This is a genomic window from Actinoplanes oblitus (assembly GCF_030252345.1).
GTDB lineage: Bacteria > Actinomycetota > Actinomycetes > Mycobacteriales > Micromonosporaceae > Actinoplanes > Actinoplanes oblitus.
Map to the genome: position 1 here is coordinate 7,319,106 of NZ_CP126980.1, position 57,671 is coordinate 7,376,776.

Annotated in this window: 49 protein-coding genes and 3 pseudogenes (2 of these 52 cut by a window edge); 30 read left to right on the forward strand and 22 right to left on the reverse strand. The window is 70.3% G+C overall.

All coding sequences use genetic code 11. The features are described 5' to 3' along the window. Positions 1–923: the 5' portion of a cytochrome ubiquinol oxidase subunit I gene (locus tag Actob_RS32575; protein WP_284915698.1), read on the reverse strand. The gene continues 472 nt to the left of window position 1, outside the view; the window shows 923 of its 1,395 coding nt (coding positions 1–923); the start codon lies at positions 921–923; its stop codon lies off the left edge, out of view. A 222-nt stretch (positions 924–1,145) separates the two neighbouring features. Between Actob_RS32575 and Actob_RS32580 the strand changes: the two genes are divergently transcribed. Both Actob_RS32580 and Actob_RS32585 read left to right on the forward strand, forming a co-directional pair. Further along, positions 1,146–2,018 (forward strand): universal stress protein, encoded by an 873-nt coding sequence (locus tag Actob_RS32580; RefSeq protein WP_284915699.1) that lies wholly within the window; start codon positions 1,146–1,148, stop codon positions 2,016–2,018. Positions 2,019–2,182: 164 nt separating this feature from the next. Beyond that, positions 2,183–2,866 (forward strand): FadR/GntR family transcriptional regulator, encoded by a 684-nt coding sequence (locus Actob_RS32585; RefSeq protein ID WP_284915700.1) that lies wholly within the window; start codon positions 2,183–2,185, stop codon positions 2,864–2,866. A gap of 1 nt (position 2,867) precedes the next feature. Here the strand turns inward: Actob_RS32585 and Actob_RS32590 are convergent, their stop codons facing one another. From Actob_RS32590 to Actob_RS32615, 6 genes are read right to left on the reverse strand one after another with little or no spacing between them, the layout of a single operon-like run. Further along, positions 2,868–4,013: a mandelate racemase/muconate lactonizing enzyme family protein gene (locus tag Actob_RS32590; protein WP_284915702.1), complete on the reverse strand. Its 1,146-nt coding sequence runs from the start codon at positions 4,011–4,013 to the stop codon at positions 2,868–2,870. Positions 4,014–4,041: 28 nt separating this feature from the next. Beyond that, on the reverse strand, positions 4,042–4,953 hold the full coding sequence (locus Actob_RS32595) for a carbohydrate ABC transporter permease (RefSeq protein ID WP_284915704.1): 912 nt from the start codon (positions 4,951–4,953) through the stop codon (positions 4,042–4,044). A gap of 4 nt (positions 4,954–4,957) precedes the next feature. Continuing rightward, entirely contained in the window at positions 4,958–5,878 is a 921-nt protein-coding gene (locus Actob_RS32600; RefSeq protein ID WP_284915706.1) for a carbohydrate ABC transporter permease, read from the reverse strand. Beyond that, entirely contained in the window at positions 5,875–7,260 is a 1,386-nt protein-coding gene (locus Actob_RS32605; protein ID WP_284915708.1) for an ABC transporter substrate-binding protein, read from the reverse strand. Before Actob_RS32605 ends, Actob_RS32600 begins: the two co-directional genes overlap by 4 nt. Continuing rightward, positions 7,245–9,629 (reverse strand): ricin-type beta-trefoil lectin domain protein, encoded by a 2,385-nt coding sequence (locus tag Actob_RS32610; RefSeq protein WP_284915710.1) that lies wholly within the window; start codon positions 9,627–9,629, stop codon positions 7,245–7,247. The genes Actob_RS32605 and Actob_RS32610 overlap by 16 nt, the downstream gene beginning before the upstream one ends. 38 nt (positions 9,630–9,667) lie before the next feature. Next, positions 9,668–11,011 (reverse strand): RICIN domain-containing protein, encoded by a 1,344-nt coding sequence (locus Actob_RS32615; RefSeq protein WP_284915712.1) that lies wholly within the window; start codon positions 11,009–11,011, stop codon positions 9,668–9,670. Positions 11,012–11,488: 477 nt separating this feature from the next. On the opposite strand from Actob_RS32615, the gene Actob_RS32620 reads away from it, so the two are divergent. Both Actob_RS32620 and Actob_RS32625 read left to right on the forward strand, forming a co-directional pair. Continuing rightward, positions 11,489–13,921: a ricin-type beta-trefoil lectin domain protein gene (locus Actob_RS32620; protein WP_284915713.1), complete on the forward strand. Its 2,433-nt coding sequence runs from the start codon at positions 11,489–11,491 to the stop codon at positions 13,919–13,921. Further along, complete coding sequence (locus tag Actob_RS32625) at positions 13,906–15,390, forward strand: arabinofuranosidase catalytic domain-containing protein (protein WP_284915714.1); 1,485 nt, start codon at positions 13,906–13,908, stop codon at positions 15,388–15,390. The genes Actob_RS32620 and Actob_RS32625 overlap by 16 nt, the downstream gene beginning before the upstream one ends. Before the next feature lie 61 nt (positions 15,391–15,451). Here Actob_RS32625 and Actob_RS32630 read toward each other — a convergent pair. From Actob_RS32630 to Actob_RS32645, 4 genes and pseudogenes are all read right to left on the reverse strand, one after another. Next, positions 15,452–17,053: pseudogene (locus tag Actob_RS32630) on the reverse strand (ABC-F family ATP-binding cassette domain-containing protein); the annotation flags it as partial. Between the two features lie 20 nt (positions 17,054–17,073). Continuing rightward, positions 17,074–18,687, reverse strand: a complete 1,614-nt coding sequence (locus Actob_RS32635; protein ID WP_284915717.1) for an ABC-F family ATP-binding cassette domain-containing protein — start codon at positions 18,685–18,687, stop codon at positions 17,074–17,076. Between the two features lie 341 nt (positions 18,688–19,028). Then, positions 19,029–19,451 (reverse strand): PPOX class F420-dependent oxidoreductase, encoded by a 423-nt coding sequence (locus tag Actob_RS32640; protein WP_284915718.1) that lies wholly within the window; start codon positions 19,449–19,451, stop codon positions 19,029–19,031. A gap of 34 nt (positions 19,452–19,485) precedes the next feature. Next, positions 19,486–19,641, reverse strand: a complete 156-nt coding sequence (locus tag Actob_RS32645) for a hypothetical protein (protein ID WP_284915719.1) — start codon at positions 19,639–19,641, stop codon at positions 19,486–19,488. A gap of 461 nt (positions 19,642–20,102) precedes the next feature. On the opposite strand from Actob_RS32645, the gene Actob_RS32650 reads away from it, so the two are divergent. From Actob_RS32650 to Actob_RS32655, 3 genes are read left to right on the forward strand one after another with little or no spacing between them, the layout of a single operon-like run. Further along, entirely contained in the window at positions 20,103–20,465 is a 363-nt protein-coding gene (locus Actob_RS32650; RefSeq protein WP_284915720.1) for a YbaB/EbfC family nucleoid-associated protein, read from the forward strand. Beyond that, positions 20,462–20,776 (forward strand): type VII secretion target, encoded by a 315-nt coding sequence (locus Actob_RS44125; protein ID WP_407653454.1) that lies wholly within the window; start codon positions 20,462–20,464, stop codon positions 20,774–20,776. Before Actob_RS32650 ends, Actob_RS44125 begins: the two co-directional genes overlap by 4 nt. Continuing rightward, positions 20,773–21,921 (forward strand): WXG100 family type VII secretion target, encoded by a 1,149-nt coding sequence (locus tag Actob_RS32655; RefSeq protein WP_284915721.1) that lies wholly within the window; start codon positions 20,773–20,775, stop codon positions 21,919–21,921. The genes Actob_RS44125 and Actob_RS32655 overlap by 4 nt, the downstream gene beginning before the upstream one ends. Positions 21,922–22,212: 291 nt before the next feature. Here the strand turns inward: Actob_RS32655 and Actob_RS44130 are convergent. After that, positions 22,213–22,313, reverse strand: a pseudogene (locus Actob_RS44130) (IS5/IS1182 family transposase); the annotation flags it as partial. Between the two features lie 530 nt (positions 22,314–22,843). Between Actob_RS44130 and Actob_RS32660 the strand changes: the two are divergent. Genes Actob_RS32660 through Actob_RS32670 form a run of 3 tightly spaced genes read left to right on the forward strand, consistent with a single transcriptional unit; the run spans position 22,844 to position 27,004 of the window. Beyond that, a complete protein-coding gene (locus Actob_RS32660; RefSeq protein WP_284915722.1) occupies positions 22,844–24,280 on the forward strand; it encodes an arabinofuranosidase catalytic domain-containing protein in 1,437 nt (478 codons plus the stop codon). Positions 24,281–24,323: 43 nt separating this feature from the next. Further along, positions 24,324–25,559: a poly(ethylene terephthalate) hydrolase family protein gene (locus tag Actob_RS32665; RefSeq protein WP_284915724.1), complete on the forward strand. Its 1,236-nt coding sequence runs from the start codon at positions 24,324–24,326 to the stop codon at positions 25,557–25,559. A 35-nt stretch (positions 25,560–25,594) separates the two neighbouring features. Next, entirely contained in the window at positions 25,595–27,004 is a 1,410-nt protein-coding gene (locus Actob_RS32670) for an RICIN domain-containing protein (protein ID WP_284915725.1), read from the forward strand. A 93-nt stretch (positions 27,005–27,097) separates the two neighbouring features. On the opposite strand, the gene Actob_RS44135 is transcribed toward Actob_RS32670, so the two are convergent. Continuing rightward, positions 27,098–27,382 (reverse strand): hypothetical protein, encoded by a 285-nt coding sequence (locus tag Actob_RS44135; RefSeq protein ID WP_407653457.1) that lies wholly within the window; start codon positions 27,380–27,382, stop codon positions 27,098–27,100. Positions 27,383–27,521: 139 nt separating this feature from the next. Between Actob_RS44135 and Actob_RS32680 the strand changes: the two genes are divergently transcribed. Further along, positions 27,522–28,061: a SigE family RNA polymerase sigma factor gene (locus Actob_RS32680; RefSeq protein WP_284915726.1), complete on the forward strand. Its 540-nt coding sequence runs from the start codon at positions 27,522–27,524 to the stop codon at positions 28,059–28,061. 137 nt (positions 28,062–28,198) lie between these two features. Next, entirely contained in the window at positions 28,199–29,083 is an 885-nt protein-coding gene (locus tag Actob_RS32685) for a hypothetical protein (RefSeq protein WP_284915727.1), read from the forward strand. 188 nt (positions 29,084–29,271) lie between these two features. On the opposite strand, the gene Actob_RS32690 is transcribed toward Actob_RS32685, so the two are convergent. The 4 genes from Actob_RS32690 to Actob_RS32705 are packed head-to-tail and all read right to left on the reverse strand — an operon-like array spanning position 29,272 to position 34,121. Next, on the reverse strand, positions 29,272–30,414 hold the full coding sequence (locus Actob_RS32690) for an MFS transporter (RefSeq protein WP_284915728.1): 1,143 nt from the start codon (positions 30,412–30,414) through the stop codon (positions 29,272–29,274). Then, entirely contained in the window at positions 30,411–31,721 is a 1,311-nt protein-coding gene (locus Actob_RS32695; protein ID WP_284915729.1) for a DegT/DnrJ/EryC1/StrS family aminotransferase, read from the reverse strand. Before Actob_RS32695 ends, Actob_RS32690 begins: the two co-directional genes overlap by 4 nt. Beyond that, positions 31,715–32,767 carry an NAD-dependent epimerase/dehydratase family protein gene (locus Actob_RS32700; protein WP_284915730.1) on the reverse strand — a complete coding sequence of 351 codons (1,053 nt, stop codon included), beginning with the start codon at positions 32,765–32,767 and terminating at the stop codon, positions 31,715–31,717. The genes Actob_RS32695 and Actob_RS32700 overlap by 7 nt, the downstream gene beginning before the upstream one ends. Positions 32,768–32,795: 28 nt before the next feature. Next, on the reverse strand, positions 32,796–34,121 hold the full coding sequence (locus Actob_RS32705) for a hypothetical protein (RefSeq protein ID WP_284915731.1): 1,326 nt from the start codon (positions 34,119–34,121) through the stop codon (positions 32,796–32,798). Between the two features lie 77 nt (positions 34,122–34,198). Between Actob_RS32705 and Actob_RS32710 the strand changes: the two genes are divergently transcribed. Continuing rightward, positions 34,199–34,906 (forward strand): maleylpyruvate isomerase family mycothiol-dependent enzyme, encoded by a 708-nt coding sequence (locus Actob_RS32710; RefSeq protein ID WP_284915732.1) that lies wholly within the window; start codon positions 34,199–34,201, stop codon positions 34,904–34,906. On the opposite strand, the gene Actob_RS32715 is transcribed toward Actob_RS32710, so the two are convergent. The 3 genes from Actob_RS32715 to Actob_RS32725 are packed head-to-tail and all read right to left on the reverse strand — an operon-like array spanning position 34,889 to position 39,177. Then, the gene (locus Actob_RS32715) at positions 34,889–37,429 is read right to left on the reverse strand and encodes a lantibiotic dehydratase (RefSeq protein WP_284915733.1); all 2,541 of its coding nucleotides are present in this window, start codon (positions 37,427–37,429) and stop codon (positions 34,889–34,891) included. The genes Actob_RS32710 and Actob_RS32715 overlap by 18 nt on opposite strands. Further along, on the reverse strand, positions 37,429–38,676 hold the full coding sequence (locus tag Actob_RS32720; RefSeq protein ID WP_284915734.1) for an MFS transporter: 1,248 nt from the start codon (positions 38,674–38,676) through the stop codon (positions 37,429–37,431). The genes Actob_RS32715 and Actob_RS32720 overlap by 1 nt, the downstream gene beginning before the upstream one ends. A gap of 9 nt (positions 38,677–38,685) precedes the next feature. Then, the gene (locus Actob_RS32725; protein ID WP_284915735.1) at positions 38,686–39,177 is read right to left on the reverse strand and encodes a YbaK/EbsC family protein; all 492 of its coding nucleotides are present in this window, start codon (positions 39,175–39,177) and stop codon (positions 38,686–38,688) included. Between the two features lie 208 nt (positions 39,178–39,385). Here Actob_RS32725 and Actob_RS32730 point away from each other — a divergent pair, with 208 nt between their 5' ends. From Actob_RS32730 to Actob_RS32790, 13 genes are all read left to right on the forward strand, one after another. Continuing rightward, positions 39,386–41,215: an AfsR/SARP family transcriptional regulator gene (locus Actob_RS32730; RefSeq protein ID WP_284915736.1), complete on the forward strand. Its 1,830-nt coding sequence runs from the start codon at positions 39,386–39,388 to the stop codon at positions 41,213–41,215. Between the two features lie 168 nt (positions 41,216–41,383). Then, positions 41,384–41,806, forward strand: a complete 423-nt coding sequence (gene panD / locus Actob_RS32735) for an aspartate 1-decarboxylase (RefSeq protein WP_284922416.1) — start codon at positions 41,384–41,386, stop codon at positions 41,804–41,806. Position 41,807: 1 nt separating this feature from the next. Then, positions 41,808–43,187 carry a DUF6002 family protein gene (locus Actob_RS32740; protein ID WP_284915737.1) on the forward strand — a complete coding sequence of 460 codons (1,380 nt, stop codon included), beginning with the start codon at positions 41,808–41,810 and terminating at the stop codon, positions 43,185–43,187. A 9-nt stretch (positions 43,188–43,196) separates the two neighbouring features. Beyond that, entirely contained in the window at positions 43,197–44,264 is a 1,068-nt protein-coding gene (locus tag Actob_RS32745; RefSeq protein ID WP_284915739.1) for a potassium transporter TrkA, read from the forward strand. Between the two features lie 27 nt (positions 44,265–44,291). Continuing rightward, the gene (locus Actob_RS32750; protein ID WP_284915740.1) at positions 44,292–45,605 is read left to right on the forward strand and encodes an aspartate aminotransferase family protein; all 1,314 of its coding nucleotides are present in this window, start codon (positions 44,292–44,294) and stop codon (positions 45,603–45,605) included. 17 nt (positions 45,606–45,622) lie between these two features. Continuing rightward, the gene (locus Actob_RS32755) at positions 45,623–47,095 is read left to right on the forward strand and encodes a hypothetical protein (RefSeq protein ID WP_284915741.1); all 1,473 of its coding nucleotides are present in this window, start codon (positions 45,623–45,625) and stop codon (positions 47,093–47,095) included. Between the two features lie 9 nt (positions 47,096–47,104). Then, positions 47,105–47,827, forward strand: coding sequence for a class II glutamine amidotransferase (locus Actob_RS32760; RefSeq protein ID WP_284915742.1), 723 nt, complete (start codon positions 47,105–47,107; stop codon positions 47,825–47,827). After that, entirely contained in the window at positions 47,824–48,633 is an 810-nt protein-coding gene (locus tag Actob_RS32765; RefSeq protein WP_284915743.1) for a 2OG-Fe(II)-dependent halogenase WelO5 family protein, read from the forward strand. The genes Actob_RS32760 and Actob_RS32765 overlap by 4 nt, the downstream gene beginning before the upstream one ends. A 97-nt stretch (positions 48,634–48,730) precedes the next feature. Then, positions 48,731–49,471, forward strand: coding sequence for a TauD/TfdA dioxygenase family protein (locus tag Actob_RS32770; protein ID WP_284915744.1), 741 nt, complete (start codon positions 48,731–48,733; stop codon positions 49,469–49,471). Positions 49,472–49,482: 11 nt separating this feature from the next. Beyond that, positions 49,483–50,739, forward strand: a complete 1,257-nt coding sequence (locus tag Actob_RS32775) for an ATP-grasp domain-containing protein (protein ID WP_284915745.1) — start codon at positions 49,483–49,485, stop codon at positions 50,737–50,739. 53 nt (positions 50,740–50,792) lie between these two features. Continuing rightward, positions 50,793–51,725, forward strand: coding sequence for a UbiA family prenyltransferase (locus tag Actob_RS32780; protein ID WP_284915746.1), 933 nt, complete (start codon positions 50,793–50,795; stop codon positions 51,723–51,725). Positions 51,726–51,790: 65 nt separating this feature from the next. Further along, positions 51,791–52,846: a sensor histidine kinase gene (locus tag Actob_RS32785; protein ID WP_284915747.1), complete on the forward strand. Its 1,056-nt coding sequence runs from the start codon at positions 51,791–51,793 to the stop codon at positions 52,844–52,846. Further along, a complete protein-coding gene (locus Actob_RS32790; protein WP_284915748.1) occupies positions 52,843–53,484 on the forward strand; it encodes a response regulator in 642 nt (213 codons plus the stop codon). The genes Actob_RS32785 and Actob_RS32790 overlap by 4 nt, the downstream gene beginning before the upstream one ends. On the opposite strand, the gene Actob_RS32795 is transcribed toward Actob_RS32790, so the two are convergent. Next, entirely contained in the window at positions 53,477–54,640 is a 1,164-nt protein-coding gene (locus Actob_RS32795) for a GNAT family N-acetyltransferase (RefSeq protein WP_284915749.1), read from the reverse strand. The genes Actob_RS32790 and Actob_RS32795 overlap by 8 nt on opposite strands. Positions 54,641–54,742: 102 nt before the next feature. Continuing rightward, positions 54,743–55,031, reverse strand: a pseudogene (locus Actob_RS32800) (helix-turn-helix domain-containing protein); the annotation flags it as partial. Between the two features lie 864 nt (positions 55,032–55,895). On the opposite strand from Actob_RS32800, the gene Actob_RS32805 reads away from it, so the two are divergent. The 4 genes from Actob_RS32805 to Actob_RS32820 all read left to right on the forward strand — a co-directional run. Further along, on the forward strand, positions 55,896–56,027 hold the full coding sequence (locus Actob_RS32805; RefSeq protein ID WP_284915750.1) for a hypothetical protein: 132 nt from the start codon (positions 55,896–55,898) through the stop codon (positions 56,025–56,027). 56 nt (positions 56,028–56,083) lie between these two features. After that, positions 56,084–56,290, forward strand: a complete 207-nt coding sequence (locus tag Actob_RS32810) for a histidine kinase dimerization/phospho-acceptor domain-containing protein (protein ID WP_284915751.1) — start codon at positions 56,084–56,086, stop codon at positions 56,288–56,290. A gap of 281 nt (positions 56,291–56,571) precedes the next feature. Then, entirely contained in the window at positions 56,572–57,054 is a 483-nt protein-coding gene (locus Actob_RS32815) for a hypothetical protein (protein WP_284915752.1), read from the forward strand. After that, a protein-coding gene (locus Actob_RS32820) for a HEAT repeat domain-containing protein (protein WP_284915754.1) crosses the window boundary here: on the forward strand, positions 57,051–57,671 show its 5' portion. It continues 5,901 nt past the right edge of the window; the window shows 621 of its 6,522 coding nt (coding positions 1–621); it begins with the start codon at positions 57,051–57,053; the stop codon falls past the right edge of the window. Before Actob_RS32815 ends, Actob_RS32820 begins: the two co-directional genes overlap by 4 nt.

Consider the following 57,671-nt stretch of genomic DNA (forward strand, 5'->3'; position numbering starts at 1 on the left):
AGGTCGTTGATCCCCTCGACCTCGCCGCCGGGGTTGCCGGTGGCCATGAAGGAGAGCAGTGACGGGACGCGCACGCTCGCCAGTTCCTCGTCGCCGTCGAGCGATCCGATGGTGAAGATCGAGAAGCTCGCCGGCTTCGACGTCTCGTACAGCGCCTCGGCCGCGGCCATCTTCATCGGCTGCTGCTCGGTCATGACCCGCGCTTGCAGGTCGCCGGTGATCAGCACGCCGACGCCGGCGATCAGCACCACCCAGGCGCCGAGCTTCAGGCTGGGCCGGAACACGTCCACCTGGTTACCGCGCTTGAGGTGCCAGGCGCTGACCGCGAGCAGCACCGCACCGCCGGTCAGGAAGCAGGCGGTGATCGTGTGCGGGAAGGTGACCAGCGTCGTCGAGTTCGTCAGCACCGCGCCGATGCTGTGCAGCTCCGCGCGGCCGGTCGCCGGGTTCACCTCGTACCCGACGGGGTGTTGCATCCAGGAGTTGGCGGCGAGGATGAAGTACGCCGACAGCAGCGTCCCGGCCGACGCCAGCCAGATCGTCGCGAGGTGCAGCCTCTTCGGCAGCCTGTCCCAGCCGAAGATCCACAGGCCGAGGAACGTCGACTCGAGGAAGAAGGCGAGCAGTCCCTCGATCGCGAGCGGCGCGCCGAAGACGTCGCCCACGAAGCGCGAGTAGTCGCTCCAGTTCATGCCGAACTGGAACTCCTGCACGATGCCGGTGACCACGCCCATCGCGAAGTTGATCAGGAAGAGCTTGCCCCAGAACTTGGTGGCCCGCAGGTAGTGCTCCTTGCCGGTACGCACCCAGGCGGTCTGCAGGCCGGCCACCAGAGCCGACATCCCGATCGTGATCGGCACGAACAGGAAGTGGTAGACGGTGATGATGCCGAACTGCCATCGAGCCAGGTCGAGCGCGTCCACAACGGGGTCCTTTCCACGAATGCCCCGAGTCTTGGCGATCACGCCGCGGGCAGATCAGGGCCGAAGGTCCCGTCCGGTCCCGACCTTGGTTACGACGCGCGACCGTGATCCGCTCGTGGTGCCGGGCCGGGCCGGGCGGCCCGCCCGGAGGTGCCGTTCCGCCCTGCTGGCCGGCATGGACCGTGGTGACGATGAGAGGAGATGACCAAGACAGGAGCAGCCATGAACGAGCGTCCGATCGTCGTCGGCGTCGACAGCGTCGACACCAGCACGCCGGCAGTCAGGTGGGCGGCCCGTGAGGCGGTGGCCCGTGAGGCGCCGCTGCGCATCGTGCACGTTCTGGACTGGGACGGGAACACCAGCCGGTACGACTTCGACGGCTCGCTGTTCACCACGGCACGCCGGCTCGCCGAAGCCGTTCCGGCCGCCGCCGCCGACCTCGCCCGCGAGGCGGCACCGGGGGTCCGGGTCAGGACCGAGGTGCTGATCGGGCATCCGGCCGCCCAGTTCCTCGACACCGGTGACGCCGAACTCCTGGTGGTCGGTCACCGGGGACGCGGCGGATTCGCCGGACTGTTGCTCGGCTCGGTCAGTCAGCGGCTCGCCACCCACGCCTCCGGCCCGGTGGTCGTCGTCCGCGGCCGTCCCGATGTCGCCGACGGACCGGTCGTCGCCGGCGTGGACGACTCCCCCGCGGCGGACCTGGTGATGGACGCCGCGTTCGACGCGGCCGCCAGGCACGACAGCCATCTCGTCGTCATCCGCAGCCGCCCGATACCGGCCATGGCCTACCTCGCCGGCGTCCCGGTCACCGAGCTGACCACGCCGGAAGAGGACGCCGCGGAGCACGACCGGCTACTGGCCCAGCTGGCGCCGTGGCAGGAGAAGTACCCCGATGTGCCGGTGAAGGCGCTGCTGTCGCACGACAGCGCCGCCTCCGCGCTGATCGGCGTGTCCTCTCGCGCCCGGCTCGTCATCGTCGGCAACCACGGGCACGGCGTCCTCGCCGGCACTCTGCTCGGCTCCACCGGCCTGCAACTGCTGCACCACGCCGACTGCCCCGTGCAGATCGTCCGTCCGCTCCGGCAGCGGTGATAGCGGCACGACGAGCCGGTCAGCCAGATCGGCGGACCTGCCCTGCGCAACCGCCCGCCACGGCTTCCCCACCACCGTGCCGGCCGTATATTTGCGTCATGGCAACCCAGCCCGGCAGGTTGACTCTTCCTCCCCGTCGCCGTCCGGAACGACTGGGTGCGGTGGTGACCAACGAGCTCGTCGACCTCATCGTCACCGGCGAGATTCCCGAAGGCGGCCTGTTACCCCCGGAGGGACCGCTCAGCGAACACTTCGGCGTCAGCCGCACGGTGATCCGCGAGTCGGTGAAACGCCTCGAGGAGAAGGGGCTGGTCGTCGTGGCCCAGGGCCGCGGCACGCAGGTGACCCGGTCCGGGTCGTGGAACATGCTGGATCCCACCATTCTCTCCGCGCTGATCGACAACGACGACTCGCTGGGCATCCTCGACGAGCTCACTATCGTCCGGGGCAACCTCGAGTCGGCCATGGCCGGCGCGGTGGCCGCGCGTCACACGCCGGAGGAGCTGGCGCGCATCGAGCACGTGCTGGACGCCATGCGGGAGATGCGCCAGGAGAGTGACGCCTTCCGGCAGGAGGACGTCGTCTTCCACTTCACGGTCATGGAGATCTCGCGTAACCGGCTGGCGGAGAACATCACGAAACGCCTGTACCGCCGGGCCCTGGAGAGCAACAAATACCAGGGTCTCGGTTACGAGGGAGCCTTCACGTCGACCCTCGAGGAGCACGGCCGGGTGGTCGAGGCCATCGCGAGACACGACGTGGCGGGTGCGGAACGGGCGATGCGTGACCACATCGTCAACTCGTGGCAGCGGCGCCGCCCGGCCGCGCCGCCGGAGAGCGCCGCGTGACTCACCACGGCGGATCCGGGACCAACCGCAGGCCGGCCCGTTCCGGCCGGACGTGCGGCCCGGTGACCCCGGCGGCCGGGCCGGCGGTCCGTACGCTGTCGATCCGCTCCTCGTCCACCCGGATGCCGATCCCCGGCTGGTCTCCGAGGACGATCCCGCCGTCCATGATCTCCTGATCGATCCGCAGCCCGATCGGTGAGCCGAGGTGCTGGACCTCGAAGGAGAGGTGGTTGGGCACCGCGGCGGCGGCGTGGGCGACCGGGTTGGCGTGGTACGACACCGGGCTCACCGGCAGGTCGTGGCTGTGCGCGACGGCGGCCACCCGGAGGAAGTGGGTGATGCCCCAGACGTTGCCGACCTGGACGACGTCGACGGCGTCGGCGGCCAGCAGCGGCCGGTACTGCTCCAGGCCGGTGAGGTTCTCGCCGGTGGCCACGGCGGCACGGATGTGCTGCCGTACCGAGGCGAGACCGGCCGCGTCCCATCGGCGCACCGGTTCCTCGACCCAGGCGAGGTCGATGGTCCGCTCCAGCTCGCACACGAACCGCACCGCCTGCGTACGGTGCCACGACTCGTTGACGTCGACCATGAGCGCCGGATGCCTCGAGTTACGGCTCAGCACGTCGCGGACCGCCAGCAGGCGGCGCAGGTCGTGCGTGACGTCGAGGCCGCCCTTGAGCTTGGCCGAGCTGAATCCGCGATCGGCGTACTCGCGGTAGAGCTCGACGAGCGCGTCGTCGTCGAGCGCGATGTCGAGGCCGGAGGCGTAGCCCGGCACGAACCGGTCCAGCGCCCCCAGGGTCCGCCAGAGCGGCTCGCCCGCCGCCTTCGCCTTGAGATCCCAGAGCGCCATGTCGACGGCGCCGATCGTCCCGAACGCCGCGCCCGCGTGCCCGGTCTTGAACACCCAGCTCAGCATGCGGTCGTAGAGCGCTGTGACAGCCCGGGGGTCCTCGCCCTCGACGGCGCCGAACACCCGGTCGATGTCGCCGTGCGGGCCGACCCCGACGCCTTCCAGGCCGTTGTCGGTCTCGAGGATCAGCACGTGGACGTCGGTACGCGGCCCGGGCATGACGCCGTTGGCGTCGCCGGTCAGCCGGCCCCAGTCGTGCGTCGTCGACAGGCTGCGATAGCCGGTGACTTTCATGGTGGCTCCCGGTCGGCAGAGGTGCGGCTCATTCCTTGGTCCCGCCGGCTGTCATGCCCGCGACCAGGAAGCGTTGTGACACCAGGAAGACGACGAGCACCGGTAGCACCGAGACCACGGTCGCCAGGGCGAGCGCCGGCAGCTGCACCGACTGCGAGCCGGCCGAGCTGGGGTTGAACGCGGGGGTCGAGGCCAGCAGCGAGGTCAGTCCGACCTGCATCGGATATCCGTCGCTGGACGGCAGCATGACGAAGGGCAGGAAGAAGTTGTTCCAGTTCTGGACGAAGCTGAAGAAGGCGACCAGCGCGACGATCGGCGTGGCCAGCGGCAGGGCGATCCGGGTGAAGACCTGGATCTCCCGGCACCCGTCGATCCGGGCGGCGGCGAGCAGGTCACGCGGCATGCTCGTGGAGAAGTAGAGGTAGGTCAGGTACACGCCGAACGGGAAGAACGACATCGGCAGGATCACCGAGAGCGGGCTGCCGATCAGGCCCACCGCGTTGAGCTCCAGGAAGATCGGCAGGACCAGGGCGGTGTTCGGGATCAGCATGACGATCAGGGTCAGCACCAGCAGGAGCCGCCGTGCCCGGAACGGGGTCAGGGCCAGCGCGTAACCCGCCGGAATGCTCGCCACCAGCGTGACGACCAGCGCGCCGAGGGCGTACATCGCCGAATGGGACATCCAGGTGACGACCGCGCCGTCCTGGAATCCGAACAGCTGCTCCGCGTTGGCCGAGAGGTCGCCGGCGCCGCCGGGCGTGAACGGGTTGCCGGTGCTCAAGCCCCGTGCGGATTTCGTGGTGGCCAGCAGCAGCCAGACGATGGGCACGGCGAAGAACACCACGAACACCGCCAGCACGACCGCGACCATCGCCCGGCCGCTCCATCCGCTGACGCCGGACAGGCGTCCCGCCGGCGAGCGGGTGTGCTGCGCCGCCATCGGCTCACCCCTTCTCGAACAGGCCGCCGCGCGTCACGAAGACGGCCGACAGCGCGAGGGCCACGACGAGCAGCAGCAGCGAGATCGCCGCGGCCCCGTTGAAGTCGTTCTGCTGGAACGCGTACTGGTAGGCGAGCTGGTTGAGCGAGTAGTCGTTCGGCACGACGGCGTTGCTGGCCTGGGCGAGCAGCTGCGGCTCGACGAAGAGCTGCGTGCCGGCGGCGAGCGACATGACGCACATGTACGAGATCCATCTACGGAGCATCGGTAGCTGGATGCGCCAGGCGATCTGCACGACGCTCGCGCCGTCCACCCGGGCCGCCTCGATCACTTCGGCGCCGATGTTGTTCAGGGCGCCGTACATGATCACGATCCAGCCGCCGGCGCCGGTCCAGAAGGCGATCACCGCGAACACGACCGGCAGGTTTCCCGGCACCACGACCTGCACGAAGCTGTCGAAGCCGAGCAGGCGGAGCAGGGGCCGCACCGGGCTGGCCGTCGGGTCGAGGACGAACAGCCACAGCAGCACGCTCGAGGCACCCGCCAGCGCGCCCGGCAGGTAGAAGACCAACCGGAGGGCGCCGCCGAGCCAGCGGATCCTGATGGCGTGCACGACGATCGCCAGGGCGGTCACCAGCACCACCAGCGCGACCAGCCAGACGAGCAGGTACAGCGCCACGTGCGAGACCGCGGGCCAGAAGCGGAAGTCGCCGGCGACCCTGGTGAAGTTCGCCAGCCCCGCGAAGCGGCCCGTGTCGTCGGTGAACCCGAGGTACCCGGCGTAGAGCACCGGCAGCAGCCCGAAGACCAGCATCAGCAGCGCGTAGACGGCGACGAAACCATAGCCCATCACGTTGGCACGGCGGCCGGCCGGCCGGGCGGTCGCCACGGCCACCGGCACCGCCGTCTCGTCGACGACCGTCATGTGACGGTGTACCCGTCGACCCGCGCCTGGTTCTTGATCGCCGTCTGCCAGGCCGGGAGAAGGTCGACCAGGCTCTTGCCGCCGGCGATCGCCGGTGTCATGGTCTTGGCCCAGATCGCCTCCTGGCTGAAGATTCCCGAACCCCAGCCGCTCCAGATCGACGCGCCGGCCGTCACGACGGGCTGCAGGTCGGTGGCGTAGTAGCCGCTCGACTCCTGCTTGGTCACCCACTTCTGGGCGGCCGGGCCGTACGCGGGATAGCCGGGAGCGACTGCCACCTGATAGTCGTCCGCCGTGGTGGCGAACTCGACGAACGCCTCGGCGGCCTTGAGGTTCTTGGAGTGGCTGCTGACGAACCAGGTTCCGCCGCCGACGTTGCCGGTCACCGCGTCCTCACCCGGCCAGGCCGGCGGCGGGGCCACCCCGAGCTGCCCGGCCGGGACCTTGAGCGACTGCGGATTGTTGAAGATGGCGCCGGCGTACCAGGCCGGGCCGGGCATCATCAGCACCTTGCCGGAGTACCTGGTCACGAACTCCGGTGCGAAGACGCTGACGTTCGGCGTCGTGCCGTTCCTGATCAGTACGTCGAGCATCGCGGCGGCGCGCCGGCACTGCGGGGTGCCGGTGTTCACCGTGACGGCCTTGGGTCCGGTGATGTCGTTCGCCTGGCACTTGCTGCTCCAGAAGTAGACCTCCGGGGTCCACGCGTCGCCCACCGTGCCGACGATGTACCCGGGATGTTCCCGGGCGACCCGCTCCCCCAGGGCCTGGTACTCCTGCCAGGTGGCCGGCACCCGGTAACCGAACTGGTCGAACAGCGACTTGTTGAACCACAGGACCGCCTGGGCGAGGTCGTTGCGCAGGCAGTAGACCTTCCCGTCGACGGTGCACGGGTTCAGCGCGCCCGCGGTGAACTTGCCGAGCGTGTCCTGCGGGACGAGACCGCTGTTCAGCACCGCGGCGTACGCCTGCTTGCCGTTGCCCCGCTGGGCGGCCCAGGCCGCGTCGTTGTTCTGGGTGGAGAACACCACGTCGGGCCAGCCGCTCCCGGTGCGATCGAAGAGCTGGATCTTGGTACGGAAGGAGTTGGAGCCGTTCGCCGATCCGTCGTAGGTCACCACCTGGACCGCGACCTCGGGATGGGCCTTCTTGAACGCGTCGGCGGCCTTCGTCCGATCGGCGTCCACCCACACCGTGATCGCGGCCTTGTCGTCCTGGGCGGCCTGGGGAAATCCGTAGGAGCCGGTGGTGGCGCCGGTGTCGCCGCCGCCGCATCCGGCCAGGGCGAGGGTGAGGATCCCGGCACCGCCGAGGGCGGCCAGCAGGTGCCGGAGGCCGCGGACGCGATCCCGCGCCTTGCCGCCCGTCACCGCAGGGTCCACTGCTGGTTCGTACCGCCGTGGCAGGTCCAGAGGTTGAGCTTGGCGCCGTTGGCGGTGCTGGCGCCGGTGACGTCCAGGCACAGCCCGGACTGCTGGCCGGTGACGGTGCCGTTGCTGTTCACGTTCCACTGCTGGTTGGGCTGGCCGTTGCAGTCCCAGATGATGACCGCGGTGCCGTTGCTGGTGCCCTGGCCGTTGGCGTCCAGGCACTTGGTCCCGCCGTACGTGGTCAGCTGCCGGCCCGAGGTGTAGGTCCAGGTCTGGTTCGTGGCGCCGGTGCAGTCCCAGAGCTGCGTCGCGGTGCCGTTGGCGGTGGCGCCGCCGGCCACGTCCACGCAGCGGCCGGACTGCACCCCGACGATCTGCTTGCCCGGCGGGCTGCTGCCACCCTGCGGCCCGGCCGACGCCATCACGGCCTGGGCGCCGGACGGCCAGTTCCCGTTGGTGACCGTGACGTTGTTGTTCACGACGTTGCCGCGATCGCCGTTGGTCACGTTGGTGGCGCTGCTGCTCGCCCAGTTGCCGGTGACGGTGAAGTTGCCCATGTTCTCCCCGCCCCAGTAGTTGGCCGTCGCCCAGGTGCCGATCGCGGAGAACACGTTGCCGGTGGCCGTGTAGTACTTGGAGCCCTCGTCGAAGTAGAGCCCGAACCAGCCGTTCGTCCGCAGGCAGTAGTTGCCGTTGATCAGGGCGCCCGGGTTCCACGACAGCGTGTAGATGCATCCGCCGTCGGTCGTCTGCTGCATCACGTCGTGGATGTAGTTGCCGATGACCCGGTTGTTGGCGGCGGTGGTGGCGGTGGTGTACCGCGGCTGGTAGTTGTACAGGCCCCGGTTGGCGTACTGGGTGCTGCCGCCGGGCTCGTTGGCACCCCAGCCGAAGCCGACCGACATGCCGGAGTACGGCATGTTGTAGACCTCGTTGTGCGACAGCGTGGCGGTGCTGACGTACGTGGTCAGGACCGACACGTTGCCCCGGTGCTCCAGGCCGAGGTCGTGGATGCGGTTGTTGCTGATCGTGATGTTCCGGTTGACCATCCGGGAGTCGCCGGGGTGGTGGGCGTCGGCGCGCACCCCGCCGACCACGATGCCGCCGGCCGTGCTCCGGGCGATCTCCGATCCGGTGACGGTGATGTCGCCGGCGCCCAGGCCGACCCCGCTGGCGTGGGCGTTGGCGTCGTTGCCGATGCCGATGGCCATCTGCCCGAGGTTGACGAACTGGGCACCGCTGAAGGTGATGTGGTGTGCCGCGGAGACCTGGACCGCGGCGGGCATCTGGCTCCAGTTCGGGCGGGTGGCCTCGAACTGCGTACAGCCCTCCTGGCAGGCGGTCAGCGCCGGCCAGTTCCAGTTGCCGGTGACGTACGCGCCGGTCTGCTGGTCCGCGTAACCCTGGTTGCTGCTGGGTCCCAGCCAGCTCGTGCCGGTGAAGGTGATCCCGGTGAACGTCACGTCGTGCGCCGGCGCGTCGTAGGTCCCGCCCACGTCCACCAGGGACTGCAGGACCGGCAGCTCCACATCGGCGGTGCTCATGTTCTGACCGGCCGCCGGGATGTAGTAGAGCGCGCCGGTCCCCCGGTTGAGATACCACTCGCCGGGCGCGTCCAGGAACTCGTACGCGTTGCTGAGGTAGAGCGGGCCGGCTCGGTGCGGGCTGGTGAACGTGTCGTACCCGAAGGTGTTGTTGTTCCAGCCCGGCTGCTGCATGGTGATGAAGTTGCCGCTGATGCTCTGCACCGACACGTAGCGGTCGGTGAACGAGCCGATGCTCTCCATCTGGATCCGGCCCTGGTCGGCCAGATTGTTCAGGTAGTTCAGCGCGCTGTTGCCGAATCGCAGGCCGCTGCTGGTGGCGGTGAAGTCGGACCGGTTCACCGCGGTGCGCGCCCGGGTCGCGACGGCGCCGTTGACGTAGAGCTGCCGGGTGTCGGTCCCGGCCCCGACGTCGGCCCGCCAGATGTTGCGCCCCGCGTCGGCCTGGGTCCAGCCGGTGACCGCCCGCGCGCCGCTGATCGCCGGATGAGCCGACGGCGCGGCCTGCCACACCACCGTGTGGCCGTTGGAGCCGGAGTCCTCGGCGGTCAGTCGCAGCGGCGCGGGCAGGCGGTACGTGCCGTCGGCCAGCTGCACCACGATGTCGTCGGACATCGCGTCGTTCAGCGATCGGACGGCGGCCTGCGCGCCGGCCAGGGAGCACGGCTGGGCGCTGGAGCAGCTCGTGCCGGTGCCGGTGGGCGAGGCGTAGACGGTCGTCGGGGCGGCCAGGGCGGGCGCCGCCGCGGACACGGCTCCGAGGGCCGCGGCCAGCCCCGCCGCGGCGGTCAGGGCCAGCAGCCGCCTTCGCGATGTGGACACTTCGGGTCTTGACACGTGCCTCTCCTCAACGTGGGGATGGGGATCGCCGGCGCTCAGCCGCGCGGGCTCCACCGCTGGTTGGCGCCGCCGTTGCAGGCCCACAGGATCAGCCGGGTGCCGTTCGCGGTGCCGGCACCGTTGGCGTCCAGGCACAGTCCGGACTGCTGGCCGGTGACGGTGCCGTTCGCGTTGACGTTCCACTGCTGGTTCGCCTGGCCGTTGCAGTCCCAGATGATCACCGCGGTGCCGTTGGCGGTGCCCTGGCCGTTCGCGTCGAGGCACTTGGTGCCGTACACCTGCAGCTGCCGTCCGGAGGTGTAGGTCCAGCGCTGGCCGGCCGCGCCCGAGCAGTCCCAGAGCTGGACCTGGGTGCCGTTGGCGGTCGAGGAGTTCGGCACGTCGGCGCACCGGCCGGACTGCTCGCCCACCAGCTGCTGGGCGCCGCCGGGCGGAGGCGAGCTGGGCGGGGTGCTGCTGCCGAACTGGGTGAAGAAGTTCCAGACGACGCCGGAGGTCCAGGTCTGCCAGCCGTCACAGGTGCAGCCGTCGCGCGGGCCGGGATCGTGGCCGGCGCCGTCGAAGGCCGCCCAGACCACCGGGTAACCGGCGCGGCATCCGGAGTACCCGGTGACGATGTGGGTGAGGCTGCCGTAGGCGGGCTCCGGCGGGTTCTGCGGGGTGCAGCCGTTGGCGCGGACGAAGGTGTCGCGCAGGGCCCGGCCGCTGGCGATGGGCAGCACGTTGTCCCGGATGCCGTGCAGTCCGATGTAGGCCACCGGCTGGGTGCCGCCGCCGCAGCCGCTGAGGTTGCCGCCGGAGTAGACGGCGACGGCACGGAAGACGGTGGGCCGGGCGCAGGCCAGCGCGTAGCTCATGGCGCCGCCGTAGCTGAAGCCCGAGGAGAAGATCTGTGCGGTGTCGACGCACAGACCGGCCTCGAGCTGGCGGAGCATGTCGTCGACGAAGGTGATGTCCTGACCGCCGGAGTTGGCCCAGCCGTTGTTGATGCCCTGCGGTGCCACGAAGATGGTTCCGTTGCCGGCGGCGTCGGCGAGCCGTCGCAGCCCGTAGTACGACCAGTTGTAGCCGTCGGTCCCACCGGAGTCGACGTCGCCGGCGGTGCCGCCGTTCCAGTGGAAGCCGAAGACCAGCCGGTACGCGTGGTTGTTGTCGTAGCCGGCCGGCACCCGCAGGATGTAGCCGCGGTTCCGACCGCTGCTGGTGATCGTGTGGCTGCCGCTGGCCAGCGTGGGAGCCCTGCCGCAGCCGGCGGTCGGCGCCGCGGCCCCGGTGTTCGCCGCCCCGGCGAACGCGCCGCTCGGTAAGGTGCCGGCGAGGGCGAGGACTATCGCCGCGCTGATCGCGGTAGCCACGATGGCGAGTCTTTTCCGCACCATTACACAACTCCTTTTGCCACGGTGCCGATGGCGAGGCGGATTCCTCCGGGACACCGGGCCGCTGTCGTCACCGGTGAACGGACGAGGGACCGGCGGTCGACGCCTCGATGCCCTTCGATAGGTGTGACGTATCATCACTGATTTTTCACCGATGCAACAGACCGGACATCGACAAGTTTCATTTGACGTGATTCGGATGGGGCGTCGACCGGCCTCAGACCGGCACGTTCCCATGGTCAGAGCCACTTCCGCGCTCGAATCATCAACTCGGGGAAAGCACGGAAATGATTTCCCGGAAAGTGTTATGCGCGGCTCCCCCGCCGAGTCGTCGAAAATGAATACCCAGGTCGGCGGGGCCCGAATGAGTCAGTTTATAGGCGACGATCGAGTCATTGACCTCGGACTATTGACGTCCTAACGTACGACGTATTACCTGGCCCGCCCCCAGGGCCTCACCCCATCCCCATGGAGTACCGCATGCGTACTGACGCAGCCCCGGCAACCGGCCGTCGCCGGGCGCCCTCCGTCCCGCCCCCGATCAAACGACTGCTCCCCCGTGCGCTGCTGGCGGTGTGCTGCACGCTGGCGGCGACCGGCGTCGTGGGCGGGTTCGCGCGACCCGCCGAGGCCGCCACCGCGATCACCCTCAACGGCGCGTCAGCGGGCCGGACGTTCGACGGCGTGGGCGCGGTCAGCGGCGGCGGCGGCAACAGCCGCCTGCTGATCGACTACCCCGAGCCGCAGCGCGGGCAGGTTCTCGACTACCTGTTCAAGCCCGGTTACGGCGCCGCCCTGCAGGTCCTGAAGGTCGAGATCGGCGGCGACACCAACTCCACCAGCGGCGCCGAGCCCAGCCACGCGCACTTCCGCGGCGACCTCGACTGCAACCGCGGCTACGAATGGTGGATCATGGAGGAGGCGAAGCGCCGCAATCCCGCCATCAAGCTGATGGGCCTGCCGTGGGGCGCGCCGGGCTGGATCGGCAACGGCACCTTCCTCTCCAGCGACCTGACCGGCTACCTGCTGTCCTGGCTCGGCTGCGCCAGGCAGCACAACCTGAGCATCGACTACCTGGTGCCCGCGCAGAACGAGCGGCAGTGGAACGCCGCCACGACGATCGCCGTCCGCAACGCGCTCAACGCCAACGGGTACGGCAACGTCAGGATCGAGGTGGCCGAGGACTGGACGTACTCGCCCGCCGACCAGTTCGCCGGCAACCAGGCCCTGCGGGACGCCGTGGACGCGATCGGCGTGCACTACTCGTGCGGGTACCTGTCGGACCAGAAGACCTGCAACTCCTCGGGCACCGCCATCAACTCCGGCAAGGCCCTGTGGTCCAGCGAGAACGGGTCCCAGGACTACAACGGCGGCGCCAAACCGCTGGCCCGGGGCATCAACCGGGTCTACCTCGACGCCAAGATGACCGGCTACCTGAACTGGGACCTGGTCGCCTCCACCACCCCGAACAACCTGTGGTCGACGGTGGGCCTGGTGCTGGCCAACCAGCCCTGGTCGGGGTACTACTCGGTCGGCAAGGACGTCTGGGCGATCGCGCACACCACCCAGTTCACCGCCCCGGGCTGGAAGTACCTGGACAGCTCCTCCGGCTACCTCGGCGGGAACCGCAACAACGGCAGCTACGTCACGATGAAGTCGCCGAACAACACCGACTACAGCACCGTCATCGAGACCGTCGACGCCACCGCCGCCCAGACGCTGGACCTCAACGTCACCGGCGGGCTGTCCACCGGACCGGTGCACGTGTGGGCGTCCAACCTCAACTCCAACAACCCGGCCGACCTCCTGGTCCGCCAGGCCGACATCACGCCGTCCGGCGGGCGTTACTCGCTGACCGTGCAGCCGGGCCACCAGTACACCGTCACCACCACGACCGGGGGCGGCAAGGGCAGCGCCACCAGCCCCGGCCAGGGCTCGCTGGCACTGCCCTACAGCGACGACTTCGAGGGCTACACCGCCGGCCGTGAGGCCAGGTACCTGATGGACATGCAGGGCGCCTTCGAGGCGGCCGCGTGCGGTGCCGGACGCTCCGGGACGTGCGTCCGGCAGACCAGCACCCAGGCGCCGATCACCTGGAAGACCCTCAGCGACCCGTACGCCGAACTGGGCAACACGGCCTGGACCAACTACACCGTCCAGTCCGACGTCATGCTGGAACGAGCCGGGTACGTCGAGCTGCTCGGCCGCGTCGGCGGTCAGGAGCTGATGAACCCGGGCGCGCTCAACGCCTACCACCTGCGGGTCAGCGACGGCGGCGCCTGGTCGATCCTGCGCACCAACACCTCCGCGCAGACGACCACCCTGCGCGGCGGCACCACCACCGCGCTGGGCACCGGCCGCTGGCACACCGTCGCCCTCGCCCTCTCCGGCAGCACGCTGACCGCCACCGTCGACGGCGCCGTGCTCGGCACGGTCAGCGACGCCACCTTCGGCGCGGGCCTCGCCGGCATCGGCACCAGCCAGGGCCAGACCGCGCAGTTCGACAACCTGCGGATCACCGCCGGCACCGGCGGCGGCACCTCCCTGGCGCTGCGCAACGTCAACGCCGGCCGATGCCTGGACGTCCCGAACAACTCGCAGGCCAGCGGCACGCAACTGGCGCTGTGGGACTGCAACGGCGGCGCCAACCAGCAGTGGACCCTCACCAACGGCAGGCAACTTCAGGTGTACGGCGGCAAGTGCCTGGACGCGGGCGGCTCGGGCAGCCGGGCGGTGATCACCGACTGCACCGGCGCGGCGGGGCAGCAGTGGAACCTCAACGCCGACAACACCGTCACCAACGTGCAGTCCGGCCTGTGCCTGGACGCCACCGGGGCCGGAACCGCGAACGGCACCGCGGTCATCGTCTGGACCTGCAACAGCGGCGACAACCAGAAATGGACACGAAGCTGATGGCCCGCCGGACACTTCGCACCGTTCTCGCCACCGCGCTGAGCCTGCTGCTCACCGCCGGCATCGTCGGCACCGGGCCGAGCCCCGCACGGGCCGCCACCGTCGGCACCCCCACCCGGATCGTCGGTGGCCAGTCCGGCCGCTGCCTCGACGTACCGAACTCGAGCAGCACCAACGGCCTGCAGACGCAGCTGTACGACTGCTCCGGCGCCACCGGCCAGTCCTGGACCTACACCACCGCGAAACAACTGACGGTGTACGGCACCAAGTGCCTGGACGCCTCCGGGCAGGGCACCGCCAACGGCACCGCGGTGGTCGTCTGGGACTGCAACGGCCAGGCCAACCAGCAGTGGAACGTCAACGCCGACGGCACGATCACCGGCGTGCAGTCCGGCCGCTGCCTGGACGCCAACGCGGCCGGCACCGCCAACGGCACCAAGATCATCCTGTGGGCCTGCAACGGGCAGGCCAACCAGCAGTGGTCCCAGGTCACGCCGGGCGGGACCACCGGCGGAACCTGCGACATCTACGCGGCCGGCGGCACCCCCTGCGTGGCGGCGCACAGCACGGTGCGGGCGCTCTACAGCTCGTACCGTGGAAATCTCTACCAGGTCCGGCGCTCCTCCGACGCGGCGACCCGGAACATCGCCGCCCTCGGCGGGGGCGTGGCGGACGCCGCGAGCCAGGACTCCTTCTGCGCCGGCACCACCTGTGTGATCACCGTCCTCTACGACCAGTCCGGGCACGGCAACGACCTGTGGTACCAGGGCTCGTCCGCCGTGCCGGGCTCGCCGCAGAGCAGGCCCGCCGTCGCGACGACCGAGTCGCTGAGCGTCGGTGGCGCCAAGGCGTACTCGCTCTACATCAACCCGGGCAACAGCTACTGGCGGGACGGGCACCTGACCGGCGTCCCGACCGGCAGCGCGCCCGAGGGCATGTACATGGTCACCAGCGGCACCCACGTCAACAGCGGCTGCTGCTTCGACTACGGCAACAGCGAGACCACCCGCAAGGCCGACGCGGCCGGCGCGATGGACGCGATCTACTTCGGTACGAGCTGCTGGTTCGGCGGGTGCTCGGGATCCGGGCCCTGGGTGCAGGCCGACCTCGAGTGGGGCCTGTTCCCCGGTGGCAGCAGTTCGTGGAACCCCAACCAGCGCGCGTTCACCAGCAAGTTCGTGACCGCGACGCTGAAGAACAACGGCACCTCCCGCTTCGCGATCAAGGGCAGCAACGCCCAGAGCGGCAGCCTCTACACGCTGTGGGACGGCTCGCTGCCCGCCGGCTACAGCCCGATGCGCAAGCAGGGCGCGATAGTGCTCGGCAGCGGTGGTGACTGCTGCAAGCCGGACGGCGGCGCGAACCAGAGCGCCGGCACGTTCTACGAGGGCGCCATGGTCGCCGGCTACCCGTCGGACGCCACGGAGAACGCGGTCCAGGCCAACATCACGGCGGCCGGCTACCGCTGAACGTCGCGGTGGTACTGGTCGGCGTCGTTACCCGGGAAGCTCGGTCCGGAGGTGTCCCACCGAGCTTCCCGGCGGCCAGTTCGGCCACCGCACCGGTCCAGCGCTCCCGGAACATCCGGTCGTGCGACACCACCACCACCGCGCCCGGGTAGTCGGCCAGCGCCTGTTCCAGCTGCTCCACCAGCACCAGCGACAGATGGTTGGTGGGCTCGTCGAGCAGCAGCACGTCGGCCTCGCCGGCCAGCAGGCGGGCCAGCGCCAGGCGACGGCGCTGCCCGACCGACAGCATGCCCACCGGTTTGCCGAAGTCCCCGTCCCGGAACAGGCCCAGCGAACGCAGTCGCTCGGCGTGCTCCTCACGGGTGCCGGCCCGGCCCGCCGCGAACGCCGACAGCAGGCTCCGCGACGGGTCACCGATCGGGCTCTCCTGCGGCAGGTAGCCGACCACACCGCGACGGTCCACGGTGCCCTCGTCCGGCATCAGCACGCCGGCCAGCACGTCGAGCAGTGTCGACTTGCCGGCCCCGTTCGGACCGGTGACCAGGACCCGCTCGCCGGCGGCGACGGACAGCTCCGGCACCAGCAACCGGCCGGTGACCCGCGGGCCGCGCGCGGTCAGGACCGCGCCCTCCCGGACCGCGGCGGTCAGCGGCGCGTGCAGACGCAACGGGTCCGGCGGCCGCGGCACCGGCTCGGCGTGCAGACGGTCGAGGCGTTCGGCAGCGCCGCGTACCCGGGTGGAGATGGACGCCTGGACCCGGCGGCCGTCCCCGTTGTACTTGCACTTGTTGTGGTCCTTGATCGCCCGGCCCGGCGCCACCCGGTACGCCGTCGTCGCACCCCACTCGGTCCAGTGGTCGATCTCGGCGGTCCACTCGGCGTAGGCCTGTTCCCAGCGTTGCCGGGCGGCCCGCTTCTCGGCGAGGTAGCCGGCGTAGCCGTTGCCGTAGCGCACCACCGTGGCCCGGTCCCCGTCGACCTCCAGGATCGCGGTGGCCACCCGCTGCAGCAGCAGCCGGTCGTGGGTCACCACCACCAGCGTGCCGCGGTGCCGGCGCAGCCGGTTCTCCAGCCAGGTCAGCGCGGCCTCGTCGAGGTGATTGGTGGGCTCGTCCAGCAGCAGCAGCTCCGGTTCGGCGGCGAGCACGCCGGCCAGCGCGAGGCGGGCCCGCTGCCCGCCGGAGAGCGTGCCCAGCTCGCGGTCCGCGGTCAGCTCACCGATGCCCAGCACCGACATCGCCGCCCGGGCCCGGGCGTCCGCCTGGTAACCACCGCGCAATTCAAAAGCGGTGAGCATTTCCCCGTACGCGGTGAGCGTCGCGGCGTCGGCATCGCCGAGCCGTTGTTCCGCCTCGGCGATCCGTCGCTGCAGGTCGCGCAGGTCGGCCAGCGCGGCGTCGAGGGCGTCACCGACGGTGGCCGTGTCCGGCAGATCCAGCACCTGGCCGAGATAGCCGATCCCGCCGTCCGCGGTGACCACGATCTCCCCCTCGTCCGGCGTCTCCGGCCCGGCGATCAACCGCAGCAGCGTCGACTTGCCGGCGCCGTTCTCGCCGACCACGGCGACTCGTTCCCCGTCGCCGACCGTAGCCGAGACCGCGGCGAGGACCCGGCCGTGGGAGTAGGCCTTGCTCACCGTGCGCAATGCGAGTTGGGTGGACACGAGAATCTCCTCTGCGTCGATCAAACTCGGACACGGCCGTCGAGCAGGGCCAGTTCCGGCCCCTGCCAGCCACGGCGCAGCCAGCGGTCATGGGAGGCGACGACGACGCCACCCGGTGCACTACTCAGTGCTTCCTCCAATTCCTCCACCAGGCGTAGCGACAAATGGTTGGTCGGCTCGTCGAGCAACAGCACGTCCGGCGGCTGGGCGACCAGCACGGCCAGGGCGACCCGGCGGCGCTGGCCGGTGGAGAGCTGCCCGACCGGCCGCTCCGCGTCGCGCCCGGCGAGCAGCCCGAGCCGGGACAGCGGGACGGCCGGATCGTCACCGGCCGCCTCCCGGTAGTACGAGTGGGCGGACCGCTCCGGGTCAGGGAACTCGACGTCCTGCTCGAGCAGGGCGACCCGCAGTCCGGCCGACCGGTAGGCCATGCCGGAGTCCGGCGCCAGCTGACCGGCCATCACCCGCAGCAGCGTCGACTTGCCCGCCCCGTTCGGCCCGGTGATCAGCAGGCGGTCCCCGATGGCGACGGTCAGATCGTCGACGGCCAGCCGGCCGTCCACCCGGACCTGCCGCAACGACACACTGCCCTCGTGCGGCCCGCTTCCGGTCAGCGCCGCGGTGAAGCTGAGCTGGGCCGGTGGGCGGCGCACCTGGCCGGCGGTGAGTTCGTCGAGGCGCTGCTGGGCGTTGCGGACGCGCCGGGAGATCTGCTTCTGGACCCGGCCGCCGTGCCGGTCGAACCCGACCTTGTTGTTGTCCTTGATGGACCGGGCGTGGTTGACCTCGTGCGCGGTGGTCGCCACCGCCTGCCGCAGCTCCTTGATCTCCTTCTGCTCGGTCTCGTACTGCTGCTCCCAGCGCACCCGCTCGGTGCGCTTGACCCCCAGGTAGTCGGAGTAGGTGCCGCCGTAACGGGTGACGCCACCACGGGACGGGTCGAGGTCGACGACGTCGGTGCAGACGGCGTCGAGGAACGCGCGGTCGTGCGAGGCCACCACCACGGCGCCCGGAAGCTCGGCCAGCCGGCTCTCCAGGAAGGTGACCGCCTCGTCGTCGAGGTGGTTGGTCGGCTCGTCGAGCAGCATCGCCCGCGGCTGGCGGATCAGCAGCGCGGCCAGGCCGAGCCGGGTACGCTGCCCGCCGGAGAGCGACCCGAGCGGGTGTTCGGAGTCCACAGCCGACAGACCGAGACCGTCGAGGACCATCTTGGCCCGGTGGTCGGCGTCCCACAGGTCGTGGTCCTGGGCCCAGCCGAGCAGATCGCCGTACTCGGCCAGCGCGGCCTCGTCCTCGGGCCGGGCGGCGAGGATCTCGCCCAGTTCGTCGAGGCGGTCCCGGACCCGGTGGAACTCGGCGAGCGCGTCGTCGACGACGGCGCGGACCGGGGCGTCGGCCGGGAACGGGAGCTCCTGCCGCAGGAATTCGGTGTCGGCCGGGCGCCGCAGGTCGCCGGCGTCCGGCTCCTCCGCACCGGAGAGCAGGCGCAGCAGGGTGGACTTGCCGATCCCGTTCTCACCGACCAGGCCCAGCCGCTGGCCGGGACCGGCGGAGAGGGAGACACCGTCGAGAACGACACGGTCGCCGTAGACCTTGACCAGATCGCGGGCATGCAGAACAGAAACGTTGGACACGCGGACACCAATCGCCGAATCAAGAAAGGGAATCGACTGCCCGCCGGGGCCTCCACATCCACCAAGAACGGTGGGCGGCCACGGCAGCGGGCTGGGTGCGTGTCAGTAGATCACGGAGCCACACTTACATGAATCGGACGTCCGGTCAACCGGTGCGATCTCAGAGACACGATCCGGGTACGCTCCGCGCGGTGTCTGCCCCGTTGTCGTACCGCCCGGATCCGCGCCTCGGCCGCCTCGACATGGCCACCGCGATCGCCGCCGTCCACGACCGCCCCCACTGACCCCGTTGACGAGCTCAGCGAGGGCCGAGCAGTGCGACGACACCGCCGCCTTCACCCCTAAGCGGGCGCGACAGTGCGGTTGTGGGGCACCAGCTCGTGCGGCGGGCGGTCCGGGTCGTCGATGCCGAAGCTGATGATCCGCCGCGGCCGGATCCGGATGATCGGCGCCGGCGTACCCCACGCGGAGTCGGCCGGCTGCTCGATCGCCTCGCCACGCCCGCGGATCTCCAGGCAGCGCACCCGCCAGGGATCGGTGGAGTACAGGTCGTCCACCACGAACGCCACCTCCCCGGTCGCCGCGACGTTCCGGAACTTGCGGCTCGCCACCAGGTTGAACCCCACGATGTCGATCGTCTCGGTGGCCGCGTTGTACCGGAACCCGACCGGACTGTTCTGCAACGTGCCGTCCGGCCGCAACGTGGCCAGCCGCCCCAGCCGCTGCGTACCGAGGTAGGCGATCTCGAAGTCGGTAAACGTCATACCGAGAACTCTGCAACTTGAACCTGAGTTGACGTCAACACCGCGGGCGGTCGGCGGGGGAAGGCGCCAGGGCCGGGGCCCCCGACACCGGGGCTCCGCCCGAGTTCTCCTTCTTGGTGGCGACCGTCCATTCCGGCCCGAGCACCGCCATCAGCTTGGTCAGCAGGTTGTCGGCGGGCTGCCCGTCCACCGAGCAGCAGATCTCCCGCAGGAGCAGCGCGTTCAGGTCCCGAGTGTGCGCGAGACCCGCGATGATCTCGGCCTTGCCCTGCTGCTGGTTGCGTCACGGACAGAAGGCGTCGGCGCCGCGCGACCCGCCGGCCTCGTTGGCAGACATTCCCGCTCATCGCCCGGATGGATTCGATGCCAAGCGTGCAGGTCCGCGCACCGGCGCGCATACCGTGTGGCCCCTGTGCCGTCCCCACCGCAAGCCGAGCTGGCTCGAATCACCGCGATCTTGTGTTTCGCTATCTGCACGGCCGCCAGACGGATCCAACTGTGCCTTCGCCGCCCAGGCACGGCATCCTACATTGGTCAGCCCCGATGAATGCGTGGCCAGCCGACGGTTGCCGGGCCGCCGAACGATCGAGACTGGCGGACACAACCTCGCGTGGCGTTTCGGGAGGGCAATCGATGTTGGACAGCTCATCCTTGGACGAGTCGGAGAACTGGATCGATGACTGGCAGGAGGGGATTGAGGCACGGCTTGCTCGCACACGGGACTTCGCGAATCGATTGGGCGAGATGAAGGGATCAGCTCGTTCCGGAGGCGGCCTGGTGGAGGTCACCGTGGACAGCTCGGGCGCCCTTAATGATCTATACCTCGACGACGGCGTGCGCCGACACTCAGGACGGTGGATTGCCGAGCAAGTGCTTTCGGCCACCCGATCGGCGCGGGCCGAACTGGTCCGGCAGGCCGATCTCGTGGCACAACAGTCCGGCGCCGCCGATACCGCGGAGGGCCGCGCTTTACTGACAGCCCTGACAGCTCGTCTTCGCGACGGCGGGCAATGACCAGGCCGCTGAAGGTCCCTACAGAGGATTTGCGCCGGCATGCCGGCCATTTGGATCTCATCACTGACGGACTCAACATGGCCCGACGAGCCGGTAACGCGACCGATCCCGGTCCGGGATCGTACGGGCGACTCTGCCTGATGGTGCCAATCATGTTGAGTCAGCTGCAGAGACCGCTGCTAGAGGCGATCGAAATAGCCTCGCGGTCAGTCCAGGGAAACGCTGACTTGATCATCGAAGCCGCGGACCTCTACGAGGCTACCGACGACGCCCACGCGAATGAGATCCGGCACAGCGGAGGAGGCTGGTGAGTAACCCGCTCATCGCACCGCGCACCGAAATACCCAAGGATTCCTGGGCCGGGGTCTGGATCGTCGAGGACATCGAGATGATCCGCCGCGGGATCGAAAACGGCAGCTGGATCGACGGCACGCTCGGCGTCGTGGGAGCCAGTCTTGACGGCCTCGCCCTGATCAGCGACCCCCTCGGGGTCCTCCTTCAGTACGGCGCGTCTTGGATCATCGAGCACGTCAGGCCGCTCAGCGAGGCGCTGGACTGGCTCGCCGGCGACCCGGCGAGCATCGCCGCGAACGCAGAGACTTGGCGCAACGTCGCCAACGAGTTGCACCGGCAGGCCGAAGAACTCCGCGGGGCAGTCAGATTGGACTTGTCCGAATGGACGGGCGACTCGAGCACGGCATACCGCGATCGAACCGGCCAGCAGCAACAGGCCCTCGGCGCACTCGCCAAGGCATCGGAGACGATGGCGGTCATCACGGAAGGCGCCGGGTTTCTGATTGCGGCGGTCCGAGTACTGGTACGGGACGCAATTGCGACCCTGGCCTCGCGGCTCGTCGTCTACGCCGCCGAAGAAGTCGCATCGCTGGGGATCGCGACGCCGCTCGTCGTCGAACAGGTCACTACGCTGATTGGCTCCTGGACAGCCAGAATTGCCCGCTGGCTGAGGGGCCTCCTGGACAGCCTGCGCAAACTCCTGCCGGCCATCCGCCGGATCGGAGATCTTGTTGACGAAATCAAAAAAGTTCTTAACCGTATCCACAGCGGCGAGGAAGGTGCCGAAGCCCTCAACCGAGTCAAGAAGCGAGGCGCCGGGCCGGTCCAGCTGTTCAGCCTGGAGTCGGTACGCGGCATCGCCGCGAAGTATGGCATCGACATCGCCGGCTTGAGCATCTCTCTTGGCAGCAAGACCACCCGGGGCATCTGCGGCCGCACTCTGCCGGACGGTTCCATCGTGCTGTTCCCGACCGGCTTCCGCAGCGAGGAGGATCTGGCCAAGACCCTGGCTCACGAGCGGTTCCACCACGACGAACTGGCGGCCGGCAAGCCGTTCCCGAAGAACGCGGAGGAGTTCGACGCCTTCGAGGATCGGGCATACGCGCACGAGGAGCAGTGGTGGAACAATCAACCGATCCGTCCCGAGCAGAGGAAGCGATGATGGCGGCGTACGACCAGTGGCTGGATTCCTACAGCGCCGCCTATGACACGGTGCCCGGGCCTCTGCTCCTGCCATGTCCCAACTGCGGACACCAATGCCTTCAGCTGGTCTTCACCGGTGACCTCGACCGCATGGTTGGCTACGCTCACTTCTGGTGTGACCGCTGCCTACATGGCATTGGCATCTCACGCACGGCCATCCCGGAGCACGCCGTCGTTCAAGACATTCGGCAGCCCCGCGAGAGTCGGCGACCCGAGATTCCCAACTACCAACTGGTCCAATGAGCCTTTCTCATTCTGCGTAGCGGTTGGCTTCGACGTGGTGCATAACGAGGATGGCCGGCACAATCGGGGTCGCTCGGCGGGCCGGCAGCGCAGCTTTGTCACTAGCTTTCAGGTCTTCGAAGTCACGATGTCAATCCGCCAACCGCGGCCCCACCGCGCTGCGGCGCTGCGCGACCTGGCTGTCCAGCGCGCTCAACGAAGCCGTCCGCACCCGTCAGTCGCTTGTTATCGCTCTCGCGCGGCTTACGGGCACCCCCAGGTCCGGCCGGCCCACTGGCGAAATCGCCTTCGCCAACACCAGGTCCAGTGCTCGCAGGGTCGTAGGCGAGTAGCCGAATCCCTCCAGCTCCCGGTACCAGTCATCCGATCAATGGGCGATCAGCTCACCTGTTGTTACGCGAATAGGGCGGGTTAGCGCCAGCTGCAGACATAGACATCAGTCGTTTGACGTATGACGATGTGAACGTTAACTTCACCGACACATGGCGGCCGCTGCCGGCTGCCGGTGCGGCAGCCATCCACCGCGGTAGGCCCGGCGTTTGACGGCCGGACCAATGCCTCCACCGGCTCACCGGACGCGTCGCGCCGTGTGCGAAGCCTGTCCGCTGGGACTCGTCCTGTCCCGCAAGGAGGTCCTCATGAAAACTCGGTGGGTGGTGGCAGTCGCCGCCGCTTCGGTCCTGGCCGCCGGCGGAATCGTCACCGCGACCGCCGCGCACGCCGCGGCCGGATGCCACGTCGACTACACGATCAGCTCCCAGTGGCCCGGCGGTTTCGGGGCCGGCGTGAGCGTCAGCAATCTGGGCGATCCGGTCGACGGCTGGCGGTTGTCCTGGACGTTCGGAGCCGGGCAGACCGTGACGCAGCTGTGGAACGGCAGCTACACGCAATCCGGCGCTGCGGTGACAGTCACCAACGCGACCTACAACGCCGGCATCCCGACCGGCGGGAGCGTGAATTTTGGGTTCAACGGCGCCTGGAACAACAGCAGCAACCCGATCCCGGCCGCGTTCACCCTCAACGGCGTCGCCTGCACCGGCACCGTGACCCCGTCGCCGAGCACCACGACGCCGAGCAGCGACCCGTCGAGCACACCGCCGCCCGCACAACAGTCATGTGACATCTACGCCGCCGGCGGCACGCCGTGCATCGGGGCGCACAGCACCACCCGGGCGCTGTTCGGGGCGTACAACGGGCCGCTCTACCAGGTACAGCGGGCGTCGGACAAGGCGTACACCAATGTCGGTCTGTTGTCCGCCGGCGGGGTGGCGAACGCGGCCACGCAGGACTCGTTCTGCGCGAACACCACGTGCACCATCACCAAGATCTACGACCAGACCGCGAACCACAACGATCTGCCGATCTCGTGGGGCGGCCTCTGGAAGGGCCCCGGTCCCAACGGCGCCGACCTGGGCGCGGACGCCAAGGCCCTGCCGATCACCGTCGGCGGCCACAAGGCGTACGGCGTGAAGGTGACGCCTGGTGTCGGGTACCGGGTCGACAATGCCAAGAACGCGCCGACCGGCTCCCAGCCGGAGGGCATCTATATGATCACGTCGTCGAACTACGTGAACCAGTGGTGCTGCTTCGACTACGGCAGCGGCGAGAACTCGCACACCGACACCGGTAACGCCACGATGAACGCCATCGAGTGGGGCACCGCCTGCTGGTTCGGTGACTGGGCGAACAATCCGTGCGTCGGCACCGGCCCGTGGGTCGAGGCCGACCTCGAGAACGGCATGTACCACACCAACACCGGCTCCAACAAAGACCCGAACAACTCCGGCGTGCACTTCCCCTTCGTCTCGGCGTGGGAGAAGAACAACGGCACGTCCAACTTCACCCTCAAGTACGGCAACGCGACCAGTGGCGGGCTGACCACGCCGTACTCGGGTGCGCTGCCCAGGGGTTACTCGCCGATGAAGACCGAGAGCTCGCTGCTGCTGGGCACCGGCGGCGACAACAGCCACAGCGGCCAGGGCGAGTTCTTCGAGGGCGCCATCACCACCGGCTTCCCCACCGACGCCACCGAGAACGCGGTGCAGGCCAGCGTCGTGGCCGCCGCCTACCACTGAGAAGGCGCAGGCAACCGGACATCCCCGATCCCTGGAGTTCCCCATGCCCCGATCTTCCGCCGGCCGGCTCGTCGCCTGCCTCGTGATCGCCGTGCTGGCCGTCGCGGTGACCGTCACCGCGATCCTGACCCCCCGGTCCGCGTACGCCGCCGACAACCCCTATCAGCGCGGGCCCGACCCGACCGTGGCCAGCGTGGCCGCCACCCGCGGCACCTTCGCCACCGCGCAACTGACCGTGCCGGCCGGCAACGGATTCGGCGGGGGATACATCTACTACCCGACCGACACCAGCCACGGCACCTGGGGCGCGGTGGCGATCGTGCCCGGCTACTCGGCGTTGTTCGCCAACGAGGAGGCGTGGATGGGGCCGTGGCTGGCCTCGTTCGGGTTCGTGGTCATCGGCGTCGAGACCATCACCCGCTCGGACGGCGCCGACGCCCGCGCCACCCAACTGCTGGCCGCGCTGGACTACCTGACGCAGCGCAGCGCCGTCCGTGACCGGGTCGATGCCACCCGGCTGGCGGTGATGGGCCACTCGGCCGGTGGGGCCGGAACGATCCTCGCCGCCGAGCGACGTCCCTCGCTGAAGGCCGCCGTCGGGCTCGCACCGGGCACGCCGGGCAGTCTCAGCATGGCCACCGACCGGGTACCCACGATGGTCATCGGTGGACAGACCGACCCGACCGTGACCCCGGCCTACCTGAACAACCTGTACGCCGGCCTGCCCGCGGCGACACCCGGCGACTTCGTGCAGATCGCCGGCGCCGACCACCTGTTCTTCACCCGGGGGAACAACACGGAGATGAAAGTCCTGATCCCGTGGCTGAAGATCTTCCTGGACAACGACACCCGGTACACCCCGTTCCTGTGCCCGGCGCCGGCCGACCCGAGCGGCATCTCGCTGTACCGCGGCAAATGCCCCTACCTGCCGCCCGGCACGACGTCGCCGTCGCCGTCGCCGTCGTCCGTGAGTCCGTCCACCCCGGCCACCGGATGCACGGCCAGTTACCGGACGGCCGGCTGGTGGCCAGGCGGATTCCAGGGTGAGGTCACCGTCACCGCGGCCGGCGCGGCCATCAGCGGATGGGCCGTGAGCTGGACGCCAGGCAGCGGCCAGGCAATCACCCAGGTGTGGAACGGCACGCTGACCACGAGCGGCTCGGCGGTGACCGTCCGCAACGCCTCGTACAGCGGTTCGGTGCCGGCCGGCGGCTCGGTCACCTTCGGGTTCCTGGCCACCGGCACCCCGTCCGTCCCGGCACTCACCTGCGCCGGCTGACCACCCGAACCCGCGGATCCGTAGGGAGGAATCGAATGCGCAGGATATTGCTCGCGGCCCTGCTCGGGCTCGCCGCAACCGTGGCGGTCCAGGAACCGGCGCGTGCCGACACCATGCAGTTCCACGGAGTCAACTGGGCCGACCAGCGGGACAATTTCGTCAACGGGGTGCTCTACGTGTCCGGCCTCGGTTCGGCTGACACGTACTCCTCCGCGTCCGTCGTCGCCGACCGCGTGGTCGGCCAACTGTACGCGGTCACGGGCGCCAACACCGTCCGCATGCCGATCAACGAGCCGACCGTCGCGTCGTACTGGAACACCTACACCGGCGCTATCGACCAGGCGCTCGGCAAGGGCAAGGTCATCCTGGCGTACTGGGCTACCGCGAATGGCCGGCCGGCCGACGCCGGCGCCTACGACCGTATGTGGGACATCGTCGTGTCCCGGTACGCCGGCAACAGCAACGCCTACTTCGAGGTCATCAACGAGCCGTACGGGTATTCCACGACGGATCTGAACAACTTCTACAACTCCTGGCTGGCCCGGCACCCCGACGTGCCCCGTGGCCGGGTGATCCTGGACGGCGCCGGGCTCGCCCAGAACGTCGCCGCGGTCGGCCAGGACAGCCGGTTGAACTCGACCCTGCTCGCCGTCCACGACTACTCGTTCTTCGCCGGGTACGAGGACGAGACGTCGTGGGCGAACCACATCGCGAGCTCCATCGGCGGGTACGCCTCGCGGACGGTGGCCACCGAGTGGGGCGGCCCGATGAGTCCCGGCAGCAAGAACGGCGTCTCCTACGGCAGCATCGACTACAACATCCCGAGCGGCTCGTTCTTCGCCGACTACCTCCGCGGGGTCAGCAGCAAGCTGCGCGAGCTCGGCGTCGGTGGGGTCTACTGGCCCGGCCTGCGCGACGGCGACTGGTACAGCCTGACCCAGCGCACCGGCAGCGGCGCCAACATCAACCTGACGCTGACCAACGCGTCCGGGCTGAACCGGCTGCACTATTCGTGGGGCATCGGCACCGGCGGCACCACTACGGTCCGCATCGTGAACGCCGCCACCGGCCGGTACGCCGACGGACTGGGCCGCACCACGGCCGGTACCGACCTCGCCCAGGGGACCGACGGCACGAGCCCGGACCAGCAATGGGTGGTCGAGAACTCCGGAACCTACGTCCGGATCAGGAACGTGCACACCGGCCTGTACTTCGACGGCATGGGCCGCGCCACCAACGGCAGCGCGGCCGGGCAGTACAGCGGCTCTACCAGCGCCAACCAGCAGTGGAGCGTACTCACCGACGCGAACAACGTGCGGCTGCGCAACCGGGCCACCGGGCTGTACCTGGACGGGATGGGGCGGACGGCGAACGGCGCGAGCGCCGGTCAGTACGGCGACTCCACGAGCGCCAACCAGCGCTGGCGCATCGTCGCCGCGGGATGAGGTGAACTCGCGCCACTCCCGCATGACCTCGCCCCCGGCTAGCGTCTCATCGTCGCGTGCGCGGCGGTTACGAGACATCCCTCAGCTTGATTTTCAACCTGTGCGGCGTGGTCTGGGGCTGGTCGATTCTGGTGGCCGTGTTGGTGCTGGTGACGGTGTGGACGTCATGGCGGATCGGCGGGTGGCTGTCGCGGCGCCCGGATGGTCGTCCGGGGTCTGGCCGGGAGGGTTTTGCTCAAGGTCAGCGACCGGTTTCGGAAAGTCGCCCCGTGAGGTGTTCTGGTAGACGCGCTGCCGGGACACCCCGCCGAGGCGGCCACGGGTCTCATGGGCGCCATCAGGCGCAGCAGCTTCGATGGCACACCCGTGAGCGCCCATCAGGTGGTTCTGACGGCCATGACCCCGACCCCGCCGGGATCGGCTCCCTGGCCGATGACGCTGACTGCGCGTCCTTGGAGCCGCGCGCTTTGCCGCGGCGATTCGTCAACCTTTCGGCCCTCGACTACGTCTAACGATCATGAAGATCAGACGGCGCCGCCACACCGACGAGACGTTCATCGAGTTCGTGGCAACGCGCTCGGGTCGGCTGATCGCACACGCAGAGCTTCTCTGCGGCCATCATGAGCAGGCGCGCGACATCGTGCAAACCGTGTTGATCCGCGCTTACCGGCGTTGGCGGCACATCGAGCAAGACGACCCGTACGGCTATCTACACCGCGCGGTGACCAACGCGGTCACCGACTGGTGGCGCACCGCGCACCAGCGTCACGAACAACCAGTCGACGTGGTGCCCGACCAGCCGGCCACCCCCGAGAACACCTTCGAGGACCGCCGGGAGCTGCTCGCCGCCCTCGGTCACCTCACCCATCGGGAGCGCGCCGTCGTCGCGTTGCGCTACCTGGACGACTGCTCCGAACGGGAGACAGCCGACCTGCTCGGCGTCAGTCTCGGCACGGTGAAGTCCACCTGTTCACGAGCACTCCGCAAGCTACGAGTCACTCTCGCCGACGAGGAACCGCCTCCGCACCACACTGACGCCAACCCGATCACGGCCTGACGGAGCCCCTGATGCCTACCCAAGACCACCTGAGGAACGCTATGAACGAGATGGCCCGCTCCACTGATCCGTTGTCGCCCGCGGCGGTGCTGCAGTCCGCCCGGCGCCGCCAGACACAGCGGCGTCTCCTGGCCGCCGTGGCAACCGCAACGGCGGTCGTGGCGGTGTCCGTCGGAGTCGCCGCGCTCAACCCCGCCCGCCCGCTCGACAACCAGACCACCACGGACACCGGTGACGCCGGGCAGACACTGCGGAACTCCGTGACCGCGCTGCGTGCCGGCAACTACACCTTCACCCGAACCGGCGCCGGTTCGGTCGCCGACATTCAGCGTGGTGCGGTTCACCTGCCGGACAGCGTGCTGATCCAACACTCTGACACGTTCGCGGTGCTACGCACCGGCTCCGGCACGTACCTTCGTTACCTGCTCCACGTGCGACCCGAGGCACGGGACGAGTACCGGCAATACTTCCGGAAGCATCTCAAGGGCGCCCAAGCGGAGAAGGTCGAAAAGATCTATGCCCAGCTGGACGGCGAACACTGGACGCGCGCCGACGAGAAGAAGCTGGCGGACGCCGCCACCGTCGACGAGCAGAGCGGGCTGGACTCCATGGCGCGCCTGCCCACGTCCGGGCAACCCGACGCCACCGGCGCCGACGCCCTGATCGCCGCGGTGACCAGCGCTGAACGTTCCGGCAACACGATCACCGGCACGCTGGACGCCACCAAGCCGAACCCGCTCCTGGAGCAGCTGTTCAATGACCCGACCTACCTGTACGGCGTGGGCGCCACGACAATGCCTTACCGGGCGACCCTCGACGATCAGGGCCGGCTCACCGACTTCACCGTCACGATGCCCGATCATCAGATGGCCTCCCAGCCGGCCGGACCGGTCGATCCCGAGCCGCCACTGATCATCCAAATCTCGGAGTACGGCCGGACCGAAGCGCAGAATCCCCCGGCGCAGGTAAGCGGCGAGCTGACCACCGACGCCTACGATCTGCTCGCCCGCGACACGGACTGAGGACAGTCCGGGAGCCGGTCACCCGCGACCGCCGCCAGCCGCAGCCGGCGCTCTGGTACTACTCGACGCCGAAGAACGAGCACCTGCGCTGACGCTGATCCGCCCCCTGGTCACCGGCCCCCGCGGCGTTTTCAGCCGGACTGCATCCGAGCCCTTGTTCGACTGATGACCGGACGAGGACGCGGGTTTCAGCGGTTGCGGAGAGTGCGGCCCAGCATGCCCATCGCCGAGGTCACGACGATCAGGATGGACATCGCCGCGTGCAGGGAGGTCAGCGTGATCAAGGCGCCCATCAGGGGCGGGCCGGCGAGGAAGCCCAGGTAACCGATCGCGGAGACGGTCGCGACGGCGCCGGCCGTGGTCATCGGATCGTCCGCGGCGCGGCTGAACGCCACCGGTGCGACGGGGGCGATTCCCAGGCCGACCAGCGCGTATGCGACCAAGCCGGCCGCGGGGACCGGCACCGCGACGGCGAGGGCGGCGCCGGTGGCGGAGACCAGGGCACAGCCGGCCAACAGCCGGTGCGAGGGGAACCGGGACCGCAGCGGGTCGGTGGCCAGCCGCCCCACCACCATGCCCGCCGAGAAGGCGGCGAAGCCGGCCGCGGCCACCTCGCTCGGGGCGTTCCCGGCGTCATGGAGGAACACCGCACCCCAATCGTTGATCACGCCTTCGCCGAGCAGGGCGCAGAAGGCGATCAGGCCGAGCAGCCAGAGGAGTCGGGACGGCGTGGCCGGCCGGGTCCGCCCGGCTCGTCGCGCCGGCGCATCGGGCAGCAGCGCGACCGCCGCGACCGCGCACACTCCGGCCAGCACCGCGGAGGTCGCGGCGAAGTGTGCTGCCGGGCCGATTCCGGCACCGGCCGCCAGCGCTCCCACCGTGGCGCCGGCGATACCGCCGGCGCTGAGCATGGCGTGCTGACGGCCGAGCACGGGCCGGCCGACGGCACGCTCGATCAGCAGCCCCTGGGTGTTCATGGCGACGTCGACCGTGCTGTTGGCGAACGCGAACAACGCCAGCGCGCCGGTCAGCACGGGCAGGGTCGGTGCCACCCCGATCAGGGGCAGCGCGGCGAGATAGACGCCGGTGGCGGCCAGCAGCGCGCGCCGGCTCCCCCAGCGGGCGACGATCACGCCGGCCGCGGGCAGGCCGGCCACTGCACCGGCGGTGAGCCCGAACAGGGCGACGGTGAGACCGGCCACCGAGAGTCCCAAGCGCTCCTGCACGGCCGGGACCCGGGTGGCCCAGGTTGCGAACACCGCACCGGTGACCAGGAAGAAGGTGCCGACCGCCGGGCGTACGGGCGTCGTGACCCGGGCCACCGCGTTCATCGGCCGGCCGTCACCGTGTCGGCCCGGGCCATGGACAGCAGGGCGTCCCGCTCGTCGACCAGGACCTTGTGGAAGACCTCGGCGACCCGCAGCATGACGGCCTCGTCGTTCGGCGGGCCGAGCGAGCTGAACGTCTGCCCGAGAACCAGCCGCCGCGCGCAGATCTCCTCGGCGACCGGGTACTCCTCCGGCCGGTACCGGTGCGGACCGTCCGCGTGCCCGCACGTCCAAGGGCAGCCCCGGCCGTACCCCCGCATCTCCTGGAAGAGGGTCTGCGCCGGGACAGGCTGCGGCTGCCACCGCATGATGCCCAGGCCCTCGGCCCGAACCGCGCGCTCGACCGCGTCGCGGAACACCGGCACCGGGATGTCGGCGGCACCGAGGTCCTCGGGGCGCACCAGCAACGGATAGAAGAAATACACATGGGTACGGTCGGGCGGCACCACCGGCGGCCGGATGCCGGGCACTCCGTCGAGCGCGGCGGTAAGAGCGGCGCCATTCGCGATCCGCTGCCGGGTCATCTCCCCCAACCGGCTCAGCTGCGAGCCGGCGAACGCGGCGGCGAGAACGTCGATGCGGTAGTTCCAGCCCATCATCCGGGCGTTGTAGTCACGCCCCTGGCCGTCCAGTTCCTCCCCGAACATCATCACCCGGCGGGCCAGCCGCCACTGGTACTCGTCGCGGGTGGCGAACAGGCCGCCCTCGCCGAGAGCGGACAGGCATTTCGAGCCGTTCAGGCTGGAACCGCTGAGATCACCGAGGCCACCGGCGGGCCGGCCCCGGTAGGTGGCACCGTGCGACTGGGCGGCGTCCTCGATGAGGACGAGACCGTGCCGGCGGGCCACCTCGGCCAGCGCGTCGTAGTCGGCGGGTAGACCGTTCAGGTCGACCGCGATGATCGCCCGGGTCCGTGCGGTGATCCGCTCCTCGATCCGGGCCGGGTCCATGGCGAAGGTGGCGAGATCGGTGTCGACGAACACGGGGATGGCGTTGGCCTGCAGCACACACGAGGCCGACGCCAGGAAGGTGTCGGCCGGCACCAGCACCTCGTCGCCGGGGCCCACGCCGGCGGCCGCCACGGCCATGTGCAGCGCCGCGGTGCCGGAGTTCGCCGCGACGACGTACGGCATGTCACAGGCCTCGCCCCACGCCTGCTCGAGTTCCCGCACCGCCGTCATCGGCCAGTGCCACGGCACGGCCTCGTCCATCGCCCGCAGCACGGCCCGGCGGTCCTCCTCGACGACGTGCGGCCACGGCGCGAGGGCGCCCGGCGCCAGCACCGGAGTCCCTCCGTGTACGGCTAGCATGCGTCCGCTCCGGCGCCCGCGGTCTGCGGCACCGCGCGTACGGTGACGGCCGGTGTCCGGTGGAAGATCGCCGCGACGGTGGGCAGCTCGGGGTTCTCGCCGAGCAGGCCGGCGAGTTCCCGGATGCCGTCTGCCAGCGGCACCCTGGCCCGGAACCCGATTCCGGCCAGCTTCGAAACGTCGGCGACCAGCCGGTACGTGTCGCTGAGCACGGTGCGGTCGGGAACCAGCTCGGCCGGCCGCCCGGTTGCCGACTCGACCGCGTCGGCGAGCTGCCGCATCGACACCTCCTCCCCGGAGCCGAGGTTGTAGACCTCGCCCTCGGTGCCGGACTCGGCGAGCGCGACGAGACTGTCGCAGAGGTCCCGCACGTGGATGAAGTCGCGTGTCTTGCCGTCGACGTCTCCGACGACGGGAATGGCCCGCCGGTTGAGATGCCAGCGGAGGAATTGGGAGACCTCGCCACCGGCACGGCGCGGATCCTCACCGGGGCCGTAGACGACGAAGGACCGGCCGATCACCACGGGCAGTCCGATCGTCCGGTGCAGGCTGCGCAGCACGAGTTCGCCGGAGAGTTTGGAGGCGCCGTACGGCAGGAACGGCATCGTGCTGTGGTTCTCGGTCATCGGCGACTGCTCCGGTACGCCGTACACGATCGCCGACGACAGGTAGACCAGCCGGCGTACCCCCAGCTCGGCGCACGCGTTGCCGACGTTGCAGGTACCGAGCCCGTTGGTCTCGAAATCGAACCGGGGGTTCTCCACCGACACCGTTCCGCTGGCGTTGCCGGCCAGGTGGAAGACCGTGTCGACGCCGTTCAGGGCGGCGCGTACCTGGGCGTGGTCGCGCAGGTCGGCCCGCCGCAGGGTCACCCCGTCGAGTTCGGACAACTCGGGCGGCAGGTCGGACAGGTCCACCACGTGCACCCGCAGCCCCCGTTCGGCCAGGGCTCGCACCAGGTGCCGGCCGATGAATCCGGACCCACCGGTCACGGCCACGTCCGAGACGCCGGGCGGGACCAGCCTGGTCGCTGTCAGCTGGATCATGTCGTACTTCCCTTCGTGGTGTTCGAGGTCAGTGGGCGGCGACCGCGATGTTCTGCAGGCCGCCGTGGCGTTCGACGCTGATCACGCCGTCGGCGCCGTCGGGGAAGAACCGGGCCAGGCAGCCGCCGGGCCGTCCGCCGATGACGAACGGGCCGAGGACCGGGGCGACCAGCCCGGTGGTGACCGAGCCGTCCTCGGCGCGGACCGACATGGGATAGCGCAGCGACTCCACCCGCTCCTGCGCGATGCTGTCGCCGGCGTGCACCGCGGCGCCGACTGCCGCACGCCAGGTCGCGGTGTCGGTGTCCCGGCCCATCAGCACCTTCTCCCCCTTCATGCCGATGGCGCCCTTGAGCAGGAACCGCTCCGGGCACGCCAGCAGCAGCTCGTCCAGCCGGTGCAGGGCGCCCTGGTAGCGGACCTGCTGGGTGCCGACGACGCGCGTCCAGGGCAGGTACCGCTGGACGAGTTCCCGGTCCTGGGCGCTCATGCCCGGCTGCCCGGCCGAGGCGACGGCCAGCAGCTTCTTGTTGGACAGCAGCGCCGAGGTCTGCGAGGCCAGCAACTGGCATCCGGCCGCGAGCGCCTCGCCCAGCGGCGACCAGTCCAGGCCCATCTCGCCCCACTCCTGCACGGTGAAATGCCGCAGCCCGAGCGGGTAACTCAACCGGCCGTCCCGGGTGAACAGGCCGTCCATGAGATCGGTCGGTTCGAAGAACTCGGCCCGCAGGCCGCGCCGGCGCAGATAGTCGACCTCTGAGTCGAAGTACCGGGTGCTGGTCACGCCCCGGACGAGGTCGGCGACACTGCCCACCAGGGCGACGGCACGGTCGGTGCCCTCACGTGCGGCGGTCTCTTCGAACAGGTCGGCGCGGGCGGCGTACGGCCGGTACGCCGACAGTCCCCGGCCGGCGTAGATGTCGTCCACCCAGGTGTCGCCGAGCAGCTGGGTCTGCACGGCCGCGCCGACACCACCGCCGACGTTGTACTCGATGAGTTTGACGCCGTCCGGGGTGACGAACGCGTCGGGGCGGGCGATGCACGCGGCGTACCGCCATTCCCACTCGTCGTCGCCGGTGAACAGCGGCGCGGTGACCGGATCGATGCCGAGGGCGGCGAGCCGCTCGCCGCGGTCGTTGCCGAGCCGGCGTGCCGCACGGAACAGCACGCCGAGGACGGCGGCTGCGGCGCTGTGCAGTTCCTCGTACGTGGCGGCCGGTAACAGCACCGGATGCAGTGGTACCGGATTCGGCGGAAAGGGCACGTCGCGCATCCCGTGGCGCAGCCGGTCGCGAATCTCCTCGGGTTCGCCGGCCAGCAGGGGCGCGGGGGCCAGGATCTCACTGGACGTCATGGATCGATCGTGTCCGCGGTGCGTGCAGCTGCCGTGTAGCGCCGATGTAGCCGCCGGATTTGTTAGGGTGCGTGACCATGTCAACGCTTTTCGCCGACGTCGCCGCGCTACGGGCGAGCGTCGCCCGGTTCCAGGAGTCGGTGTCGGCGTTGCCCGACGCGGCGCTGTCCGAACCGTCGCTGTTGCCCGGCTGGAGCCGCGGGCACGTGCTCACCCATGTGGCCAGGTCGGCGGATTCCCGCCGACGGCTGCTGGAGGCGGCCCGGCACGGCGAGGTCGGCCGGCAGTACGCCGATGAGGAGCACCGCGCTCGTGAGATCGAGGAGGGTGCCCGGCGACTGCCCGGGCAGATCCGCCGCGACGCCGTGGAGTCGCTGGATCGGCTGCTGACCGTGGTGACCGAGCAGCCCGCCGACCGGTGGGACACACCCGGCGTCTGGCTGGGTGTTGGTCCCCGGCCGGTGCGCCGGGTGGTGCCCAGCATGCGCCGCGAGGTGGAGTACCACCACGTCGACCTGGCAGCCGAGTACGGCCCGGACGACTGGCCGGCCGACTTCGTCGAGGCACAGCTCGACCGGGTGACCGCGTCGTTCGGCGAGCGAGCCGACGCCGGGGCGTTCACCGTACGGCTGCCCGGCCGGGATCTGCGGGTGGGCGACGGCGGGGACCTCGTCGTGGCCGGTGAACCGGCGCCGATGCTGGCCTGGCTGACCGGCCGTGGCGACGGCTCGGGACTGCGCACCTCGCCACCGGGGCCGCTGCCAGCGCTACCCCCGCTGTCCTGAATCGGGCGTGGTGAAGACGGCGTAGCGGATCTCCGCGGTGCGGCCGCCGGCCCCGTCGTCGAGCCACAGCTCGTCCGGGCCGGGGAGCATCTCGCCGAAGGTCAGCGGTTCCTCCGGCGGCAGGCCGGCCGCGGTCCGGGTGACCTGGCGCACCAGCAGCGGCGAGTCGAGATCGCAGTAGACCGGCTTCGGTTCGCCGGAACAGCGCAGATACAGGTGCCGGGGCAGACCCAGCCGCGCACGCAGCCCTTGCACGCGGGCGAACGCCTCCGGTTCCTCGGCCACCGAGGCCGCGGCGACCGCACCGGCGTCGATCCGCCAGGACTCGCGGCGCAGGACGACGTCACCGACCTGAATACGCGGGATGTGCCGCCGGCCGGTGCCGTGCACGGCCGCACCGGCGGTGTCGGTGGGGAATCCGAAGACGCTGAACGGGTTGCGCCCGAGCATCGGCCAGGCGTGCGGCGGCGCGATCAGGCGCAGCGCCGGGCCGGTGGGTGGGCGCAACCGCAACCGCTCACCGTCGTGGCAGACGTCCAGGTCGGCAAGCCGCAGCCGTTCGGCGGGCGGCCGGCCGGACCGGTCGAACGCCTCGACGTCGCGGCACTCGAGGTCGAGCCGTGGGTACGTCTTGTTGCGGTGGTGCTGGGTCACATCGGCCAGCTGCTCGCCCGGCGCCAGCAGACCGGCGTAGTGCCGCAGCGCCTCGGCGCGGTACTCGGGGAAGGCGGACCCCACGAACGGCGCGACGGAGCCGTGGCTCAGGTGGTCCTCCATCGCGTGCAGGTCGCCGACGACCAGGCGGAACCGCCCGCCGGCCAGGTCCTGTGCGGATCTTGCCGCGATCATCAGGTCGGGGTTGCAGACGGCCGGCTCGTTCAGCCCGTACCGTTCGACGAGTCGCCGTACCGTGGCCCGCTGCACCACGTGGACCCGCCGGTCGTCGGTCGCCGCGGGCAGCAGGGCCGCCTCCAGCGCGTCGCCCATCTCGGCGACCGTGTCGTCGATGCGCTGGTAACCCTCTGCCAGCTCGCCGAGGTCGTCGAGGTAGGCGGCGACGTAGTCGGGAACGGGCACGGCCCGCCCGGCGCCGAACCGCCGGGTGAACCAGCCGGCCAGCAGGTCCCGCTCCAGCTTCAGCCGCCACCGCGGCCGCAGCAGGAACATGTCGTAGAGCAGGGCGAGATCTCCGCTCATCCGGTCGGACAGGGGCCGGCCGATGGTCAGTTCGCGCGGGGTGCAGACGCAGTGCTCGTGAAAGACGCTACGGTCGCTGTAGAAGCCACTCCCACCGTGCGCCGCGGGCAGGCCGGTGGCCCTGGTGAATTCCGCCTTGAGGCGGGCGAGCGCCTCCGGGCGGCCGGGCGGCGGTGCTTCTTGAAGATTGTGTACGGCCGCGACGAGCCCGGCACAGATCGCGTGGGCCGGGTGCCCGGGATCCACGCCGGCCAGCATCTCGCGCACCCCGGCCAAGGAGTCATCGGCACCATACGGCAGCTCGGCCTCGAGGTGGACCGCCCCGGCGTCCGCCAGATGCCGCAGGGCCGGCCACGGATCACCGGTCAGCAGATCCGACATCCGCCGTACGCTCGTGGCCCCGTCACAGAGCTCGAAGACAGCCGCCTGATGCGGGGTGAGATCGATCGGCGGGTCCACCCGCAGCGCCGTCCGCGCGTCGGTGCTGCGTCGGCCCTGGTCGATGCTCAGCACCCGCAGCCTGCCCTCGTTCACCCGCGCACCCGGCACCGGCCGCGGGCACAGGTGCTCGCGCAGCAGCGGGTCGCCGAAGATCGTCCGGGCCACCGCCTCGGCGGCCCAGCGCGCTAGCCGCGTGTGCCGTTCCAGCCCGGCCGGGACCCAGCTGACACCGGTGTCACCGGTGGTCACCCGGGCCGTGGCGAGCGGCCCGAAGTGGCTGGTCGTGTCGTTCTTCGCGCAGACCCGCTGAAGGTAGCGGACCAGGGTCGCGATGTTGTTGCGGTCGTTCTTGCGGGCCGGCCGGCGACCCAGCTCCGGGTCATCCAGCCAGCCGATCAGCCGCGGGTAGGCCTGGTCGTTGGAGACCAGCAGCATGTCGCGCAGCTCCGGGGTGTTCCGGAACCGGTCGATCACCTTCTGTCCGGTGCGGTCGCAGCTTTCGGCGTACACCCGCTCAAGTTCCTGCTCCGCGTCCGCACGCCGCCGCAAGGCGGTCTCGAACTGCTCCAGAAGCGTCTGGAACCGGGGTGTCGGCGCCTCCGGGCGCGGGGTGTAGGCGCGGCGGCGGTGCATCGCGCGCAGGATGTGCCGGTCGGCGGTGTTGCCGGCGGACTGGCGCAGCAGTGGGTCGCCCGCCCGGCCGGCGAGTTCGTCCAGGGCCGCGTCGGCGGCGAGCCGTTCAGCGGCCGCGTCGGTGACGGCCTCGTCCCGCAGCCGGGTGAGCCAGTGGAAGGGGAAGCCGGCCAGGCGCATCACCGCCACCGACGCGGGCCGCCACGACAGCGAACCGGCCGGAGCCGAGGTCATGGTCATGGTCGTGGTCATCAGGTCTCCTTAAGGGCGGGTTCGCGGCCGGCCTCGTCCCGGGCGGCGGCGGCCGCCACCCGTTCCGGGTTTCGCATGGTCCGGGCGGCGAGGACGCGCAGCGGTGCGACCGCGACGACAAGGATGGCGCCGAGCACCAGCCATCCGACGCCGGCCATCCCGGTCACCAGGCCGGTCACGACGGCCGGGCCGACGGCCACCGCGATCGCCTCGGTGCTGGCCTGTACGCCCTGGTACTGCCCTTCGGCGTCACGCATCATCAGCCCGAGCGACAGCGCCCAGCGGGAGGCCACGTAGTACAGCTCGCCGACCACGTTGGCGCAGACGCCGAGCAGGATGACGACGGTGGCCAGCACCGGGTTCGAGGGCAGCGCAGCCAGGGCGAAGACGGCGCAGCTCGCCGCCAGCAGCAGGCCGGCGAAGCGGGCCGCACCGACGGCGCGCGGGATGCCGGTGACGCCCCGGGTCACCCGGACCTGGAAGGCGGCGATGAGGATCGAGCTGAGGGCCACCGCCACGGCGGCGACCCAGGCGCCGGCCGTGGTGTGCGTGGTGATCCACAGCGGCAGGCCGCTGGAGAGCATCGACCAGCAGAACGCCAGGACCGCCGTGGCCAGCATGATCGAGACGTACGGGAAGTCGCGGACCGCCTGGGTGCTGCCGTGCCGCCGGTCGGCCGGGACCGCCGGTACCCGCGGCACCCGCACGGTGAAGTAGGCCGTCACCAGGAACGTCGCCGCGTTGATCAGGACCGCCGCGAGATAGATCCATTCCCGGTCGACCGCCAGCACGATGGCACCGCCGGCCGCGCCGACGGCGTACGCGATGTGCTGCACCACCCGTGACTGGGCCAGCACCCGCAGCCGCTGCTCCTCGGGCATCAGCCCGTAGATGAGCGCCACCCGGATCCCGGCACCGGAGCTGCGGACCGCGTGGAAGCAGATGGTCACCAGCAGCAGTGACCAGAAGCCGGTGACGAAGACGTAGGCGGCCATGGCGAGCCCGCGGAGGACGATGACGACGCCCAGCACCTCGCGGGAGCCGTGCCGGTCGGCGAGTACGCCCATCGGGACGGCGGCCAGCAGGCCGACGGCTCCGCCGAGACCGACGGCGAGACCCATCTGCCCGGCGGGGATGTGCTGGACGTGGGTGAAGAAGATGGCCCAGATGCTGAACCAGAGACCGTCTCCGAATCCGTTGATCGCCTGTGCGGTGAGCAAGTGTGCGACCACTCGTGCGGGCTTCACGCGAGCCTCCTAGACGTCTTGGGCGACCGTTTCCAGCCGGGGCCGCATCACGCGGACGTAGTCGTCGGTACGGAGGGCGTAGGAGCGGTCGAGTGTCCCCGCGTTGAAGAAGATCTCGTCGTGGTGCAGCAGCGCGGGGTCGACGACCAGGTCGAGGTCGGGGTGGAAGGTGAACGGCGGGATCGCGCCGGACACGCTGCCGGTGAGCTGCTCGGCCACGTCCAGCGGGGCCACCGTGGCGCTGCGGCAACCGTAGAGATCCCGCACGGCGGCGATGTCGACCCGGCGGTCACCCGGCACGACGACGAGCACGTGCTGGCGGGTCTTGCCGGTGCGGACCCGTACGACGAGGCATTTCGCGGCGGCGTCGAGCGGGTGGCCGCGCAGCCGGGACGCCTTCTCGGTGTTCCCTTCGGGCGGGTGGTCGATCACCCGGTATCGGGCTTCGTGCTCGTCGAGCAGCGTGGTCAGCGATGAGGCCGAGGCGAAAGTCGAGTTCACCGTTTTCACTCTGCCGGGCGGCCGGGCGATCAGCTTCCGACGGAAGCGACAGTCGACTACGACTTTGGTAACAGTGCCTCCCCCGCCTTAGTGATAAATCAGCCGAATGATTGATGGTGATCTTTGTGATGGCTCTTCGGGCACCTAATGTCGGCCTTGGCGCCCGGCACCAGTACCTGATCAATCATCACCCCACGGGAGAACCATCGTGCGATTCCTCACCCTCGGTCCGCTCTCCATAAGCGACGAGAAGGCATACCCGATCAGCGCCGCGAAACACCGCGGGCTGCTCGCGATCCTGCTGATCAACGTGAACCGGGCCGTCACGGTCGCTCACCTCGTGGACGAGCTATGGCCCGACGATCCGCCGGTCACCGCACAGAACCTGGTGCGGCAGTACGTCTCGCACCTGCGCCGGTTCCTCACCGACGCGCTCGGCGACACGGTCGCCCTGCAGACGCACGCCGCCGGATACATGCTGGTCGTCGACCGGTCCACCCTCGACGTGGCGGAGTTCGAACGGCTCGGCCACGCGGCCCGCACCGAACTCGCGGCGGGCCGTCCCGACGAGGCGAAGTCGCTAATCGGCGCCGCCCTGCGGCTGTGGCGCGGCCAGGCCTACAGCGACGTCCCCGACGGCCCGTCGGTGACCGCCGAACGGGTACGCCTCGAGGAGTTGTACGCCGGGATGCTGGAACTCGAGGCCGAGTCCGATCTCGCGGCCGGCCGGGTCAGCCAGTCGATCAGTGAACTGACCTCGCTCACCGTCCGTTTCCCGCTGCACGAACGTCTGTACGTGCTGTTGATGCGAGCGCTGACCCGAGCCGGCCGCAAAGCCGACGCGCTGGCGGTCTACCGCGACGCCCGCGCCGTCCTGGTCGGCGAGGTGGGCCTGGAACCCGGACCCGAACTGCGCCGAGCCGAGCAGGAGGTCTTCGACGAACGGCCCGCCGCGGACACTGCGCCGGCCGGACCGCTGACGGTCCAGCCCGCCGTCGTACCGGCCCAGCTGCCCGCCCCGCTGCCCGACTTCGTCGGGCGTACCGACCTCATCGGCGCGGTGACCGGCACGGTCGAGGCCGGCCTGCGGGCCGAGAACGCCCCGGTGATCGTCCTGTCCGGACTCGGCGGGGTGGGCAAGACGGCCCTCGCCGTCCGGCTGGGCCACCAGCTGCGCGAGTCGTTCCCGGACGGCCAGATCTTCCTGCGGCTCACCGGCGCGCACCGCGAGCCGGTCGACCCGGCCGGTGCGCTCGGCCGGCTGCTCGAGGTCCTCGGCTGTCCACCGGCCGACCAGCCGGCCGGCCTGTGGGGCCGCCAGGACCGGTTCCGCAGCATCCTCGCCACCCGGCGGATCCTGCTGATCCTGGACGACGCCGCGGACGCCGACCAGGTCGGCAAGCTGCTGCCCGGCCGTACACCCGGCGCCGTGATGGTGACCAGCCGCGGCGGCATGGCCGAACTCGACGGCGCCCACCACATCCGGATCCCCGCCTTCGGTCCCGGCGAGGCGCTGTCGCTGCTGGGCAGGCTCGCCGGTCCGAACCGGACCGGCGCCGAGCCGACCGCGGCCCGGGCCATCGCCGACGCCTGCGGTCACCTTCCGCTGGCGGTCCGCGTCGCCGGCCTGCTCGCCGCCATGTCCCCCGGCCTCGCCCTGCGACATCTGGAGCAGCGGCTCAGCGGGGGCGCCGCGCTGGACGAACTGGTACTCGGCAACCTCGACGTGAAGCAGGTGGTCGGCGCCGCCTACGACCAGCTGCGTCCCGGCGACCGGCAGGTGCTGCGGCAACTGGCCTGTGACACCGCGGACGGCACGGGCAGGCCGGCCCCCACGAGCGGCTGGCGGCACGCCGTCGACCGGCTGGTCGACTCCGGCATGCTCGAGATGGTCCCGGCCGGTCACACCGGCTTCGGGTTCCGTTGTCCCGAGCTGCTGCGCCGCTACGTCCAGCGCTGCACCGAACCGTCGATGCGTTACACCAGCGGCGTGCCCGCCCCGGCCGCGGCACCCACCCGGCTGCGAATGGCCGTCTGAGCACGCCTCCCCCGGCATCACGCCCGCCACCGGACCGACCGGCGGCGGGCTTTTCGCGTCATCGGCCCGGCGACAACTACATCGCGGCTACAACGCCGTTCCGGTACGGCTAAAGGCGCCACTGACAGCGTGAGGAAGGACGTACTCCACGACGAGAGGCGGCAGCACATGTTCCGGGAAATGCTCAAATCGAAGATCCACCGGGCCACCGTGACCCAGGCCGATCTGCACTACGTGGGATCGGTGACGATCAGCGCCGAGCTGATGGAGGCGGCCGGCCTGCTTCCGAACGAGAAGGTGGACATCGTCGACATCAACAATGGCAACCGCCTGTCGACATACACCATCGAGGGACCGCGGGGCTCCGGCGTGATCGGCATCAACGGGGCGGCTGCCCGGCTGATCAGCCCCGGCGATCTGGTGATCGTCATCGGTTACGCCACCGTGCCGGACGCCGAGGCCGCCGATCTGAAGCCCAACATCGTCTTCGTCAACCAGGACAACCGCATCATCGGCCGCGGTCACGACCCGGCCGAGACCATCCCCGGGACCGAGACGATCCGCGGCGACCAGCTCGCGGGCCGGTACTGAGATGGCCGCCGTCGCCCAACCGCGGACCGGGTCCGCGAACGTGCTCACGCACTACTACGACGAACTAGGGCAGATCATGGGGTCGGTCCGGGCCGGCCGGGCCCCGCTGCCCACCGCCGGCGCCGGATTCGCCCCGGACTTCGCGCTGCCGCCGCTCACGTCCCGGCTCGAGCGGTACTTCTCCGCCGGCTCGATCACCACCGGCGACCTCGGCGAGTACCGCGGTGTCCGGTTGAGCCTGCTGAACCTGATGGGCAATCCGGGCACCCGTACCACCAAGACGCTGGCGTCGCTGCTGATGGTGGCGCGCGCGGTCGGCCACATCCAGCGGACCGGCGAGAACGTCATGATCGTCACCCCGTCCTCGGCGAACAAGGCCACCGCCCTGCGCGACGCCGTGCTGGGTGCGATCCGCAGCGGCCTGGTCACGCCCGACCAGCTGCGGATCGCCGTCGTGGTCCCGGAGGCGTCCCGGCCGAAGCTGTGGTCGTCGCCGCTGTCCACCGATCCGGAACTGGCCGCCCGCAACCCAGTCCTGGTGCTGCCCGGCGCCGACCGTTCGGCGGTCAAGACGCTGGCCGCGGGCCTGGTCGAACAGCACGCCGACACGGTGTACGCGCTGACCGGCACCCGCCTGTGGTACTCGCTGGACCTGGACAACTACCGCACCGCCGACGCGGCACGGGCCCTCTACGAGCGCGACTTCTGCCCGGCGCGGCCCGGCGAACGGCGACTGCACGCACACGCCGTGTCCAGCGCGTACGGCCTGCTCGGGCACCACCTGGGACACACCGCGATCGGGGCGGACGGCGATCCCCGCTACTTCCTGGTACAGCATCTCGACACCCCGGACATGGTGCTGAACCTGTACTTCGGGTCGGCCGAACGCGACCACCTGCCGGCCTATCGTTACGACGCCGCCGACGGCCTCTACCGGCAGGACGGCGACCTGCGGTTCCCGGTCACCACGTACCACCCCGACGAGATCCTCGACCCGACCTTCTACACACACCGGCCGCCGACCTCGGCCCGGATGAACGAACTGATCCGCACCGGCGGTGGCGGCGGAATCGTGGTGTCACTGCACGAATGCCTCCAGCGGTACCCGCTGCTGCGGTCCCGGCTCGGCGAGGCCGGCGTCCACCTGCCGGCGGACCCGCGCCGGCTGCGGGAGTGGTCGCTGGTCATGGCGGCGACCGGCGTGCTGAACGCGATCGACCGCGGCCTGATCAGCGACGACGAGGTGCTGCTGCACGGTTCGGGCAGCTACGGGCTGGACGACTACGTGCCCCTGCGCGACGACGCGGCGCGGACCGTCGAGCAGGCCTGCGACCTGCGTAAGGCCGTCTTCCACGCGGTCCTCGTCGGGGACGGGGACTAGGGCCCGGCGATGACTGAGCGAAGACGGGCGATCGTGGTCATCGGCACCGGCGCGTTCTCGCGGGCCCTGTGCCGGGCGCTGGCGGGGCTGACCCTGCCGCCCGGCACCGAGGTGCACGTCGTGGGACGTACCCCGGGGGCCGCGGTCGCCGTGTGCGAGGCGGCCCACGCGGCCTGGCCGGAGCCGGGCGCGCCGGCCTTCTACCCGGTCGACCTGCCGCTCAGCCCGGACATCGACGTTCGGTGGCTGCTGCGCGCGGTCCGCCCGCACACCGTGGTCGTGTGTGCCTCGCTCCAGTCACCGGCCGAGTTCCGGGCGTCGGACAGCGGCTGGGCGCGCCTGGTGCGTACCGCCGGTTTCGCCGTCACCCTGCCTCTGCAGGCGGCCCTGGCCGCGCCGATCGCGACCGCCTGCGCCGACGCGGACCCGCCGGTGACCATGGTGAACGCCTGCTTCCCCGACGCGGTCAACCCGACTCTGCGAGCCCGCGGCCTGCCGGTGCTGTGCGGGCTGGGCAACGTCGGCTCGCTGGCCGAGGCCGTCTACACCGGGCTCGGCGTCACCGATCCGGGCCGGGTGAAACTGTTCGCCCACCATGCGCACCTGCACGAACCGGCTGATCCCGAGCTGGAGGCCCGGTGCTGGCTCGACGACGAGCCGTACCCCGACGTCGGGGGCCTGTTGCGCCCGGTCCGCACCGGCTCGCGCACGGCCGTGAACGACGCCGGCGCGACCGTGTCGGCGGAGGTGGTCCGCACTCTCGCCGACGGCGGCCGGTGGATCGGGCATCTGCCCGGACCGCTGGGGCTGCCCGGCGGCTTCCCGGTCCAGTTGGAGGGCACCGCGCTGACCCTGCGGCTGCCGCCGGGCCCGTCCCTCGACGCCCACCTGTCCTGGACGCACCGGGTCGCCGTCCTCGACGGCGCCGACGTGGGTGTCGACGGCACCGTGCGGTTCGCGCCGCAGGCCACCGTCGCGCTCCGCGAGCATCTGCCCGACCTGCCCGCGACCTTGATGCCGCAAGAACTGCCGGAGATCTGCCGGCGCCTGCTCGACCTGCGCCACCGGCTCCGCTGACGACCGAGACCTTCCCGAGGAGACCTGATGTCCGCACCGACTCTGGCCGCTCGGCAGCGCGCGGCGCTGCCCGGCTGGGTGACCACCTACTACGACGATCCACTCACGATCCAGCGCGGCGAGGGCCGGCATGTCATCGACGCGGACGGCCGCCGCTACCTCGACTTCTTCGGTGGCATCCTGACCACCTCGGTGGGCTACGACGTGCCCGCGATCAGCGCCGCCGTACGCGCCCAGCTCGACACCGGCGTCGTGCACACCTCCACGCTGTACCTCATAGAATCCCAGGTACGCCTGGCCGAACGGGTGATCCGGCTCGCCGGGCTGCCGGACTCGGTGGCGTGTTTCGTCAACTCCGGCTCCGAGGCGAACGAGACGGCGCTGCTCGCGGCGCTGTGCCGCAACGGCAGCAACCACGTCGTGACGCTGGCGGACGGCTACCACGGGCGCACCATCGCGACCGGCGCCGTGTCGTCGCTGCCGGGCTGGCAGCCGACCCCGCACGGGCCGTTCCGGGTGACGGTGGCCGCCAACGGGCGCCCCGGCCCGGACGGGCGGGTGCCGGCGGTGGGTGACTGCGTCGCCGACCTCGAACGGCGGCTCGACCAGGCCGGCGGCCCGGTCGCGGCGCTCATCGTCGAGCCGGTGCAGGGCCTGGCCGGTTTCCACGCCCCACCGCCGGGCCTGCTGCACAGATATCAGCAGGTGGTAGCCGCCCGGGGCGGGGTGTTGATCTGCGACGAGGTGCAGACCGGCTGGGGGCGTACCGGGCGGCACTGGTGGGGATACGAGGCGCACGGTGTGGTGCCGGACGCCGTCACCTTCGCCAAAGGGCTCGGCAACGGTTTCGCGATCGGCGGCGTGGTCGGCTCCCGTTCGCTGCTGGACAGCCTCGCCGGGCGGTCGATCTCGACGTTCGGCGGCAATCCGCTGGCCACCACCGCGGCCCTGGCCACCGTCGACCACCTGCTCGAACGGGACCTGCGCCGGTGCGCCGGCGAGATGGGCGCCCGGCTGCTCGACGGCCTGCGCGTACTGGCGCGCTCGCACGACATGGTTGGGGCGGTCCGCGGGCACGGGCTGATGCTCGCCGTGGAGATCACCGACCCGGTCACCGGCCGCCCGGACGCCGCGTCGGCCCGGCGAGTCCTCGCCGCCGCCCGCGACGCCGGCCTGCTCGTCGGCCTGGGCGGCGCCGCCGGGAACGTGCTGCGGCTGGCACCGCCGATGACGGTCACCGCCGAGGAGGCGGACACCGCGATCGGCCTGCTCGACGCCGCGCTGAACGCCGCCGGCACCCGGGTCCCGTTCGCATCACACGCCGTGCCCGCGGGCGCATGAGACACCGAGGACGTGCCATGTCGAACGACCGCGCGGAGAGGCTCGGCGACATGCTGAGCAGACTCTCCGAAGCAGATCGCACCAGTCTCCAGCGCTGCGCGGAGCGGCTGCTCGCCGCCCTGCCCAAGCCGCATCTACCCGACAACGTGGTCCTGGTCGCCTTCGGCGGCGGCAAGGACAGCTCCTACAGCGTGTTCTTCGTCCGTGCCATGCAGCTGTGGCTGTGGCGTCAGCACGGTGCCACCTTCGCCCTGCGCGTGGTGACCAACCGGCAGGCCGGGATGCCCGCCGCCGTGATGGCCAACATCGACCGTGTCTACCAGGCCCTGGGTCTGCACGACGACCCGGACTGCCAGCTACTGCTGGTCGACGCCGACGACATCCGCGGCTTCACCGCGGACGCGCCGCACTCCGCGGCGATGCTGGACCGCAACCGGCTCGACGTCCTGCTCACCGGCCACCGGACGGCGGCGGACGCACGGCCCACGTTCTGCAACGCCTGCAACCTGAGCATGGTCAACGCCTTCGGCCTGGCCGCGGGCCACGACGGCGGGGTCGACGTGATCATCACTGGGGACTCGCGGCAGGAGCAGCGGGCGTACGCGGTGTGGGTCAACCGGCTGGCACGACGGTTCGGCGGCGCGCGCCGCGGCGGGGGCGGTACGGGCTTCGGTGGCTTCCTGACCTCACTCGACGCCGTCTCGCAGGTCTACTTCGCGGAGATCCACGGCCCCGGGCCGGCCGTCGAGGAACGGCGGATCACTTCGGCCGTACCCCCGGCCCTGTTGTTCTTCTCCATCTATGACGAGACCGAGTACGCGTCGGGCAGCCACTGGCAGCTGCTGACCGAGTTCCTCGGCTTCCGCTTCGACGAGCTGGCCTTCAGCTTCACCGAGTCGGACTGCGCCAACCCCGCCCTGATGGCCCACCTGCGTGGCCTCAAGGCGGAACGGATGTTCGGGCGCGACTACGCCGAAGGGCTGGCCGAGTACGCCGAGTTCGCCGTCGGCCTGATGCGCCGCAAGGAGTTCCCGGACCTGCTGGTCGACATGATGACCGAGCGGTATCACGGCGACGGGGCGGCCGCCCGGCTGCGGCGCCGGATCAACGAGTTCGCCTGGGAGTCCTACCGGCTGCGCGAAGAACAGCTCGTGTGCATGGTGTACGCGCCGTTCGCCGGGTGCGGGGCCGGGCTGGACCGGTTCGTCACGCGGGAGCACCCGGCGTTCGCCGGGCGCCTGGCCCGGCTGCACGAGGTGCTGGCCGGGACCGGCGACGGCACCGCCGCGGACCGCGACTTCCTCACCGAGGTCAGCGGCCTGCCCCTGGACCGGCTGCGGCTGCTCTACCACGGCCCGGCTCCGGCGGCCGGCGATACCGGCGGCTCGATCCTCGCGGCGGTCCTGGACGGCGACCCGCACAAGGCCGTCATCACGACCCGTCACGCGTCGGCCGGGCCTCAGCTCACCGAGCTGATCTCGGGCCGGTGAGGGGCCGTCATGTGCCGCTTGATCGTGGCCACGGGTGACGTGCCGGTGCCGCGGATCGTGCGGGCGGCGGTCGCCATGAGCACCGGCCGTACCGCCGACCACGACGGCCCGATCACCCGCCACCCCAACGGCTGGGGCGCGGTGTGGGCCGATCCCGGCTCCCCCACCGGCCTGCGCAGTCACCGTGACGTACGGCCGATGGCCGACAGCTGGCACGAGGCGCCGTTCGCCGGCCTGCGTACCCCGGTGCTCGCCATCCACGTGCGGCACGCCACGCTGCCGCACAATCTGGGCGAGCCGTTCACCCATCCGCTGCACCGCCCGGACGGCCCGGTGCCCTGGTACTTCATGCACAACGGCTTCCTGCCGACGGTGTACCGCCACCTCGGCCTGGCCGCCTCGCGGTTCGACTCGGCGGAGTACTTCGACTACCTCGTACCGGCCGGCGCCACCGAACTCGTCGAGAGCGAGGCGCTGGCCCGGCTGCGGGCCATCGCGCCCGGTGGAAGCTCCGGCAACGCCATCGCGATGACGCCGACCCGGTCCTACGTGGTGCATTGGACCGCCGCCGGCAACGCGTACCCCCGCTATTTCGGCATGCACCGCCTGCGCCGGCCGGGCCTCGACGTCGTGTCGTCCGAGGTCATCCCGTCGCTCGCCGCACGACACCGCTGGCAGCCGCTGCCCCCGAACGTCGTGCTCGACCTACACGGAAGGAATCGGGAATCATGACCGAGAACGAGAACTGGACCCGCGTCGAGTGCGATGCCGGCGGCGGTCAGGCCGACCAGGACCTGCTGCGGCGGCTCATCGACGGCGACGTCGCGGTGGTGCGGTTGCGGGGCCTGCTGCCGGCCGCGGAGTTCGCCGCGAACCGGGAGCGGCTGCGCCGCATCTTCTCGGACGCCACCACGACGCGATACGTCAACGGCGCGCTCACCACGATCGGCCCCTACCTGGCGAAGTACCTGTCTCGCCCGGACGACTACTTCACCGCCGCGCGGGCCGCCGAGAACCGGCTCGACGAGGTCTCGTTCGACCTGAGCGCCCAGGTCCGGCAGGCCCTGACCAAGGAGTTCGGCCTGCACAGCCTGCGGCCCGCCGAGGAGCCGGACGGGCGCCGGTACGGCGACGCCGTGGTCCGTGTGCACGCCGACGGGGTGAGCAACCCCCTGCACAACGACAACATCATGCGCGACGCCCGGGACACCGGCCTGGCGCTGGCCGGTCTGCGTCACCAGCTGAGCTGCGTGGTCTGCGTAGAGGAGTGCGACGAAGGCGGTGAGCTGCGCATCTATCAGCGGTCATGGCGGCCCGAGGACGAGGCTTTCAAGATCGACGGCGGTCTCGGGTACGACGCCGGCGTGGTCGCCGGCGCACCGGTCCACACGTTCCGCCCGCGTGCCGAGGACGTCTACCTGATCAACCCGACCCATTACCACGAGATCGAACGCGTCCACGGCGCCGACCGGACCACTCTCGGCTTCTTCGTCGGCTTCCCCGGCGAGTCACTCACCGACGCCGTCGTCTGGGGGTGATCGGCGCACTACACCGGCACTGAACCGCGCGACCACACCGGCTGAACCGGCCGGCTCCAGAGTGGAACGCAAAGCCCCGTCAGACCTTGGAGGCCTCGTGTCATCGTCCCCGATCAGCATCCTGTCGCAGACCGACTTCAACGGCGACCCCCTCGACGAAGAGCTGCTGCAGCGCACCTTCCGGCAGCTCATGGACGAGCACGGCTACGTGCTCATGTGCAACGTGCCGGACTCCTTCGACCAGGTGAAGTTCTGCCGAGGGCTGGGCGGCTTCGTGCCCAACTACACCGGCGCCGTGGTCGGCGACGTGCGCCCCGAACCCGGCATGGACGACGTCTACCACGCCGGCAACACCCGCCCGCTCACCCCGCACAGCGAGGGCTACGACTTCACCGTCCTCCCGCCCCGCTACATCGCGCTGTGGTGCGTCACGCCCGCCAGCGGCCCGGGCGGCGAGACGACGCTGGCCGACACCGCGCCGTGGGTGGCCGAACTCGACGAGCGCGAGCGCGAGCTGCTCGAGGGCACCGAGTTCGAGTGGAAGACCACCGAGGGCGTCAACCGGCTCGGTCTCGACCTGCACACCAAGCACCCGGTGTTGGAACAGCACGCCGACGGCATGATCGTGCGGTTCTCCTGCAACAACCTGGTCCGGGCCGACGACGACGAGGTGGTGCCGCTGCAGGAGCGGTGGAAGGAAAACTTCTACCGCGACCAGATCAGCATCGACTACCACCCCAACGACATGCTGGTCTGGGACAACTGGCGGCTGCTGCACGCGCGTAACGCGTTCTCCGACCGGTCCCGGCACCTGCGCCGGATCCAGATCGCGAACTGAGGACCGGCGTGATGCGGATCGACGCATTCGTCCAGGTGGGTGCCACCCGTGACGGGCTGGACGCCTACCTGGACTGCGCCCGCCGCCGAGGGCTGCCGGCGGTCCTCGTCGAGACACCGGCGTACCTGCGGTGGCGGCGGGTCCTCGGGCGCCGGCCGTTCGACCTGGAGGTCGGCGTGACCGAACCGGGTGATCCGGAGCACGTACGCGCCGCCCTCGCCGCCCAGGGCCTGGCGCCGGTGCTGCTGCTGGCCGGTTTCGAACGGTACGCGCCGAGCGCATTCGCGGCCGCCCGAAGCCTGGGTGTCGCGCCCTGGCCGGCCGTGGGCCGCGACTTCGCTCCGCTCGACAAGCTCGGGCAGCGTGCGGCGCTGGCCGGGCGGGCGCCGGAGGTCCGGCAACCACGGCACGTGCGGTGGAATCCGGTCGCCGGTCTCCCGGCGGCCGCGGCCGGCCTGCGATTCCCGCAGGTCGTGAAGCCGGCGGACGGTGGCGGCGGGCTCGGGGTGATGTTCGTCCGGGACGCGCGGGAGCGGGACTCGGCCCTGCGGTCGGTGCTGCGGACGCCCAACTACGACGGCAGCCCGTTCTCCGCGATCCTGGTGGAGGAGTACGTCGAGGGTCCCGAGTTCTCGATCCAGGGGATCGCGCACGACGGCGTCGGCACGGTCCTGACGACGTGCGAGAAGTTGACGGCGCACGAGCCGGTGGGCACCGACCCGGGGCTGCGCGGGTTCCGGGAGCTGGGGCACATCGGCACGCACGGGGCGTACGCCGATCCGGCGTTCGTCGATCTGGTGTCCCGCTGCCTGGCCGCGACCGGATACCGGGAGGGCCCCTTCCACGTCGATGTGATCCGCAGTGAGCGGGGGCCCGAGTTCGTCGAGATGGGATTCCGGCTCTCCGGCGGTGGCCTGGTCGGCCTGGTCGAGCGGATCACCGGTGCCGACTGGGCGGAGTGGACGTTCCGCGCCCATCTCGGGGAGGGTGTGCCGCCGCTGCCGGCGCCGCGGGCGATGGTGGTCGGACAGGCCAACCTCATCGACGAGCGTGAGTTTATGATCGCCGAGCTGCTGGGTAGCCAGAACCCCGACGTGCGGACCGTACGCGCCACCGCACCCGGCGACGAGGTGCCGGCCGAGGATGTCCCCCGGCTCGCCTCGGACCGCCAGCGTCACGTCGGCGTGGGCCGCGTGATCGTCGGCGGCCGCCTCGGTGACGTGCGGACCGCGTTGCACAGGTGTCTGGCCGGCCGGCTGGCCGCCTGACCCGCGACGTACCGGCCGGGCCACGGCCGGCGAGGAATCGAGGAGACCATGGCATGACGGTTCACGAGAGCGCCGTCCGCCAGCGCGTGCCCCGGCGCCCGCTGGCGGACGGCGCCGCTGCCCGGCTGGCCTGGCGCGAGACGCGGCCCTGCGTACAGGTGATCTTCGCCCTGCGCTTCCTGGCGGGCGCCCTGCTCGCCGGCGGAACGGTCTCGGGCTGGCGGCTGCTCACCGCCGGGGTCGGCTGGTCGTGCGTGGTGGCGGCGATCTACCTGCACAACGGCACCACCGACGTCGTGGAGGACCGCCGCAACGGTTCGGCCCGGCCGCTGGCCACCGGGGAGCTGCCCCTGCCGGCAGCCCGGGCCATCGTCCGCGGCCTGGCGGTCGCGGGCCTCACCATCGCGGCGCTCGCCGATCCGCGGGAGGCGCTGCTCGCGCTGGCCATGCTGGCGCTCGGCTTCGCCTACTCCAGCGGCCGCGCGCCGCTGAAGGGGTCGATGCCCGGTTTCGCGCTGGTGGTGCTCGGCGGAGGAATGCTCACCTACACCGCCGGCGGTCTCACCACGTCGGGCGGCCCGACCCTCGAGTCGGCCGTTTTCGCCCTGTTCCTGTCGGCTTGGATGGCGGTAGCCGGGTCCTCGAAGGACCTGTCCGACACCGACGGCGACCGGTCCGCCGGACGCCGGACCCTGCCCGTCATGTTCGGCCAGGAATCGGCAGCCCGAATGATCGCCGCCGGGACCCTGACGGTGGGCGCGCTCTTCGTGGCGGTCGCGGTCCATGTCGGCGACAATCTGATCTGGTACGCGCTGCCACTCGCCGCCGGCGCCGCGGTCACCGCCGCGACGCTGCTCCGCACCCGCAGAGCGACGCTGCGCGCCGACCGGCGTCTCCCCTACCGATCCTTCATGGTCACCCAATTTCTGGTGCACGGCACGGTCCTCGCGGTGTATGCCGCGACGGCCGGTCTGCTTGTCGCATGACAATGGAATTGGTAATCTCCGGCGGGGGGAGCGAGCGCGCACGGTAAAGCAGACGGGGACTCGGAATGGCAGTGCACCACGACGAGGAACAGACGTCGAAACCTGAGGTCTCCGCCGGGCAGCGCCAGGAGATTTATGAGGCGATAGTCCGCGAGCTCAAGGCCGCCGACAGCGCCCTTCTCCTCACCTGGGAGCGCAGCGAGCAGCTAAGACGGCAGGTGGACGCCGTGCTCGACGACGTGGACTCGCTGATCCGCGGCGGCGTCCCCGTCCCCGAGCCGCAGCTGAGCGCAGAGATCGGCCAGACCCGCAGCAGCGACGGCACGCACCCGCTCGACTCCTGGTTCGCCGCCGACGTCCTGTTCTCCTGCGCGCTTCGCGTCCTCACCCGCGACTGTGACGACCGTCGGCAGGTGGTCGGCATCGCCCTGCACCTGAACCGGTCGTTGATGAACCGGATGGGACATGCCGCCACCGCGTACGTCGACGCGCTGTTGCAGCGCAACCTGCGCGCCCAGCGCGAGGAACGCAAAAGGGTGGCCCGGGAGATGCACGATCGGGCCGCGCACAGCGTCGGCGTCGCCCTGCAGAGCCTCGAGCTGCACGAGCTGTACTCGACGTCCGGGCAACCGGGCCGGGCCGGCAACCAGCTGGCCACGGCACGCCAGAGCCTGCACGAGGCCATCGCCACCATCCGGGCCATCGCCACCGAGGTCCGCGACGCGCTCGGTGGCCGCGGCCTCGGCGAAGCCCTGACCGCGTACGTGGAGCGCTTCGCCGGCCCGCACATCAGGACCGGCGTGACCATCACCGGCGATCCCGGCCGGCTCGACCCCACCGTGGCCGAGGAGCTCTACCTGATCCTGCGGGAAGCCGTCTACAACACGTTCCTGCACGCCGACGCCGCCCAGCTCGACGTCCGGATCCGGGTCGACGAGGACACGGTGGTCGCCGAGGTGACCGACGACGGCGCCGGGTTCAGCCCGCGGCACGCCTCCGGGATCGGATTCGCCTCGATGCGGGAGCGGTTGAGCGCGCTCGGCGGCCGGCTGGAACTCGTCAGCCGCCCCGGCCGGGGCGCGAGCGTCCGCGCGATCGTCCCGCTGGGGTCGCGTCCGTGACCGACCTGTCGGCCGAGCAGATCAGCGTCATCCTGGTCGACGACCACGCCCTCTTCCGTGAGGGCCTGCGGCAGTTGATCACCCACCAGACCGAGATCGCCGTCCTGGCGGAGGGTGCGAGCGGTTCGGAAGCGGTCGCCCTGGCCCGCCGCCTGAACCCCGACCTGGTCCTGCTCGACGTGGAGCTGCCCGGCCAGGGCGCGGCCAAGACCGTCGAACAGATCCGGGAGGCGGTGCCGTCGGCCCGCATCATCATCCTCACCATGCACGACGACCCGCGTCTGGTGCAGAAACTGCTCAGCTGCGGAGCGTCCGCGTTCCTCACCAAGACCATCGGCCGCGACCAGTTGCTCGCCGCGATCCGGTCGGTGCACCGCAACGCCGACACCGTGCTGGTGTCGGTGCAGCGCTCACCGTTCGCGGTACCGGCGCCGCCGCCGGGCACGGGTGTGCTGTCGGCCCGTGAGCTAGAGGTGCTGCGCCTGCTCGCCCAGGCCCTGTCGAACGCGCAGATCGCCGACCGGCTCTTCATCACCGAGGGCACCGTGAAAAGGCACCTCACCAACGTGTACGCGAAACTGCAGGCGGTGTCCCGGGTGGATGCGATCCGCAAGGCCACCGCCGCCGGCCTCATGTGACCGCCGTCGCCTCCCGGTGCGCCGACGCGCCCGGCAGCCCGGCCAGCATCCGGTCGAGATCCAGCTCGACCGGACCGCGCAGACCGGCGCAGTCCCCCGGCAGATCGGTGCGCGGTGGCCGCCCGGCGTCGTACGGATAGACGACCCCCAGCCTCCCGCCCGGATCCGCCGTGATGACCGGATGATCACGCAGGAACGAACGCACCGCCGGGGTGTCGCGGCGAGGCACGATGAGCAGCCGCTTGTCCCGGAAATGGGTGCCCGGCAGCACGATCTCCGGGCGGAACTTGCGTTTGAACGAGAACAACCCCTCGCTGATGAACGGCCGCGAACCCGACATCTCCGCGTACGGAATACGCTGCCCGGCGGCCCACTCCAGCAAGAGGTGGTACAGCAGCAGTTGAGCGCCGTCACGATAATGGCGGGAGTCCCCGTCGAGCACACCGGCGAGCCGCACGTTGAGCGTGTCCTCGTGCACCCGGCACAGCACCCCCGCGACCCGTTCGCCGTCACGTCGCAGGAAGAACAGCCGGCCTCGCCGGAACAGGGGATGCAGGGCGACCGCTCGGCGCTCGCTGCGTACCCATCCGTGATGGCGGGCCGCCATGGTCGGCACATGCATCCGGTCGTAGAAGAACTCGAAATCGGACTCCCGCTCGCCGATCTCGAGCCTCCAGTCATGCCGTTTGAGCGCGCGCCTGATGTTCTCCCGGTCCTTGCGGCCGAACCGGGCCAGACAGTCCTCCGGCGCGTCCGGCAGCGGCACCCGGTAGTGCACCCGCAGCGGCGCCACGAGACACGCTCCAAGACCGAGCCCGCCGACCTGACCGGCATAGGCGCCGACCAGGAGCAGATCGGCCCGCTCCGGCGCGGCAGCCCACCGATGCGGCCGTAGCAGCCGGCCACCGGAGCGCCGCACCCGCGGCGCGCCCGCCCGCTCGCCCTGACGCCACATCTCGGCCGGCGCCAGCACATGGGAGCGGCCGTCGGCGACCCCCGCATAACTGATCGACGGGCCGTCGTCGCCGTGACTGTCAAAACCCACCCCCGAGCCCGGCAGTACGTCATAGGCGCGCCGCACACCTCGCGCGGCCGCGGAGGTCCCGTTGTTCCACCAATAGTCGACGTCCGCGAGAATGCGCTCGAAACGGAACACTGGTACCTCCCATTGACGACAGCTCCATCAGTTCTACGATGGCGCGATGTGATTCCGGTTTATTCTCGGAATACCGTTGCGTGTCGCCACCGTCATGACCCGCCCGGTCGATCGGGATCAGCGTGCCGTCGAGGATCGCGTACGCCAACTGCCGGATGCGCCGCATCGCGCCGGTGAGGTCATCGGCAGCCACGCTGAGCAGAGCGATCGCTTCCTGCACGTAGCGCCAGGCGGTAGTGATCCCGAAGCCGGACGCAAGGCGAGTGTAGGTGTCGCCATTGCGCAGGTGGGCCAGGGCGAGCAGGGCCTGACGGCACAGGGCCAGTCGCCGCCATCGCGATCCGCGGTGCTGACGGTGGTCGCGGATGCGCTCGGTCGGGTCTTGGTCGATTCGCTGCCCTACCTGGAGCCTCGCGCTCTTCGATCACCACCCCCGACCAGCCCGCCCTGACTTGCAAGATCAGGTTGAAGAGGCTTACTGATCAACCTCGATCGTCGTCACACACCACTCAACGATGAGGGCTTTCGGCGCTGGCCGGCTGCGGCGCGTCCGCGGTCTCGCCAGTGGCGGGCGCGGCATCGTGCCGAGCAGAACTCGGCCGAGGGATCTCGGTCGTCGCTTCCCCAGCATCGATCGCACCCCCGGCAGCGGATCATGAAATCCGATGAGGTCGGTCTTTCAGAGTCGCTCGGCGGCTGCGGTAGTCCCTTGTTCGGCATTTCGGCGAGCAGTAGACGGCGTCCCTGCGCTTTCGAAGAGGCATGGGACCGCCGCATTGAGGGCACACCACCACCGCCACCAACCGGAAGTATTCGAACGAGCACCTTATGTCACCATCGCGATTGCGGTGACATCGCGTCGGCGGGCAAGAGCCCCGCTCCTGACCTCACAACGCCGGACTCGCCCCGAGGTCCTGCGCTGCCGGCGGCGTCAGCCGTTCGAGGACTGGCTCTATCGGTCATCTCACTTACGCAGACAGAATCAGGGGACTGACGCCCTCACAGCGGACACCAAGGGCCGCCGAAAACGGGCAAGCCCTGCCCATGGCTTCGACCGAATTGCGTAAGACATCGTTGCGCGTCCGCTGGCGGACAGGCCGAGCCGGCCGACGGCAGTCCTGCACGTTCCGCGGGCCGGGGCAGATATGGCGCTCGCGGCGAAGACGCTCGCCGAGTCCCGGCATCACCGGATCACCAGCAGCGAGGTCTACGCCGCGCTCGATCCGACCATGATCGTTCAGCCGCCTCCCCGTCGATGACGCCGACGCTGCGGGAGCGGGTCGAGCGGTGGCTCGTGCTCGAGATCGACGTGGCGGCGAGCGTCCAGAAACACTGGACCGTGCTGAGCATGGTGATGCGCGATGTTGTCCCCCCGGTACCGATCTGACTGATCAGAACGTCAGCCGATACCCTGTCCGTCGAAACGGGTCAAGCCCTTTGAGCATGCTGTGGCGCGACGCCGCCGGTGACCCCCACCAGCGGGAGTTGGCTCACCACCTACGCCACCCCGTCGCCAAAATCCTCGGCTGGGCCGAAATCCTGCACGACGACCACACAATGCCCGACACCCAAGCTCAGCAACTACAGGTCATCTACCAATCCGCCCAGGACCTGCAACGACAACTCGACCAGGCAGCTTGCCCGTTGTAACCGGCACGTGGTGCCGGCACCGTAGCGCTCCCTCACCGACCGAGCACTTGTCCCACGTGCCGGAACGACGGAAACCACAAAGTGGTGAGCTTGTCGAAGAAGTCCGGACCAGCGAGCGCAGCGCCCCAGACGCAGCAGCCGTAGCTACTCGACGAGATCAGCGACAGTGCGGATCGCGAGTAAGTTCGGGCGTTGAGCTGATCGACTAATATCGCTGATTTGCCCTTGCCCGCTACGATTCGTATTCGGCAAGATTCGATCCGTGATGTTGGGTGGGGCTTGTGGACCCGTTCGGTCTTGTATTTGATCCGCAGTCCGCGTCGCAGGTTGCTGCAGCGTTGGTGCCGTATGTGGTGGCAGCGGCGAAGTCTTTGGGCAAGCGACTGTGGTCACAGGCTGAGGATGTCGCAGCGCAGGAGGCGGCCGGCTGGGGTCGCCGGCTGGTGGAGCGGCTGCAAGGCTCGGCGCAGGGTGATGCGGTTGCCGGTGCAGTCGAAGAATTGGTTGCGGATCCCGATGACATGGACACCCATGCAGCGCTGCGGCTAAGAGTCGGCAAGGCCTTGGCCGGGTCGCCGGAACTGCTGGCTGACGTTGCTCACCTGTTGCGGCAGGCACAGCAGGCGACGGCGTCAGGTTCCCGCTCGGTGGCCGGTTCGGTCAGTGACAGCATCGTGGTGACCGGCGACCGCTCGGTGGGTTCCGCGGGAGGCTCGGTGATCACCGGCGATAACAACACCATGGGTCACGGTAGTCTGCAGTGACAGAACCGGCAGGGCAGGTTCACGGTGACCGTTCGGTCGGCTCGGCGGCTGGCTGGGTGATCACCGGCGACCGCAACATCGTCGTCAGTATGGACGGCCACGTGCGCCCGGGGGCCGCAGACGGCTCCGATGCTGAAACTGGATCAGCACGACCGCGAGTCTATCTGTCATCCACCGTTTCTGACCTGCGAGAGTGCCGCGCCGAGATCCGTGTAGCTCTGCAGCAGATGGGTCTCGACGAAGCCATCATGGGCGCCTACGCGGAGCAGGAGGACCGGCCGCTAGACAGGTGCCTGGCCGACCTTTGCTCAGCGGATCTCTACATCGGTGTTCAGGCTTGGCGTTACGGCCCAATCCCGGACGGGCAGGAGCGGTCGGTCACCGAGCTTGAGTACGAGGCGGCCGGGGAAGCGGGCCTCACTCGGCTGATCTTCGTTCTGGATGCAGAAGCGCATTGGGCTCCAGCGCTTATGGATCTTCATGCAATAGGTCCGGTCACCGAGTTCCGGGAGCGACTCCAGCGGGAGCACTCATGCGTTCAATTTTCCTCGGCTAGTGATCTACGAGCCAAGGCGTCCGAAGCGGTCGCCGTCTGGCTGCGCTCCCGGAGCGTGTCC

What these genes read in the sequence shown, in the direction of transcription:
- Actob_RS32710 (WP_284915732.1), top strand. Translation starts at nt 34,199, where the DNA reads ATGTCAACGCTTTTCGCCGACGTCGCCGCGCTACGGGCGAGCGTCGCC.
- Actob_RS32660 (WP_284915722.1), top strand. Translation starts at nt 22,844, where the DNA reads ATGAAAACTCGGTGGGTGGTGGCAGTCGCCGCCGCTTCGGTCCTGGCC.
- Actob_RS32755 (WP_284915741.1), top strand. Translation starts at nt 45,623, where the DNA reads ATGTCGAACGACCGCGCGGAGAGGCTCGGCGACATGCTGAGCAGACTC.
- panD (WP_284922416.1), top strand. Translation starts at nt 41,384, where the DNA reads ATGTTCCGGGAAATGCTCAAATCGAAGATCCACCGGGCCACCGTGACC.
- Actob_RS32805 (WP_284915750.1), top strand. Translation starts at nt 55,896, where the DNA reads ATGACGCCGACGCTGCGGGAGCGGGTCGAGCGGTGGCTCGTGCTCGAG.
- Actob_RS32625 (WP_284915714.1), top strand. Translation starts at nt 13,906, where the DNA reads ATGGACACGAAGCTGATGGCCCGCCGGACACTTCGCACCGTTCTCGCC.
- Actob_RS32740 (WP_284915737.1), top strand. Translation starts at nt 41,808, where the DNA reads ATGGCCGCCGTCGCCCAACCGCGGACCGGGTCCGCGAACGTGCTCACG.
- Actob_RS32615 (WP_284915712.1), bottom strand. Translation starts at nt 11,011, where the DNA reads ATGGTGCGGAAAAGACTCGCCATCGTGGCTACCGCGATCAGCGCGGCG.
- Actob_RS32715 (WP_284915733.1), bottom strand. Translation starts at nt 37,429, where the DNA reads ATGACCACGACCATGACCATGACCTCGGCTCCGGCCGGTTCGCTGTCG.
- Actob_RS32680 (WP_284915726.1), top strand. Translation starts at nt 27,522, where the DNA reads ATGAAGATCAGACGGCGCCGCCACACCGACGAGACGTTCATCGAGTTC.
- Actob_RS32580 (WP_284915699.1), top strand. Translation starts at nt 1,146, where the DNA reads ATGAACGAGCGTCCGATCGTCGTCGGCGTCGACAGCGTCGACACCAGC.
- Actob_RS32665 (WP_284915724.1), top strand. Translation starts at nt 24,324, where the DNA reads ATGCCCCGATCTTCCGCCGGCCGGCTCGTCGCCTGCCTCGTGATCGCC.
- Actob_RS32705 (WP_284915731.1), bottom strand. Translation starts at nt 34,121, where the DNA reads ATGACGTCCAGTGAGATCCTGGCCCCCGCGCCCCTGCTGGCCGGCGAA.
- Actob_RS32670 (WP_284915725.1), top strand. Translation starts at nt 25,595, where the DNA reads ATGCGCAGGATATTGCTCGCGGCCCTGCTCGGGCTCGCCGCAACCGTG.
- Actob_RS32785 (WP_284915747.1), top strand. Translation starts at nt 51,791, where the DNA reads ATGGCAGTGCACCACGACGAGGAACAGACGTCGAAACCTGAGGTCTCC.
- Actob_RS32780 (WP_284915746.1), top strand. Translation starts at nt 50,793, where the DNA reads ATGACGGTTCACGAGAGCGCCGTCCGCCAGCGCGTGCCCCGGCGCCCG.
- Actob_RS32760 (WP_284915742.1), top strand. Translation starts at nt 47,105, where the DNA reads ATGTGCCGCTTGATCGTGGCCACGGGTGACGTGCCGGTGCCGCGGATC.
- Actob_RS44125 (WP_407653454.1), top strand. Translation starts at nt 20,462, where the DNA reads ATGACCAGGCCGCTGAAGGTCCCTACAGAGGATTTGCGCCGGCATGCC.
- Actob_RS32765 (WP_284915743.1), top strand. Translation starts at nt 47,824, where the DNA reads ATGACCGAGAACGAGAACTGGACCCGCGTCGAGTGCGATGCCGGCGGC.
- Actob_RS32640 (WP_284915718.1), bottom strand. Translation starts at nt 19,451, where the DNA reads ATGACGTTTACCGACTTCGAGATCGCCTACCTCGGTACGCAGCGGCTG.
- Actob_RS32745 (WP_284915739.1), top strand. Translation starts at nt 43,197, where the DNA reads ATGACTGAGCGAAGACGGGCGATCGTGGTCATCGGCACCGGCGCGTTC.
- Actob_RS32620 (WP_284915713.1), top strand. Translation starts at nt 11,489, where the DNA reads ATGCGTACTGACGCAGCCCCGGCAACCGGCCGTCGCCGGGCGCCCTCC.
- Actob_RS32590 (WP_284915702.1), bottom strand. Translation starts at nt 4,013, where the DNA reads ATGAAAGTCACCGGCTATCGCAGCCTGTCGACGACGCACGACTGGGGC.
- Actob_RS32700 (WP_284915730.1), bottom strand. Translation starts at nt 32,767, where the DNA reads ATGATCCAGCTGACAGCGACCAGGCTGGTCCCGCCCGGCGTCTCGGAC.
- Actob_RS32600 (WP_284915706.1), bottom strand. Translation starts at nt 5,878, where the DNA reads ATGACGGTCGTCGACGAGACGGCGGTGCCGGTGGCCGTGGCGACCGCC.
- Actob_RS44135 (WP_407653457.1), bottom strand. Translation starts at nt 27,382, where the DNA reads ATGGGCGCTCACGGGTGTGCCATCGAAGCTGCTGCGCCTGATGGCGCC.
- Actob_RS32750 (WP_284915740.1), top strand. Translation starts at nt 44,292, where the DNA reads ATGTCCGCACCGACTCTGGCCGCTCGGCAGCGCGCGGCGCTGCCCGGC.
- Actob_RS32695 (WP_284915729.1), bottom strand. Translation starts at nt 31,721, where the DNA reads ATGCTAGCCGTACACGGAGGGACTCCGGTGCTGGCGCCGGGCGCCCTC.
- Actob_RS32595 (WP_284915704.1), bottom strand. Translation starts at nt 4,953, where the DNA reads ATGGCGGCGCAGCACACCCGCTCGCCGGCGGGACGCCTGTCCGGCGTC.
- Actob_RS32775 (WP_284915745.1), top strand. Translation starts at nt 49,483, where the DNA reads ATGCGGATCGACGCATTCGTCCAGGTGGGTGCCACCCGTGACGGGCTG.
- Actob_RS32810 (WP_284915751.1), top strand. Translation starts at nt 56,084, where the DNA reads ATGCTGTGGCGCGACGCCGCCGGTGACCCCCACCAGCGGGAGTTGGCT.
- Actob_RS32690 (WP_284915728.1), bottom strand. Translation starts at nt 30,414, where the DNA reads ATGAACGCGGTGGCCCGGGTCACGACGCCCGTACGCCCGGCGGTCGGC.